The sequence below is a fragment of the Bradyrhizobium sp. STM 3843 genome, assembly GCF_000239815.1.
Classification (GTDB): domain Bacteria; phylum Pseudomonadota; class Alphaproteobacteria; order Rhizobiales; family Xanthobacteraceae; genus Bradyrhizobium.
Genome location: NZ_CAFK01000315.1, coordinates 1 through 54,619, shown reverse-complemented (window position 1 = coordinate 54,619; position 54,619 = coordinate 1). Strand labels below are relative to the sequence as shown.

Annotated in this window: 61 protein-coding genes (1 of these 61 cut by a window edge); 38 read left to right on the top strand and 23 right to left on the bottom strand. The window is 61.5% G+C overall.

Annotation, left to right across the window (positions count from 1 at the left end; all coding sequences use genetic code 11):
* A protein-coding gene (phnF, locus tag BRAS3843_RS34470) for a phosphonate metabolism transcriptional regulator PhnF (RefSeq protein WP_008973871.1) crosses the window boundary here: on the bottom strand, positions 1–322 show its beginning. The gene continues 407 nt to the left of window position 1, outside the view; 322 of the gene's 729 nt are visible here — the first part of the coding sequence; the start codon lies at positions 320–322; its stop codon lies beyond the left edge, outside the window.
* A gap of 120 nt (positions 323–442) precedes the next feature.
* Between phnF and phnG the strand changes: the two genes are divergently transcribed.
* Genes phnG through BRAS3843_RS34425 form a run of 9 tightly spaced genes read left to right on the top strand, consistent with a single transcriptional unit; the run spans position 443 to position 7,393 of the window.
* Positions 443–895 (top strand): phosphonate C-P lyase system protein PhnG, encoded by a 453-nt coding sequence (gene phnG / locus BRAS3843_RS34465; RefSeq protein ID WP_008973870.1) that lies wholly within the window; start codon positions 443–445, stop codon positions 893–895.
* Positions 896–1,507, top strand: coding sequence for a phosphonate C-P lyase system protein PhnH (gene phnH, locus BRAS3843_RS34460; RefSeq protein WP_008973869.1), 612 nt, complete (start codon positions 896–898; stop codon positions 1,505–1,507). It abuts the gene before it with no gap.
* A gap of 2 nt (positions 1,508–1,509) precedes the next feature.
* Positions 1,510–2,613, top strand: a complete 1,104-nt coding sequence (locus BRAS3843_RS34455) for a carbon-phosphorus lyase complex subunit PhnI (protein ID WP_008973868.1) — start codon at positions 1,510–1,512, stop codon at positions 2,611–2,613.
* The gene (locus BRAS3843_RS34450) at positions 2,610–3,494 is read left to right on the top strand and encodes an alpha-D-ribose 1-methylphosphonate 5-phosphate C-P-lyase PhnJ (protein ID WP_008973867.1); all 885 of its coding nucleotides are present in this window, start codon (positions 2,610–2,612) and stop codon (positions 3,492–3,494) included. Before BRAS3843_RS34455 ends, BRAS3843_RS34450 begins: the two co-directional genes overlap by 4 nt.
* A complete protein-coding gene (gene phnK / locus BRAS3843_RS34445; RefSeq protein WP_008973866.1) occupies positions 3,487–4,281 on the top strand; it encodes a phosphonate C-P lyase system protein PhnK in 795 nt (264 codons plus the stop codon). The genes BRAS3843_RS34450 and phnK overlap by 8 nt, the downstream gene beginning before the upstream one ends.
* Before the next feature lie 11 nt (positions 4,282–4,292).
* Positions 4,293–4,991: a phosphonate C-P lyase system protein PhnL gene (phnL, locus tag BRAS3843_RS34440; protein ID WP_035983803.1), complete on the top strand. Its 699-nt coding sequence runs from the start codon at positions 4,293–4,295 to the stop codon at positions 4,989–4,991.
* A 16-nt stretch (positions 4,992–5,007) separates the two neighbouring features.
* Positions 5,008–6,165 carry an alpha-D-ribose 1-methylphosphonate 5-triphosphate diphosphatase gene (locus BRAS3843_RS34435; RefSeq protein ID WP_008973864.1) on the top strand — a complete coding sequence of 386 codons (1,158 nt, stop codon included), beginning with the start codon at positions 5,008–5,010 and terminating at the stop codon, positions 6,163–6,165.
* On the top strand, positions 6,162–6,767 hold the full coding sequence (gene phnN, locus BRAS3843_RS34430) for a phosphonate metabolism protein/1,5-bisphosphokinase (PRPP-forming) PhnN (RefSeq protein WP_008973863.1): 606 nt from the start codon (positions 6,162–6,164) through the stop codon (positions 6,765–6,767). Before BRAS3843_RS34435 ends, phnN begins: the two co-directional genes overlap by 4 nt.
* Before the next feature lie 14 nt (positions 6,768–6,781).
* Positions 6,782–7,393 (top strand): pyridoxamine 5'-phosphate oxidase family protein, encoded by a 612-nt coding sequence (locus BRAS3843_RS34425; RefSeq protein ID WP_008973862.1) that lies wholly within the window; start codon positions 6,782–6,784, stop codon positions 7,391–7,393.
* A gap of 39 nt (positions 7,394–7,432) precedes the next feature.
* On the opposite strand, the gene BRAS3843_RS34420 is transcribed toward BRAS3843_RS34425, so the two are convergent.
* The gene (locus BRAS3843_RS34420) at positions 7,433–7,654 is read right to left on the bottom strand and encodes a hypothetical protein (protein ID WP_008973861.1); all 222 of its coding nucleotides are present in this window, start codon (positions 7,652–7,654) and stop codon (positions 7,433–7,435) included.
* 419 nt (positions 7,655–8,073) lie between these two features.
* Between BRAS3843_RS34420 and BRAS3843_RS34415 the strand changes: the two genes are divergently transcribed.
* From BRAS3843_RS34415 to BRAS3843_RS34400, 4 genes are all read left to right on the top strand, one after another.
* Positions 8,074–8,982, top strand: a complete 909-nt coding sequence (locus BRAS3843_RS34415; protein ID WP_008973859.1) for a YbhN family protein — start codon at positions 8,074–8,076, stop codon at positions 8,980–8,982.
* A gap of 115 nt (positions 8,983–9,097) precedes the next feature.
* The gene (locus BRAS3843_RS34410) at positions 9,098–10,306 is read left to right on the top strand and encodes a BtaA family protein (protein ID WP_008973858.1); all 1,209 of its coding nucleotides are present in this window, start codon (positions 9,098–9,100) and stop codon (positions 10,304–10,306) included.
* A gap of 146 nt (positions 10,307–10,452) precedes the next feature.
* Positions 10,453–10,641, top strand: a complete 189-nt coding sequence (locus BRAS3843_RS34405; protein WP_035983784.1) for a hypothetical protein — start codon at positions 10,453–10,455, stop codon at positions 10,639–10,641.
* 510 nt (positions 10,642–11,151) lie between these two features.
* Complete coding sequence (locus BRAS3843_RS34400; protein ID WP_008973856.1) at positions 11,152–11,820, top strand: NAD(P)H-dependent oxidoreductase; 669 nt, start codon at positions 11,152–11,154, stop codon at positions 11,818–11,820.
* A gap of 20 nt (positions 11,821–11,840) precedes the next feature.
* Here BRAS3843_RS34400 and BRAS3843_RS34395 read toward each other — a convergent pair whose 3' ends face one another.
* Positions 11,841–12,101 (bottom strand): hypothetical protein, encoded by a 261-nt coding sequence (locus BRAS3843_RS34395; RefSeq protein ID WP_008973855.1) that lies wholly within the window; start codon positions 12,099–12,101, stop codon positions 11,841–11,843.
* 116 nt (positions 12,102–12,217) lie between these two features.
* Here BRAS3843_RS34395 and BRAS3843_RS34390 point away from each other — a divergent pair, with 116 nt between their 5' ends.
* Positions 12,218–13,192, top strand: a complete 975-nt coding sequence (locus BRAS3843_RS34390) for a quinone oxidoreductase (protein WP_008973854.1) — start codon at positions 12,218–12,220, stop codon at positions 13,190–13,192.
* A 63-nt stretch (positions 13,193–13,255) separates the two neighbouring features.
* On the opposite strand, the gene BRAS3843_RS34385 is transcribed toward BRAS3843_RS34390, so the two are convergent.
* Together BRAS3843_RS34385 and BRAS3843_RS34380 are read right to left on the bottom strand one after the other, a co-directional pair.
* Positions 13,256–13,531, bottom strand: a complete 276-nt coding sequence (locus BRAS3843_RS34385; protein WP_008973853.1) for a hypothetical protein — start codon at positions 13,529–13,531, stop codon at positions 13,256–13,258.
* Positions 13,532–13,693: 162 nt separating this feature from the next.
* The gene (locus tag BRAS3843_RS34380) at positions 13,694–14,326 is read right to left on the bottom strand and encodes a S24 family peptidase (RefSeq protein WP_008973852.1); all 633 of its coding nucleotides are present in this window, start codon (positions 14,324–14,326) and stop codon (positions 13,694–13,696) included.
* A 126-nt stretch (positions 14,327–14,452) separates the two neighbouring features.
* On the opposite strand from BRAS3843_RS34380, the gene BRAS3843_RS34375 reads away from it, so the two are divergent.
* Both BRAS3843_RS34375 and BRAS3843_RS34370 read left to right on the top strand, forming a co-directional pair.
* Positions 14,453–14,998 carry a GcrA family cell cycle regulator gene (locus tag BRAS3843_RS34375; RefSeq protein WP_347379601.1) on the top strand — a complete coding sequence of 182 codons (546 nt, stop codon included), beginning with the start codon at positions 14,453–14,455 and terminating at the stop codon, positions 14,996–14,998.
* 62 nt (positions 14,999–15,060) lie between these two features.
* Positions 15,061–15,666: a DUF6456 domain-containing protein gene (locus BRAS3843_RS34370; protein ID WP_008973850.1), complete on the top strand. Its 606-nt coding sequence runs from the start codon at positions 15,061–15,063 to the stop codon at positions 15,664–15,666.
* On the opposite strand, the gene BRAS3843_RS34365 is transcribed toward BRAS3843_RS34370, so the two are convergent.
* Positions 15,667–16,020: a hypothetical protein gene (locus tag BRAS3843_RS34365; RefSeq protein WP_008973849.1), complete on the bottom strand. Its 354-nt coding sequence runs from the start codon at positions 16,018–16,020 to the stop codon at positions 15,667–15,669.
* 315 nt (positions 16,021–16,335) lie between these two features.
* Between BRAS3843_RS34365 and BRAS3843_RS34360 the strand changes: the two genes are divergently transcribed.
* Positions 16,336–16,740, top strand: coding sequence for a hypothetical protein (locus BRAS3843_RS34360; RefSeq protein ID WP_008973847.1), 405 nt, complete (start codon positions 16,336–16,338; stop codon positions 16,738–16,740).
* Positions 16,741–16,811: 71 nt separating this feature from the next.
* On the opposite strand, the gene bamA is transcribed toward BRAS3843_RS34360, so the two are convergent.
* On the bottom strand, positions 16,812–19,136 hold the full coding sequence (gene bamA / locus BRAS3843_RS34355) for an outer membrane protein assembly factor BamA (protein WP_175361181.1): 2,325 nt from the start codon (positions 19,134–19,136) through the stop codon (positions 16,812–16,814).
* Between the two features lie 237 nt (positions 19,137–19,373).
* Here bamA and BRAS3843_RS34350 point away from each other — a divergent pair, with 237 nt between their 5' ends.
* Both BRAS3843_RS34350 and BRAS3843_RS34345 read left to right on the top strand, forming a co-directional pair.
* Positions 19,374–20,441, top strand: coding sequence for a hypothetical protein (locus BRAS3843_RS34350; RefSeq protein WP_008973845.1), 1,068 nt, complete (start codon positions 19,374–19,376; stop codon positions 20,439–20,441).
* A gap of 98 nt (positions 20,442–20,539) precedes the next feature.
* Positions 20,540–21,175 carry an isoprenylcysteine carboxylmethyltransferase family protein gene (locus tag BRAS3843_RS34345; RefSeq protein WP_347379602.1) on the top strand — a complete coding sequence of 212 codons (636 nt, stop codon included), beginning with the start codon at positions 20,540–20,542 and terminating at the stop codon, positions 21,173–21,175.
* Between the two features lie 197 nt (positions 21,176–21,372).
* On the opposite strand, the gene BRAS3843_RS42620 is transcribed toward BRAS3843_RS34345, so the two are convergent.
* Positions 21,373–21,624: a hypothetical protein gene (locus BRAS3843_RS42620; RefSeq protein ID WP_083841502.1), complete on the bottom strand. Its 252-nt coding sequence runs from the start codon at positions 21,622–21,624 to the stop codon at positions 21,373–21,375.
* Positions 21,625–21,846: 222 nt separating this feature from the next.
* Entirely contained in the window at positions 21,847–22,032 is a 186-nt protein-coding gene (locus BRAS3843_RS40080) for a hypothetical protein (RefSeq protein ID WP_008973842.1), read from the bottom strand.
* A gap of 25 nt (positions 22,033–22,057) precedes the next feature.
* On the opposite strand from BRAS3843_RS40080, the gene BRAS3843_RS34340 reads away from it, so the two are divergent.
* Positions 22,058–22,246, top strand: a complete 189-nt coding sequence (locus tag BRAS3843_RS34340; protein ID WP_008973841.1) for a hypothetical protein — start codon at positions 22,058–22,060, stop codon at positions 22,244–22,246.
* Between the two features lie 6 nt (positions 22,247–22,252).
* Here the strand turns inward: BRAS3843_RS34340 and BRAS3843_RS34335 are convergent, their stop codons facing one another.
* From BRAS3843_RS34335 to BRAS3843_RS34320, 4 genes are all read right to left on the bottom strand, one after another.
* Entirely contained in the window at positions 22,253–22,573 is a 321-nt protein-coding gene (locus tag BRAS3843_RS34335; protein ID WP_008973840.1) for a cupin domain-containing protein, read from the bottom strand.
* On the bottom strand, positions 22,570–23,232 hold the full coding sequence (locus tag BRAS3843_RS34330; RefSeq protein ID WP_244425548.1) for a YqcI/YcgG family protein: 663 nt from the start codon (positions 23,230–23,232) through the stop codon (positions 22,570–22,572). Before BRAS3843_RS34330 ends, BRAS3843_RS34335 begins: the two co-directional genes overlap by 4 nt.
* Positions 23,233–23,345: 113 nt before the next feature.
* Positions 23,346–24,638, bottom strand: a complete 1,293-nt coding sequence (locus BRAS3843_RS34325) for an MFS transporter (protein WP_008973838.1) — start codon at positions 24,636–24,638, stop codon at positions 23,346–23,348.
* On the bottom strand, positions 24,638–25,351 hold the full coding sequence (locus tag BRAS3843_RS34320) for a hypothetical protein (RefSeq protein ID WP_008973837.1): 714 nt from the start codon (positions 25,349–25,351) through the stop codon (positions 24,638–24,640). The genes BRAS3843_RS34325 and BRAS3843_RS34320 overlap by 1 nt, the downstream gene beginning before the upstream one ends.
* 65 nt (positions 25,352–25,416) lie before the next feature.
* Here BRAS3843_RS34320 and BRAS3843_RS34315 point away from each other — a divergent pair, with 65 nt between their 5' ends.
* The gene (locus BRAS3843_RS34315) at positions 25,417–26,433 is read left to right on the top strand and encodes an AraC family transcriptional regulator (RefSeq protein WP_035983780.1); all 1,017 of its coding nucleotides are present in this window, start codon (positions 25,417–25,419) and stop codon (positions 26,431–26,433) included.
* A gap of 94 nt (positions 26,434–26,527) precedes the next feature.
* Positions 26,528–26,881, top strand: a complete 354-nt coding sequence (locus BRAS3843_RS34310; protein ID WP_008973835.1) for a phasin — start codon at positions 26,528–26,530, stop codon at positions 26,879–26,881.
* Between the two features lie 81 nt (positions 26,882–26,962).
* On the opposite strand, the gene BRAS3843_RS34305 is transcribed toward BRAS3843_RS34310, so the two are convergent.
* Entirely contained in the window at positions 26,963–27,283 is a 321-nt protein-coding gene (locus BRAS3843_RS34305) for a c-type cytochrome (protein ID WP_008973834.1), read from the bottom strand.
* Positions 27,284–27,769: 486 nt separating this feature from the next.
* Positions 27,770–27,994: a hypothetical protein gene (locus BRAS3843_RS34300; protein ID WP_008973833.1), complete on the bottom strand. Its 225-nt coding sequence runs from the start codon at positions 27,992–27,994 to the stop codon at positions 27,770–27,772.
* A gap of 258 nt (positions 27,995–28,252) precedes the next feature.
* Here BRAS3843_RS34300 and BRAS3843_RS34295 point away from each other — a divergent pair, with 258 nt between their 5' ends.
* Complete coding sequence (locus tag BRAS3843_RS34295) at positions 28,253–29,401, top strand: OpgC domain-containing protein (protein WP_244425547.1); 1,149 nt, start codon at positions 28,253–28,255, stop codon at positions 29,399–29,401.
* A gap of 15 nt (positions 29,402–29,416) precedes the next feature.
* On the opposite strand, the gene BRAS3843_RS34290 is transcribed toward BRAS3843_RS34295, so the two are convergent.
* A complete protein-coding gene (locus BRAS3843_RS34290; protein ID WP_008973831.1) occupies positions 29,417–29,677 on the bottom strand; it encodes a hypothetical protein in 261 nt (86 codons plus the stop codon).
* Positions 29,678–29,887: 210 nt separating this feature from the next.
* Here BRAS3843_RS34290 and rocF point away from each other — a divergent pair, with 210 nt between their 5' ends.
* Positions 29,888–30,865: an arginase gene (rocF, locus tag BRAS3843_RS34285; protein WP_008973830.1), complete on the top strand. Its 978-nt coding sequence runs from the start codon at positions 29,888–29,890 to the stop codon at positions 30,863–30,865.
* Between the two features lie 57 nt (positions 30,866–30,922).
* On the opposite strand, the gene BRAS3843_RS41100 is transcribed toward rocF, so the two are convergent.
* Both BRAS3843_RS41100 and BRAS3843_RS34280 read right to left on the bottom strand, forming a co-directional pair.
* Positions 30,923–31,162, bottom strand: a complete 240-nt coding sequence (locus tag BRAS3843_RS41100) for a hypothetical protein (protein ID WP_008973829.1) — start codon at positions 31,160–31,162, stop codon at positions 30,923–30,925.
* Positions 31,163–31,301: 139 nt separating this feature from the next.
* Positions 31,302–32,150, bottom strand: coding sequence for a transporter (locus BRAS3843_RS34280; RefSeq protein WP_008973828.1), 849 nt, complete (start codon positions 32,148–32,150; stop codon positions 31,302–31,304).
* 308 nt (positions 32,151–32,458) lie between these two features.
* On the opposite strand from BRAS3843_RS34280, the gene BRAS3843_RS34275 reads away from it, so the two are divergent.
* The 3 genes from BRAS3843_RS34275 to BRAS3843_RS34265 all read left to right on the top strand — a co-directional run bounded on the left by BRAS3843_RS34275 (position 32,459) and on the right by BRAS3843_RS34265 (position 37,123).
* Positions 32,459–33,883, top strand: coding sequence for a DUF1800 domain-containing protein (locus BRAS3843_RS34275; RefSeq protein ID WP_347379600.1), 1,425 nt, complete (start codon positions 32,459–32,461; stop codon positions 33,881–33,883).
* Positions 33,884–33,905: 22 nt separating this feature from the next.
* Positions 33,906–35,099 (top strand): DUF1501 domain-containing protein, encoded by a 1,194-nt coding sequence (locus tag BRAS3843_RS34270; RefSeq protein WP_008973826.1) that lies wholly within the window; start codon positions 33,906–33,908, stop codon positions 35,097–35,099.
* A gap of 158 nt (positions 35,100–35,257) precedes the next feature.
* Positions 35,258–37,123: a KUP/HAK/KT family potassium transporter gene (locus tag BRAS3843_RS34265; protein ID WP_008973825.1), complete on the top strand. Its 1,866-nt coding sequence runs from the start codon at positions 35,258–35,260 to the stop codon at positions 37,121–37,123.
* A gap of 62 nt (positions 37,124–37,185) precedes the next feature.
* Here BRAS3843_RS34265 and BRAS3843_RS34260 read toward each other — a convergent pair whose 3' ends face one another.
* Both BRAS3843_RS34260 and BRAS3843_RS34255 read right to left on the bottom strand, forming a co-directional pair.
* Positions 37,186–38,817, bottom strand: coding sequence for an NAD-dependent malic enzyme (locus BRAS3843_RS34260; protein ID WP_008973824.1), 1,632 nt, complete (start codon positions 38,815–38,817; stop codon positions 37,186–37,188).
* A 183-nt stretch (positions 38,818–39,000) separates the two neighbouring features.
* Positions 39,001–40,302 carry a divalent metal cation transporter gene (locus BRAS3843_RS34255; RefSeq protein ID WP_035983775.1) on the bottom strand — a complete coding sequence of 434 codons (1,302 nt, stop codon included), beginning with the start codon at positions 40,300–40,302 and terminating at the stop codon, positions 39,001–39,003.
* A gap of 136 nt (positions 40,303–40,438) precedes the next feature.
* Between BRAS3843_RS34255 and BRAS3843_RS34250 the strand changes: the two genes are divergently transcribed.
* The gene (locus BRAS3843_RS34250) at positions 40,439–44,323 is read left to right on the top strand and encodes an ATP-binding protein (protein WP_050886582.1); all 3,885 of its coding nucleotides are present in this window, start codon (positions 40,439–40,441) and stop codon (positions 44,321–44,323) included.
* Between the two features lie 112 nt (positions 44,324–44,435).
* Here the strand turns inward: BRAS3843_RS34250 and BRAS3843_RS34245 are convergent, their stop codons facing one another.
* A complete protein-coding gene (locus tag BRAS3843_RS34245) occupies positions 44,436–44,621 on the bottom strand; it encodes a hypothetical protein (RefSeq protein WP_008973821.1) in 186 nt (61 codons plus the stop codon).
* Positions 44,622–45,358: 737 nt separating this feature from the next.
* Here BRAS3843_RS34245 and BRAS3843_RS34235 point away from each other — a divergent pair.
* From BRAS3843_RS34235 to BRAS3843_RS34210, 6 genes are all read left to right on the top strand, one after another.
* The gene (locus BRAS3843_RS34235) at positions 45,359–45,631 is read left to right on the top strand and encodes a hypothetical protein (protein WP_008973820.1); all 273 of its coding nucleotides are present in this window, start codon (positions 45,359–45,361) and stop codon (positions 45,629–45,631) included.
* A gap of 123 nt (positions 45,632–45,754) precedes the next feature.
* A complete protein-coding gene (locus BRAS3843_RS34230; RefSeq protein WP_008973819.1) occupies positions 45,755–46,114 on the top strand; it encodes a hypothetical protein in 360 nt (119 codons plus the stop codon).
* A gap of 16 nt (positions 46,115–46,130) precedes the next feature.
* On the top strand, positions 46,131–46,397 hold the full coding sequence (locus tag BRAS3843_RS34225) for a hypothetical protein (RefSeq protein WP_008973818.1): 267 nt from the start codon (positions 46,131–46,133) through the stop codon (positions 46,395–46,397).
* Positions 46,398–46,538: 141 nt separating this feature from the next.
* Entirely contained in the window at positions 46,539–47,021 is a 483-nt protein-coding gene (locus BRAS3843_RS34220) for a hypothetical protein (RefSeq protein WP_008973817.1), read from the top strand.
* A gap of 1,133 nt (positions 47,022–48,154) precedes the next feature.
* Positions 48,155–49,441: a phage terminase large subunit gene (locus BRAS3843_RS34215; RefSeq protein WP_035983793.1), complete on the top strand. Its 1,287-nt coding sequence runs from the start codon at positions 48,155–48,157 to the stop codon at positions 49,439–49,441.
* Between the two features lie 105 nt (positions 49,442–49,546).
* Complete coding sequence (locus BRAS3843_RS34210) at positions 49,547–50,131, top strand: hypothetical protein (protein ID WP_063710333.1); 585 nt, start codon at positions 49,547–49,549, stop codon at positions 50,129–50,131.
* A 58-nt stretch (positions 50,132–50,189) separates the two neighbouring features.
* Here the strand turns inward: BRAS3843_RS34210 and BRAS3843_RS34205 are convergent, their stop codons facing one another.
* The gene (locus tag BRAS3843_RS34205) at positions 50,190–50,675 is read right to left on the bottom strand and encodes a hypothetical protein (RefSeq protein ID WP_008973812.1); all 486 of its coding nucleotides are present in this window, start codon (positions 50,673–50,675) and stop codon (positions 50,190–50,192) included.
* Between the two features lie 130 nt (positions 50,676–50,805).
* Here BRAS3843_RS34205 and BRAS3843_RS40075 point away from each other — a divergent pair, with 130 nt between their 5' ends.
* Positions 50,806–51,822 (top strand): M23 family metallopeptidase, encoded by a 1,017-nt coding sequence (locus tag BRAS3843_RS40075; RefSeq protein WP_083841500.1) that lies wholly within the window; start codon positions 50,806–50,808, stop codon positions 51,820–51,822.
* A 112-nt stretch (positions 51,823–51,934) separates the two neighbouring features.
* Here the strand turns inward: BRAS3843_RS40075 and BRAS3843_RS34195 are convergent, their stop codons facing one another.
* The gene (locus BRAS3843_RS34195) at positions 51,935–52,159 is read right to left on the bottom strand and encodes a hypothetical protein (RefSeq protein ID WP_008973809.1); all 225 of its coding nucleotides are present in this window, start codon (positions 52,157–52,159) and stop codon (positions 51,935–51,937) included.
* 534 nt (positions 52,160–52,693) lie between these two features.
* Here BRAS3843_RS34195 and BRAS3843_RS34190 point away from each other — a divergent pair.
* The 3 genes from BRAS3843_RS34190 (at position 52,694) to BRAS3843_RS34180 (ending at position 54,362) form a co-directional block, all read left to right on the top strand.
* Entirely contained in the window at positions 52,694–53,137 is a 444-nt protein-coding gene (locus BRAS3843_RS34190; protein WP_008973808.1) for a hypothetical protein, read from the top strand.
* 83 nt (positions 53,138–53,220) lie between these two features.
* Positions 53,221–53,691: a hypothetical protein gene (locus tag BRAS3843_RS41095; RefSeq protein WP_139025058.1), complete on the top strand. Its 471-nt coding sequence runs from the start codon at positions 53,221–53,223 to the stop codon at positions 53,689–53,691.
* 101 nt (positions 53,692–53,792) lie between these two features.
* Positions 53,793–54,362 carry a hypothetical protein gene (locus BRAS3843_RS34180; protein WP_008973806.1) on the top strand — a complete coding sequence of 190 codons (570 nt, stop codon included), beginning with the start codon at positions 53,793–53,795 and terminating at the stop codon, positions 54,360–54,362.
* The last annotated feature ends 257 nt before the right edge of the window (positions 54,363–54,619 follow it).

The following is a 54,619-nucleotide window of genomic DNA, read 5'->3' as shown; positions in this document are numbered from 1 at the left end:
CCGCAATCAGCTGGCCGCGCGGCTCGCGGCCCTCAGCGCCGACGATCTCGGAAAACCGCGTCCGCGAACTGAGCGGGTAAGCGAGGCGCGGCGTTTCGACATAAGTGCCGCTGCCGCGCGCGGCACGCACCAGCCCGCGTTCGGCCAGCGCTGCCAGCGCCCGCCGCACGGTATGGCGGTTCACACGATAGATCTCGGCAATTTCGGTTTCGCCCGGCAGCCGCGCGCCGGCCGCAAAGCGGCCTTCGGCGATGTCGCGTTCGATTCCATCGGCGACCTGACGCCACAGGGCCACTCCAGAAACTGCATCCTGCATGCTCATCGCCGCGTCTCGTCGGAGGTGGTGAAAATCACGCCCATGTCATCAAACCGTCATTGCGCGGGCTTATCAAGTTGTCTAGTATCATAGACAACTTGAGGCCGGCAAGATCGGAAAATGGCGATGAAGGCAGAGGCGATAAAGGACAGGCGCAAGGCCGCGATGAGTGTCCTGGCGCATGCGCCGGCGGTCGATATCGCCGCGCGACTGCAGCCGATGGCGCTGCCGGCGCACGAGGAGCTGCGCGCGCCCGAGAACGGGCTGGTGATGGTCCGCGGTCGGATCGGCGGCGATGGGGCGCCGTTCAATCTCGGCGAGGCGACGGTGTCGCGGGCGGCGGTGCGCTTGGCCAGCGGCGAGGTCGGTTTCGGTTACGTGCTGGGGCGCGACAGCGAGAAGGCGCGGCTGATCGCGCTGTGTGACGCGCTGATCCAGGCCGACAGTCATGGCGATGCGGTCGAGATGCAGGTCGTGTTCCCGTTGCGCCAACGCATGCTGGCGTCGCGTGAGCAGAAGGCGCGCGAAGCGGCGGCAACGAAGGTGGAGTTCTACACCATGGTGCGCGGGGAGGGCTGAATGGAGGCGATGATCTCGGATCTCCTGGCGGGTTTTCCCGATGCGGTGCTCTCGGCGCAATCGACCTTCCGCGCCGTCATGGAGGCGATGGCGCGGCCCGGCACCATTCAGCGTGTCGCTGCCACTGTCGGTGTGCCGTCCGGCCTGACGCGCGCCGCGGCAGCGCTTGCGCTGACCTTGTTCGATCACGACACGCCTGTCTGGCTCGATCCGGCGTTGGCGACTGGGCCTGACGTTGCGACATGGCTCAAATTCCACACCGGCGCGCCGGTCGTGGCCGAGACGGTAAGAGCGAGCTTTGCGCTGATCCGAGACGGCGGCTTGTTGCCAGATCTGGAATCGTTTGCGCTCGGCAGCGGCGAATATCCCGATCGTTCGACGACGCTGATCCTGCAGGTTGCCAGCCTGGGCGAAGGACGCGCTTACGAGCTGCGCGGCCCTGGTATTGACGGCGCGGCAACGCTGTGTACTGCGATTGCGCCGGATGATCTGTTTGATCGGCTTGCGATCAACGAAGAGCTGTTTCCGCGCGGCATCGATGTCGTGCTGGTTCATGACGACAGTATGGTTGCGATCCCGCGCACGACGCGGCTCGTCGTCGCGGGAGGCTGATCATGTATGTCGCAGTCAAGGGTGGCGAGCGCGCGATCGAAAATGCGCACCGGCTGCTTGCGCATGAGCGGCGCGGCGATCGCGACGTTCCGGAAATTTCGCTGGCGCAGGTTGCCGAGCAGTTGGGGCTCGCGGTCGATCGCGTGATGGGTGAGGGCTCGCTGTACGACCGTGAGCTCGCGGCGCTGGCGATCAAGCAGGCGCGTGGCGACCTGATCGAGGCGATCTTCCTGGTGCGCGCTTTCCGCGCCACGCTGCCGCGGTTCGGTGTGACCGAGCCGGTCGATACCGGTCAGATGCGGGTGCAGCGTCGTGTTTCCTCGACATTCAAGGATATTCCCGGTGGCCAGGTGCTCGGGCCGACGTTCGACTATACGCATCGGTTGCTCGATCCGCAGCTTGTTCATGGCATCGAGCCCGCGCCGCCGGCCGTCGGCGAAGCATCGGACGCGTCGACGCCGCGAGTGACCGACATCCTCGGGCGCGACGGGCTGATCGAGCCGTCGCCGCAGGCGCAAGCCGATGCTGATGTCGGCGATCTCACGCGCGAGCCGCTCGGCTTTCCTGCCGAACGCGATCTGCGGCTGCAGAATCTGGCGCGCGGCGATGAGGGCTTCCTTTTGGCGCTGGGCTATTCGACCCAGCGCGGCTATGGCCGCAATCATCCTTTCGCCGGCGAGATCCGCTTCGGCGAGGTCGAAGTCGAGTTCATGGCGGAAGAGGTTGGCTTTGCCGTGCCGCTCGGCTCGATCGAATTAACCGAATGCCAGATGGTGAACCAGTTCAAGGGCTCGGCCACCGAAGCGCCGTGCTTCACCCGCGGTTATGGCCTTGCCTTCGGGCAGAGCGAGCGCAAGACGATGTCGATGGCTCTGGTCGATCGCGCTCTGCGCGCACGTGAGCTGGGCGAGGACGTCCTTGCGCCCGCGCAGGACGAGGAATTCGTGATGTCGCATTCCGACAATGTCCAGGCGACCGGCTTCGTGGAGCACTTGAAGCTGCCGCATTATGTCGACTTCCAGTCGGAGCTCGGGCTGTTGCGCAAGCTGCGCAAGGAATTCGAGGAGGCGAATGCGGCGCCCTCGTTGCAGGAGGCAGCGGAATGAACGCGCCAACCTATAATTTTGCTTATCTCGACGAGCAGACCAAACGGATGATCCGCCGCGCGATCCTGAAGGCAATCGCGATTCCCGGCTATCAGGTTCCGTTCGCGAGCCGCGAGATGCCGATGCCCTATGGCTGGGGCACTGGCGGCGTCCAGGTGACCGCCGCGATTCTCGGCCCCACCGATGTGCTGAAAGTGATCGACCAGGGCTCGGACGACACCACCAATGCGATCTCGATCCGCAAGTTCTTTGCCAAGACCGCCGGTGTCACCACGACGACCTCAACCGAGGTCGCAACCGTGATCCAGACCCGGCATCGCATTCCGGAGGCATCGCTGCGGGCCGGGCAGGTGCTGGTGTATCAGGTGCCGATCCCGGAGCCGCTGCGCTATTTGGAGCCGCGCGAGACCGAGACGCGGCGCATGCATGCGCTGGCCGAATATGGCCTGATGCATGTGAAGCTCTATGAGGACATCGCGCGCTTCGGTCACATCGCGACGGCCTACGCCTATCCGGTCAAGGTCAATGCGCGCTACGTGATGGATCCATCGCCGACGCCGAAATTCGACAATCCCAAGATGGACAATTGTCCGGCGCTGCAGCTGTTCGGCGCGGGGCGCGAGAAGCGCATCTACGCGATCCCGCCTTATACGTCGGTGGTGTCCCTCGATTTCGAGGACCATCCGTTCACGCGCTACAAGTTCGACGCGCCTTGTGCACTCTGCGGCGCGGCGGATTCCTATCTCGACGAGATTGTCACCGACGACAAGGGCAGCCGGATGTTCGTCTGCTCTGATACGGATTACTGCGAGGGCCGCCAGGCGGCCGGGCATCGTGGCAGCCAGGCCGCCGCTCCGCACAAGGAGGCCGCGCATGATTGAGGCGCCCGGCATGTCAGACCAGCCGCTGCTCGTTGCGGAGGGCCTTGCAAAAACGTACGGGCGGCTCGTCGCCTGCCGCGATATTTCTTTCACGCTTTATCCAGGCGAGGTGCTGGCGATCGTCGGCGAGTCAGGCTCCGGCAAGTCGACCCTGCTGCAGATGCTGTCGGCGCAGCTTGCGCCGAGTGCCGGCCGCGTGTCCTACCGCATGCGCGATGGCGTGCTGCGCGACCTTGCGGCGCTGGGCGAGGCCGAGCGCCGCTTCCTGTTCCGGACCGATTGGGGCTATGTCCACCAGGACCCGGCGCAAGGCCTGCGCATGGCGGTCTCGGCGGGTGCCAATGTCGGCGAGCGGCTGATGGCGGTCGGCTGGAACAATTATGGCCGGATACGCCAGACGGCGTCTTCGTGGCTCGACCGGGTCGAGATCGACGTCGCCCGCATCGACGATGCTCCGCGAACTTATTCCGGCGGCATGCGCCAGCGGCTGCAGATCGCGCGCAATCTGGTCACCGAGCCGCGGCTTGTCTTCATGGATGAGCCGACCGGCGGGCTCGACGTCTCGGTGCAGGCGCGTCTGCTCGATCTGATGCGCAGCCTGGTCAATGAGCTGGGACTTGCGGCCGTCGTCGTCACGCACGACCTCGCGGTCGCGCGGCTGCTGTCACACCGCGTGATCGTGATGAAGGAAGGCCGCGTGATCGAGACCGGCCTGACCGACCAGGTGCTCGACGATCCACGCGAGCCCTACACCCAGTTACTTGTGTCTTCGATCCTGCCGCCATGAGGTCGACGCCGATGTCCGTGATGATTGCCATCGAGAGCGCGGAAAAGACCTTCACCATGCACCTGCAGGGCGGCATCCGGCTGGCCGTGGTGCGCGGCGTGTCATTCCAGGTCCATGCGGGCGAGTGCATGGTGCTGTCCGGCCCCTCCGGCGCGGGCAAGTCGTCGATCCTGAAGATGATCTTCGGCAACTACCGCTGCGACGGTGGTCGTATCGGGGTTCGGCACCAGGGCGTCATCCTGGACCTGGCGCAGGCCGAGCCGCGTGCGATCCTGAACGTACGCCGCCATACGATCGGCTATGTCAGCCAGTTCCTGCGTGCGGTGCCGCGCGTGCCTGCGCTCGACGTCGTCGCCGAGCCTTTGATCGCAACCGGCGCGCCGCGAGAGATCGCGCGCGAACAGGCCGCAAAGCTGCTGCGTCGTCTCAACATCCCCGAACGTCTCTGGAGCCTGCCGCCATCGACTTTCTCCGGCGGCGAACAGCAACGCATCAACATCGCGCGCGGCTTCATTTCCGACCTGCCGATCCTCCTTCTGGACGAGCCGACCGCATCGCTCGATGCCGCCAATCGGTCAGTCGTTGTGGAACTGATCGAGGCCAAGAAGAAGGCGGGCGTCGCGATGATCGCGATTGTCCATGATGATGACATTCGCCGGCAGATCGCTGATAGCACCGTGGACGTCACGGCATTTGCAGCAGCAGCATGAACAGGACAGACATAGCATGGCCCTAAGCAATTCCGAGAACGTGATCGGCAATGCCAGGGTTGTCCTGGCCGACCGCGTCATCGAGCAAGGCTGGGTGGCAGTCGTCAACGGCCAGATTGCCGCGATCGGTGAGGGCAAGAGCCCTGCGGGAAGCGAAGACGCCGCGGGGGACCTGATCATGCCCGGGCTCATCGAACTGCACACCGATCATCTGGAAGCACATTTCGTCCCGCGACCGAAGGTGTTCTGGGACCCGATCGCCGCGGTGATCTCTTATGATGGGCAGCTCGCGACGGCTGGCATCACCACGGTTCTGGATTCGCTGCGGGTCTGGAGTGAGGAAGGCACCAGCGACGTCGAAGGCCGGGCCGCCATGCTGGCTGACGCGATCGGATCAGCTCGCGATGGCGGCCTGCTGCGGGCGGATCATTTTCTGCATTTGCGCTGCGAGATCCCGATGCCGACCGTGGTCCGTGAAGCCTCGGAGCTCGCCGGCCGTCCGGACGTGCGCTTGATGTCACTGATGGACCACACGCCGGGGCAACGGCAGTTCCGCGATGAAGGCAAGCTGCGCGACTACTATCGCGGCAAAGGCGGCGGCAGGACCGATGCAGAGCTCGACATTCTGTTCGAGCGCCGGTTCGCCTATCAGAAAGCCTATGCATCGGACAATCTGCGCGAGATCATCGCGCTGGCGCGGAAGCACAATGTCCCGCTCGCCAGTCATGATGATACGACGGAGGAGAACGTCGCCGATGCGATCAAGGATCGCATTTCGGTGGCGGAGTTCCCGACCACGATCGAAGCTGCGCGCGGTTTGCATCAGGCCGGCATCTGCATCCTTATGGGCGCGCCGAATGTCGTGCGTGGCGGTTCGCATTCCGGCAACATTGCGGCGCTCGATCTCGCCCGCGATGGCCTGCTTGATATCCTCTCGTCCGACTACGTGCCCTCGAGCCTGTTGTTGGGCGCGCTGCAACTACCGCAGCGGGTGCCTTCGATTGACCTCGCTGCCGCGGTTCGCACCGTGACCAAAGCACCGGCTGAAGCCGTCGGTCTTTCGGATCGCGGCGAGATCGCACCAGGCAAACGCGCGGACTTGATCCGGGTGCATATTGCCGGCGCCGTTCCGGTTGTCCGCAGCGTGTGGCGCGAAGGAATGCGTGTCGCATGAGCGAGACGTCAGCCCCCTCGACCGACATGCCACTCAAGCTTGGGCCCGGCCGGATCGTGCTGGTGGTCGGACCGAGTGGGGCTGGCAAGGATACGCTGATCAATCTGGCGCGCGCCGAATGTGCCGGCGATGACCGCGTCGTTTTCCCGCGACGCGTCGTCACGCGGCGCGCGTCGACGTCTGAAGATAACGACGAATTGGATGAGACGGCGTTCCGGCTGGCTTTGGCGCGGGATCAGTTCGCCATCCATTGGGAAGCGCATGGACACTTGTATGGTCTGCGGCGTGACATTGACGGCGATATCCGCGCCGGCCGAACCGTCGTCGTCAACGTCTCGCGCCGCGTGATCGCGGCATTTCGCCGCGCCTACGCGCATGTGGTGGTCGTCGCTGTCACTGCACCTTCGGACGTCCTCGCCGAACGGCTGGCGCAGCGGCATCGCCCGAGTGATGGTGATCTTGACGCGCGACTTCATCGGGCCGTCTCGGAAGATCCGTTCCTCGCAGATCTCACGATCTGCAATGTCGGCGATGCGAAGCGGCACGCAAGCACGCTGCTAGGGATGATTACGCGCGAGTTCGGTGGAGCAGGGCCAAATTGAGCGGAAAGGACGCCATGTCGACCATCACCACGATCGAGCAGCTCGAAGCCATCTACGGCAAGACAGGTCTGACATCGACTGTGAAAGTCGCCGATCGGGTAACGGCGCACTACCGTGTCATGATCGAGAAATCGCCTTTCGTGGCGCTCGCGACCTCCGGACCCGAGGGACTGGACTGTTCGCCGCGCGGCGATCTGCCCGGCTTCGTCCGTATTCACGATGACAAGACGTTGATGATGCCGGATCGCCGCGGCAACAACCGCATCGATTCGCTGCGCAACATCGTTCGTGATCCGCGCATCGCGCTGCTGTTCCTGATTCCAGGATCCGGCAACACCTTGCGTGTGAATGGACAGGCACAGTTGTCAGCGGATCCCGAGCTGCTTGCCTCGTTCAAGATCGACGGCAAGACCCCGCGCAGTGTTCTCGTCATGACCGTCGACGAGGTCTACTTTCAATGTGCACGCGCCATTGTGCGTTCCGATTTGTGGAACCCTGATAACCGCGTCGACCCTAAGGACCTACCGACGCCAGGTCAGATCCTGGCCGATATGAGCGCAAAGCAGGTCGATGCGGAACAGTATGATCGCGAGTGGCCGGAGCGCGCCCAACAAACCTTGTGGTGACGGCGTTGGTTCTGTGTGAATTCAAGATCGGAAACTATATCAGGCGGCTACGTCCAGAAGCCGCGACGAGCCTCTGATCAGGACCTTTCGGCCCGCCTGCGTCAGCGCAGGCGTGCCCTCGATCATTGCCACCAGCCCGGCAGCTACGAGCTGATCAACCATCAGGCCGCTGAGCCTGCGGCGTTCGCGCACAGGAAGCCGGAGCGCCTTGAGCGTCTCCCACTGATCCTGCGTTAAGTCGTGATCGGTTTCCGCGTTCATGCTGCCTCGAATGCGTGCTGCGTTGCGGGCCTCTTACCTACGCCGCATGACGAAGATGCGACCATCATGCATCGGTATTTGCACAGGCTTCTTCAATATGCGTTGATGCCGCAGAGCTTAATTCAAATTCTCATGATCGGTCGCACCGCAATGCGGGATGTGTGGCAAACAGGTCGATACACGCTAACGCCGATGGTTAATATCTTGAATGGAAGGACTCGCATGCCTGAGAGAGACTGCAACGGTAACTTAGCTGTCACATCCCCGTGTCAAACGGCGCCATGAATCGACCCGAATCGGCTGGCGCGTCCGCGCCGCAAGGCTCCCATGGATTCGCCGCCCTGACCGACGAAAAGCCGCAGGCAACATTGAGCCGCAGGACGTGGCTCCGAGGTCTCGGCGGCCTTGCGGTCAGCATGATGATTGCCGGCGCGGCGATCTACGCGCTGACGCGTGCGATCAAGAAGCTGGATATAGCTCACGCGTTGGCGATCGCGGAAGATACGGATACGCGGTTAATCGCGCTGGCGCTACTGCTGATCATCATGTCCTACGCCAGCCTGACGCTCTACGACTTGCTTGCGCTTCGGACCATCGGCCGACGCGATGTTCCGTTTCGCATGGCGGCCCTTGCGAGCTTCACGAGCTATCCTATCGCCCATGGCATCGGGGCCGTCGCCTTGATCGCTCCGGTGATTCGCTATCGAGTCTACTCGCGCTACAAATTGGGCGCGATCGACATCGCGAATATCAGCTTCCTGACCGGTCTCACTTTCTGGCTCGGCAATCTGACTGCCCTTGGGCTAAGCCTCATGATCGATCCCGATGCCTTTGGTTGGGTCGAGTATTGGCCGCCTACGCTCAATCGGCTGGTGGCGACTGCGCTGCTGGCCGGGGTGCTCGGTTTCGTGGTCTGGAGCTGGCCTGGACGGCGCAGCAAGCGCTGGCCGGTGCGGCTTCCGTCGGGTCCGTTGGTGCTCGTCCAGATCCTGATCGGCTTGTTTGATCTGAGCGCCGCAGCGCTTGCGATGTACGTGCTGATTCCAGCAGAACTCGACGTTGAGCTCTCGCGCCTGATGGCCGTGTTCATTGCGGCCACTCTGCTGGGCTTCGCCAGCCATGCGCCGGCTGGAATAGGGATGTTCGATGCAACGATCCTGCTCGGTCTGGGAAGTGACGACAAGGATCCTGTCCTCGCTGCACTCCTTATCTTCCGGATTCTTTACCATCTGTTGCCGTTTGTGATCGCGCTTGCGCTGTTCGGCAGCGTCGAAGCATGGCGAACGCTGCGCCGTAATCATTCAGCCGCTCCAGGATCGGGCGACTAAGCGCTTGATCTTCGAGGCAAGTGCAACAGACTTGTAACAAGTCACGCGGGTCTCCCTGTCGCATAATTGCATTGCGTCCGCGCTATCCTTGTCGAATCGGTGAGCCGAGGCACGGATGACGACGCAACTGATTGCTGGAGCCACGCGCGGCAGCGGGCTTGAGAACGGGATGACGCTCTGGGACAGGGCGGTCGCGTTTTCGGTGCGACGGTTGATCCACACCCAGAGCTGGGACGATCCGGAAGCGGATCTCGCAGCCCTGCAATTGCCGCTCGGTTCCACAATCGTGACGGTCTCGTCTGGTGGTTGCAATGCGCTCTCTTACCTGACCGCACAGCCGGCGCAGATTTTTGCCGTCGATCGCAGCGAATCCCAGTTGGCATTGCTCAAACTGCGGCTCGCGGGTGTCCGTGCGTTTGGCAGCTACGACGAGTTCTGGGAGTTTTTCGGCGAGGCGGCGTCGCCTGCAAACGCCGAGCGTTACCTTCAGAAGCTGCGTCCTCTGCTCGATGCGCCGACCCGAAGTTATTGGGATGGACACAACGTCCTCGGGCGCCGCCGCTACACCTATTTCACCGATGGGCTCTACCGGCATGGACTGCTCGGTCGGGCGATCGGCTTTGCCCACCAGATCACGCGTGTTCTTGGGATCGACCTTGACGTTTTGTTGATGGAGGCGGTTGATTCTCCGGCCCGGCTGGAAGCGATGGCGCGTCTTGGTCGTCTGTTTCATTCGACGCCGTTGCGGCTCGTGGCACGCGCCCAGGCGCTCTTGTTCAGCCTCGGAATTTCACCGCAACAGCGGGCTCTCTTGCAGGCTGAAGCTCCTCTCGATGTGGTTCTCTACCGGCGACTACTACGTCTGATCGACGGTCATCCCGCCGACAGCAACTACTTTGCCTGGCAGGCTCTGCGTCGTGCCTATTCCGGTCCTGATGATCGCTGCTTGCCGCCCTATTTGCAGCGCCGTCATTTCCCTCGCATGCGCAACGGCGTTGGCGTGATCATTCCCGTCCGAGCCAATCTCGCCCAATTCCTGGACAGCCTGCCGGCGCGCGAAGTCGACGCCGTCGCATTGTTGGACGTGCAGGACTCGATGGGCGTCGACGATATCCGTAAGCTGTGGACCGCGATTGATCGCGCCGGGAGCGAACGCATCCGCGTCGTATGTCGTACGACGGGCAGCGCCTCCCCGCTGGAGGCCGTCACGCTTTCTGGGCTTCGCGGCCGCTGGCAGCGCGACGAAGAGCGCAGCGCGGTCGGCGCCGAACTGGACCGCTCCGGGATCTATGGCGGTTTTCATTGCTACGTCAGGTGCGCGTGACCGCACTCATCTCGCTTAAACGTCCTGTTGCGTTGCAATAGATGTCGCGAACAGAAAACGCGGCCTGAGCACGATGCCGTGACGCCAATTCCCACTGGACTTGCTAGAGTGCGATGCCTGCTTGGGTTTGTATCTCGGGAGTGAGCATGATCAGACTCGTGGAAATCCGCAGTCAGGAATATTTGTGCCGGGAACGTGCCGCGGTGGATGTGCAACGGCGGGCGTTTTGGCTGGCGCAGGCGGAGGAGTGGGAGAGGCGAGCTCTGGACGAGATCGCGCACCACTTTCGCGAGTGCAATCCGAATTGGAGTGAGGTTCGCCAAGTGACGCATTAAGTGAAGCACGAGGCCTTGAACAGCGGCGACGTGAACGTGGCTGTGCTCCGTTTCCGACCTTCGCGTATATCACCACGCACTTGGCGGCGAACTTCGGAAGCGAAGCGCTAGTGGCGCAGAGCGGGCCTGTGCACGCTGTGTCTGACCTCGGCGCCACAATCTGCGCATTCGAAGACCAGGTCGATCCTGGCCGAGTTCCAATGCGGTTCGACCTCCCGAACATGCATGGGTAAGAACCCCAGACAACCGGGGCATACGACCGGAGCCAATCCCTGCTCTTCGCTTGGTCTCGTATAGGCTGGCATTTTCGCTCTCCTTCGCAAAGCGCACCCAACCTGGTCCCATTCTACTGCGCCTGCTCTGGAGTCCTCATCAACTGTGCCGAACGGACAGAGAACGGCGGCTGATTGTGCGCCGCTGTGACCTTCATGTAACATCTCGGCCGCAGGCCGGTTCCAATCAGTGCGCGGAGTGCTCGAACTCCAGCGGGGTCTTGATGCGGGGGAAATCATGAAGGTGTTCATCGTGCTCGCGCATCCCGAGCACCAGAGCTTCAACGGCGCGATGTATCGGGCGGCAGTCGAAGCGCTGAGCGCTGCAGGCCATGAGGTCAAGACGTCGGACCTCTATGCGATGCAGTTTGATCCCGTGTCGAGCCGGCATAACTTCATCACGGTCAAGGATCCCGACTACTTCAAGCAACAGATTGAAGAGCTGCACGCGTCCGAGAACTACGGTTTTGCGGAGGAAATCGAGCGTGAAATCCAGAAGATCGAATGGTGCGATCTGATGATCTGGCAGTTTCCGCTGTGGTGGTTTGGCTTGCCGGGAATCCTCAAGGGCTGGGTCGACCGCGTGTTTGCGATGGGCCGCACCTATGGCGGCGGCAGGATCTATGCGGACGGCGTGTTCAAAGGCAAACGTGCCATGCTGTCACTGACAACCGGCGGCCCGAGCACCGCCTATGAGAAGGGCGGCTTCAATGGCGATATCACAGCGATCCTGCGGCCCATTCACCGCGGAATTCTCCAGTTCACCGGCTTTGACGTGCTTGCGCCGCAGATTGCTTACGGGCCCGTCCGGCTGGAGCAGAGCGAGCGGGTGACCCTGTTGGCATCTTACACCGACCGTCTCAAGACAATCGCGTCGGAGCAGCCGCTCGATGTTGGCATCTACTGATGACGCGACGTTTCGCGGGCTCAGCGCTTGTCCATCATAGTGAAGACAAAGCCGGTCAGGGTTGCGCCGACGGCAAAGACAAGTGTGAACATGCCGACGAAGACTGCAAACGTCAGATGTGGTTCCAAGTCATGTGCGATCAGGCGGGCGATGCCGAACTTGTCGACGAACGCCAGGACGAAGGCGGCACAGAGCCCGAGCGCCGTTCCCATGATGGCGTGACCCGCAAGTTCATGCCAGATCGTCAGCTCGAGCGACGCAGCGCGTCTTTTCGGAGGCATCAGTTGAGCTCCCGACTAATAGGGCCTGAACGCTCGGGCCGCTGCTCGGTTCCTAGACATCGCGTCGATTCCAGGCGCGCTGCAAAGATCTCATCGTCACGAAAGGGAGTAACGCAATGACGTACGCCATCCGTTTTCATCAACCCGGCGGACCCGAGGTGCTCAAATGGGAGAAGGTCGATGTCGGCAAGCCGGGCCGGGGTGAGGCACGTATTCGCCACACGGCGGTCGGGCTCAACTTCGTCGACATCTACAACCGCTCCGGGCTTTATCCGGCGCAATTGCCGAGCGGCCTGGGCAGTGAGGCCGCCGGCGTGGTCGAGGAGGTGGGGGAGGGCGTCACCGAGCTCAAGGCCGGCGACCGTGTAGCCTATGGTTCGTCCCCACTCGGGGCTTATGCGGAAGCACGCCTGATCCCGACCGCTTCCCTGGTCAAGCTGCCCGATGGGATTGATGACCAGACAGCCGCGGCCATGATGCTCAAGGGCCTCACGGTGCAGTACCTGATCCGGCAGACCTATCGTGTGAAGTCTGGCGACACCATTCTCCTGCATGCCGCAGCCGGCGGAGTCGGCTTGATCCTCAGCCAATGGGCCAAGCATCTGGGCGCGACCGTCATCGGCACCGTCTCGAGCGACGAGAAGGCCAGGCTGGCGCAGGCGCATGGCTGCGACCACACCATCGTCTACACGCGCGAGGACTTCGTGAAGCGCGTCGACGAGATCACGGCGGGCAGGAAAGTCCCGGTGGTCTACGATTCCGTCGGTAAGGACACCTTTCTCAAGTCGCTGGATTGCCTTGCGCCGCTCGGCTTTGCGGTTCTGTTCGGACAATCCTCGGGCGCGGTCGAGCCGCTCAATCTTGGCCTGCTCGCGCAGAAGGGCTCACTCTTCGTGACGCGGCCGACGCTCTTCACCTATGCCGCCAAGCGTGAAAGCCTGGTCGCAATGGCGAAGGAGTTGTTCGACGTCGTCCAGTCCGGCGCGGTGAAGGTCGAAGTTCACCAGACCTATCCGCTCAAGGACGCCGCCAAAGCGCATGCCGACCTGGCCGGTCGCAAGACAACGGGATCGACCGTGCTTCTGGTCTGACTGTGAGGCGAGCAAGCGGCGGCGCCAGTCCGGCGCCGCCGACTGAGACAGCACGCCAGGCGATCAGGCCCGCTCATGCTTGCGGAGATCGTGAATATGGTCAAACCGGACGGCCTGCAGATCCGGCCCGTCGTCCTCGATCTCGGGTAGGGCCGCTTCTGCCAGGATGTCGGTCGTCACGTCTTCGACGGATCGATCGATGATCTCGTGGATGAAGCTGATATTGGCGTATTCACCGGATGCGACGCGCGCAACAACGTCGCGCCGCGTCATCTCGGGATCGACCACGGCCTCGCGTCCGCGCCGTCCGTAGTCGATCATCACAACAAAATATTGCATGCAGGGCAATTCGCTTTCGGCCATCGCAACAGGCGAGCCTCCCCATAATTTCTGAAAATCGGAATTTTGTCAAGCGAAAGTTCCGACATTCGAAATCGCGGGAAGGGCCGCCGCCCGTGGACGTGGCGAAGCGTCACAAGCGCCTGGCTCGGAGAACTGCTCTCATCTGGCGGCTCCCTTGGCTCCGGCCGATTTCCCCTGGCGGCCGCGGGATGCTTTCGATCGCATCCGCGAAATCTGCCCGCGCGGAAGAGTGACACAAATCTCGCCGATCCATTCAAGCTTCACGCCGATGATCGGCTTGGCGTTAAAACTGATGAGGTTCACTAGGGAAGGCGACTTTCCCCGCTCGATCGTCTTCAGATAGCGTTCACCGGTTTTCAGCCGCACCACCGCCTCTTCGCCGTAGAAGCTCGACAGCGGATGACGCTGTTCGCGATAGACGACGATGACGTCCCCATTCTCATATTTCGGCAGCATCGAATCGCCCGTCACCTCGAAGGCGATCGTCTCTTCCGAGATTGGAAATGGCACGGCGACCTCGCCCAACCCTTCTGCCGGGACCTGCTCATATTCCGGCTCGATCACAGCGCCCGCGCCGACCCGTCCCATGATCGGCACCGCATTCAGTTCCAGATAATCGATGATCAGGCCGATCTCGGCCGCCTTGATCAGCCGTTGCCCCGAGAGGATCTCGGACACGGCGCCCGGGCGCACGCCCATCGCGCGGGCAAGCCCGCCCTTTGTCTTCCCCGGCTTTTCCAGCCCACGCTCGATCATGGTGACGTCCAGCATTGTCTTGTCCTCGCTTGCGAATCCCGCCGGAACATAGCATTTCCGATTATCAGAATTCAAGCTTGACTTTTGTTTCGGAATATCGGAAATTCAAGCAGCGCTTGGCTGTGGTGCGTCAAACAACTTTTGAGCGAGAAGAAGAGGCGAGGAATGCAATCGAGCGACTGGCCGCCGCGACACTCCGAAACGCTGCGGGAGCTTCACGCCATGGGACTATCTTATGGCGATATCACGAAGGAAATCAATTTTAAGTTTAGTGTGGCCTATACGCGAAACGCGGTATTGGGCCGGGCAAAACGGATGGGGCTGGTCAGGCCCGAACGTCCCAAGGACAGAGGACCCAAATTCAAGACCCGCAACGAGCAGCGGCGTGTCGGTTGCCACACGGAATCGGTGATCCAGGCGCGGCCAAAACCCGAGCGGACCGAGCCGGTGCAGCTGCGTTGTGTCGGCATCAGCCCGCGCTTGATTTCTTTCGACAATCTTGAACCCGGGGATTGCCGCTATCCCTATGGCGGCGACAGGGACGATGAGCCGATCACGTTCTGCGGCCATCCGCGTCAGCCGGGATCGCCCTACTGCACGCCGCACTTCCATCTCACGCGCAATCCGGAAGGCTTGGTGGAACGGCCGCCGGCGACGGTGGTCCTGCGGCTGGTTGCAGCTGCGTAGCGGGCCAGCGACCGCCGTTCTGTCCGCATTGATCCAATCACATCGTTCATCGGAGGTTCGCGATGGCACGCGCCAGACGCCACAAATCCCACCGCATTTCGAAGATCCATGAGCGCCGCCCCAATGACCTGCCGTTCAACGCCGAGGTTGCCACCATCGAGGTCGACGATCCCCTGGCGCTGGAGCCGGGCGAGAAGATCGTCGCGCTTCGCTCGATTCGGAACGATCCATTGGGACGGCTGCACTCGCACCGGCAGATCGACGATGCGCAATATCGGGCCGGCCGCGCCTTTCAAAACGATTGGGAGCGGGCCGAGCGCGGTCCGCAAGCGATCGACCCATCACGCGAATATGTCGACGGTGCGCAGGGACGCGAGCCGGTCACAGAAGGGCAGCGTCAAGCCGTCTTGCGACTGAATCGGGCAGAGCGCGAGCTCGGCGCAGACGGTGCGGCCATCGTCCATGACATATTGGTGCAGGGGCTGACCATGGAGCAGGTTGGACTGAAACGCGATCTGTGCAGCCAGCGTTGGAATGACTATTTTGCGCGTCGCTTTCGCGAATGCCTTGACCGCTTGGCTCTGGTTTACGGCTTTGCGACCGAACGCGTCCCCAAGCGGCCGCTCTCGGCCGACGCGGTCCGCCGGCCGACCATCCGCGGACGCTGATCAGGGATGCGATAGGATCACGTAAGAGGTCGAATAGGGCTCGACGCGCAGCGACGCGTTGGCCAAAAGGCCGATCTTGGCCGTGGGCGCCATCTGCAGCTCGCCGTTCTGGCCGCGATGGACATTGTACTGCCACACCGTCAGGTCGCCCTTTTGTGCCAACGCGTGCGCGATCGCGCTGGCCTCGCTGCCGCCAAGCGTTTTCAATTCGTCCGCCGAGAGCCCGATCACGATCTCATCCTTCACCGTAATGACCTTGAACAGAGCTGTCTTGCTCTCCTCGGCGTTCGCCGGAGCTATGGCAATGGCCAAGATGGTCAGGAGGCTGCAGATCAGAGTGGCGCGGGACAACATGTCGGATCCTTACGTTCAGTGATGCGGGACATCGGTGCGGCAGAGGGGGCTTGCGTCCTCCCGCATTGGTCGCGGCGGCATGCTGGGCGGTTCGCGATCTCGGACCCAGTGGATCGGGCCGGTGCTATCGAACCCTGCGGCAAGCAGCCGCAGGAAACGGGTATCGTCGACGATTTCCCCGGCTGAAATGCCAGGACACGGTGCAGAGGTTGGCCGTGCGACATCGTGCGCTTGACCTCGGTCAAGCCGTTGTCCTCGGCCTGACGTATGAAGGAGCGGCCGCCGGATTATTGTCCGCCTGACGAGGGAAACACCATGTTCAGCCGCATCAAGCCGCTCTCTTCGACCCGCCACCATGTAACCGTCGCGATGGCGGCAACCTTGGTGCTCACGCTTTCCGAACCGACGATGGTCTTCGCCCGCGAGCCGAGTTCAGTCGGCAAGCAGACGTTAGCGGCGAGCACACCCAGCAGCACAACAGATTTCAGCGCCCGTCGGCGTCATCGCCACTACTATCGAGGCAATCCTGCTGCCGGCCTCGCGATCATGGGAGCGATGATCGGCACCATCGGTGCGATCGCCGCCAGCCAGCACGACGATTATTATTATGGGCCGGGATATTATGCAGGACCCGGCTACTATTACGGGCCGCCGCCGGTCTACTACGCGCCCCGCCCTTATTATTATGGGCCGCGCGTCTATCATTACTATGGTTGGTAGGCTCGCCCTGTCGCTTCGCACCCGCGCGCGGACCGAAGCCCGCTGTGAGGCGAGCAGAGAAGAGCGGGAGGCTAGAATCCTCCCGCGCTGAAGCGGAGCGGCTGCACGACGTCATAGGCCGCTTTGCTCAGCGGCACGGCGTAGTCGACCGTCAGAGGGCCGAACGGCGAGGCCCAGGTCAGCCCGGCCCCGACTGAGGACCGGACGATGTTCTTGTTGGCGACCTGGACCGACTGAGTCGGGCCACGATATCCAAATACACTCCCGGCGTCGACGAAGGCCGACGCTTTGAGACCATACTCCTGAGGCAGGCCGGGGATGTTGCTCTGCAACTCCGCAGTCGTCGCCCAGTACAGGCTGCCGCCGACATTGTCCATCGTGGAGCCCGGCGTCAGGTCGCGAGGGCCGAATCCGTTCGGCGCAAATCCCCGCACGATGTTCGGACCACCGAAAAAGCTGTTCAGCAGCGGAGCCTGCTGGCCACCCCAGCCGGTGATGTAGCCGCCCTGGGCCCGGACCATGCCGGTGAGATCGTTTGACAGAGAATGGTAGTAGCGGACATCCTCGGTCGTCCGCAGAAAGCGCACGTCGCCGCCGAGACCGGCGAGATCCTGGCTGAGTTGCGACCGTATGCCGCTGGTCGGGCTCATGTTGTTATCCAGCGTATTGAACGTCGCGGTGTCACCAATGGAGGAGACGAGCTGCCGCCCGGCCGCGGCGGCCTGCCGCACCGGCAGGGAGACCGTCGCGTTTGACGCGGTCGGCGACAGCGTGACGTTCTGATCGTACAATGAGTAGCGCCAGAGGATGTTGGTCTGCTCGGTGACCGGCGTGCCGAGCGTCAGGGTGCCGCCGTAGGTGTTGCTGCCGTAGGATTGATAAGGGCTGAGGGTGGTCTGTCGATCGAACACCTCCGCTCCCGCCGTCGCGCGACCCAGGCTGTAGGGAGCCGACACCGAGAGGTCGGCGCTCCGCGCATATTGGCCATACGTCACCGCGGCCTGGACGGCGTTGCCGCTGCCGAGCACATTGCGATCGCCGACCTTCACCTCTGCGAGCAGCCCGTCGGTGGTCGAATAGCCGCCGGAGATGTTGAAGTCGCCGGTCGATTGATCGACGGTCTCGACATCGAGCACGACCCGATCAGGCGCCGAACCGGGCTTGGTCGTGATCTTGACCGTCTTGAAGTAGTTCAGGTTCTTCAGCCGCCGTTCGGCGCGATCGATCAGCGTCTTGTTGTAGGCGTCGCCTTCGCCGACATCGAACTCTCGGCGGATCACGTAGTCTCTGGTGCGGCTGTTGCCGTGGATCTCGATCCGCTCGACATAGGCGCGCTGGCCTTGCTCAATGACGAAGGTGACATTGGCGCGCTGCGCCTGCACGTCGCGGGTGATGCGCGGCTCGGCCCGCGCGAACGGAAAGCCAAGTTTGGCCATTTCGGCGGTGAGAGCCTCGGTCGTCTTGTCGAGCTTGCTTGCATCGAACGGCGTGTCGCGGCGAGCGAGCAGCTGACTGCGCAGGCGGTCGCAGTCCAGCCCGGGAACGTTGCAGGTCAGGTCGATATCACCGAATCGATAGGACGGGCCCTCGTCGATCACGAAAGTGACGTTGAAGCCCTTGCTCGCGGGATCGAACTCGGCGCCTGCCTTGGTCACGGCGGCGTCGGCATAGCCATGATTGCGGTAGTACTGCCGTAGCAGTTCGCGGTCCTCGTTCAGCCGATCGGCGTCGTAGACGTCGCCGCCGGTGAGGAAGCTCAGGAGGTTGGTCGGCGAGGTCTTGATGATGGCACGGAGCTGGCGCGCGCCGAAAGCCTTGTTGCCGACGAAGTCGATCTTTTGCACCGTGGTCTTCTTGCCCTCGGTGATGGTGTAGACGAGATCGACCCGATCGTTGCCTCGGTCGATGATTTCCGGAACCACGCGGACGTCATCGCGCCCGGCCCGATGGTAGGTTTCGAGGATGCGGGCGACGTCACCCTGCACCGTGGCCCGCTGCAAGCTGCCGCGCGGCTTGGACTGGACGACGGCTGTGAGATCCGTGTCCTTGACCTTCTTGTTGCCCTCGAAGGCGACGCGGTCGAGCACCTTGGCTTCCGTGAGATGGACGATAATCTGCTCGCCTGCGTGCTCGATGGTGACATTGTCGAACAGGCCGCTCGCGATCAAAGCCTTCAGGCCGGCGTCGAGCGCGGCGGCATCATAGTGGCCGCTGCTATCAGGATGAAAATAGGTACGCACCGTATCGGCTTCGATGCGGCGATTGCCTTCGACGCTGATCGTGCTTTGGGTCGCCATCGCTGATGCCGACGCGATCAATGTGCCCAGCGCCGTGACCAGCAGCATCGCCGCCAGCGCTCGCGGCTTCGGCCCATGTGTCGGCAAGTTCCTAAGCATCATCACGTGCAGCCTGTGCCAGCTTGAACGGATGGAAATGCAAGTCACCGCGCGGGGCGAAAGGATGTCCGACACGGGTAAGTTGCGCAATTGTGAACGGCATCACGATTTTGACGCAATGGAGAGGCCTGTCGTCGCAGAATCGTCGCAGTGCGGGATCAAACGCCTCGCTGCAACAACGCCCAAACGTTCGGGCCGCCGACACGACGGGCCCAAACGTCCTCGTCGGAGCAGCACATGCGCTACGTTGTTCTTGCGATCCTCGCCAGCCTCGTTATCCAGCCAGCCACTATCCAGCCAGCCGGTGCTGCGGTCACGCCTGAGATCGATCCGCGCGCCTCGCTCGCCGTGGTGCAACAGTGGATCTACAACTATCGTACCAAACCGGACTACGCCCATGTGCCCGCTGCGGTGCGTGTGTTGTTCCATTCGCAGACCTTCAAGGAGCCGGAGAACGCCGGAATCTATCTTGGCTTCATCGCTGGCGCGATAGGCTCGAATCCCGCCAAGGCCGAGCAACTCGTCAACAGCTTCTTTCCGGTGCCGCCTGAAGATGAATGGGTCATCGTCCGCGCGATCGCCTATTCCGGCCTGCCTGACTGGCGCAATCTGATGCGCAAGATGGCGCCCCGACTGCCGGCGCGGCGGGTGATGATCGAAGGCTATCTCAACGGAACGCAACCGACACTGCTCGAGATACCACTCGAAGAGACGAAGCCAGGCATGCTTGAGAAGCTGCGCGGTACGTTGACGCGCAATCCCTTTGCCAAAGAGGAGCGCAAGATCGATACCACGCTGAGCTTTGCCAGCAACCAGGACCTGCTCGACACTCTGTGGGGCTACTACTTCGCGACCGGATCGCATGTCCCGATTCAGCGCATCATGCAGTTGCTGCCGTGGTCCAAGAGCCGCGACACCGTCGACAAGCTGACCATCGGCAGCATGGCGCGCTATACGCTGGCAAGCTATGCGGTGCGCGACGGGGAGCTGCGCGATTATTTGCGCAGCGAACTCGCTCGTCAGTCGGATCCAATCAAGGCGCCCTTGACCGAGGTCGTGCAGGCGGCCGATACGGTCCAGCTCGGTGCGGTGCGTCGGGACGCGCTCGCTGCGGTCGAGGAGCTCAAGACCAAGGGCTCCGATGCGCGCCGCAATCTCGATTTCTGGGGCCAGCTCGGCGTCGGCGCCGTTGCGCTTGGCTGCGTGTCGGCGGCGGCGCTCGGGCAGGTGGCCATCGGGATTCCCTGCGTGATCGGGGGCTCTGCCTCGCAGGGGCTGTTGTCGTTCTGGGAGAAGCAGCAGTGACCTCGACGCTGCACAAATCGACCGAACTTGCGCCATCCTCATGATAAGCTCAGGCCATGTCCGCCCTTGGTCGAAGAGCATTTGCGAGCTTGGCGATTGTGATCGTCGTGATGGCGATCTTGCTCTTCACCGCAGCCGGAACACTGCACTACTGGCAGGGATGGCTCTTTCTCCTGGTTTATTTCACGGCGTCGGTCGTGATCACGCTGGACCTGATGCGACGAGACCCTGCTCTCCTGGAGCGTCGTATGAGAGGTGGGCCTTTTGCCGAAAAGGAACCCGCACAGCGGTTGATCATGGCGTTCGTCTCGGTGGGCTTCATCGCTCTCGTCGTTGTTCCCGGGCTTGATCGTCGCTTCGCTCTGTCCCACATGCCGCCAGCGGTCGTCATCGCCGGCAATGTGCTTGTCCTGCTCGGCTTCGCCGGCGTGTTTCTGGTGTTCAGGGAAAGCAGCTTTGCCGCCGCGACGATCGAGGTCGCGAGTGATCAGAGAGTTGTTTCCAGCGGGCCGTACGCTCTGGTGCGCCATCCGATGTATGCTGCGGCACTCGTGATGCTCATCGGGATGCCCGTCGCGCTCGGATCCTGGTGGGGACTGCTCCTCATCGTCGCGATCTTGCCGCTCCTGATTTGGCGGCTGCTTGACGAGGAACGACTGCTGGAAATGAATCTACCCGGCTATCGGGCATATCAGGGCAGAGTGAGGTACCGCCTGGTGCGCTGGATCTGGTAGGTCGAGCAGAGGGGCCCCGAACTGCCCGGCCAAACTACACTTTGCCGACGGACTGACCCGGAACTCGTAACCTGTCCAAACTGCATTAGTGTGAGGGAGCTCGCTGGCCGGCCGGGCCCTATGTCGCACCGCGCAGGCTTCGCTGAAGAGACCTTGCGCGGCGGCATGACAGCCGTCCGTGCCATGACATCGCTGCGCTATCGCGACGCTTGGTTATCGCTGATGCTGACGCTCGCTACCATCGGGTAAACCGGTTCGCAGTGGATCTCGGTGCCGGACTCGTCGACCACAATGACCGACAGCCTGCGATCGGTGATTCGAGGATCGTGACGCAATCTGCGCGCTAGATCCCGGCTATGCTCGATCGCTCCGGCATGGGTCGCGAATTCGAGGCCCCCTCTATCCCTGGTTGGAATGGTGTCCTTCATATCAAAATAGTATGTCCGCATGGCAATTCCTGCAGTCGCATATTTCGGACAATCAGGCTGCGGCGCCGTCGTGCCAGCAACCCATTGTCACCCTGCAGAAATGATTAAGGCTCCCGGAAATACCGGACAAGCTCGGCGGTACCAAATTCCGGTCGATAGCCGTAACAATCGACCATTTTTGCTGGCTTTGGAGGCCAGAAGCTGCCAGACAACTCAAAAGCTGCCATAAGAACCGACCGCCCGTCAGTTCGGCTTGCTGCTGGAGTTGTTCCCTGGCATACTTTCAACCTCATCGGGTTCCGCGCGGTCGATTTCCAAACGTGCCATGCGAAGGATCAAGGTCGCCGTTGTCAGGCCGAGACTTTCAGCTTCGATTGCTGCAGTATCGACTTTGCGCGCTAGGCCTTCACGTTTGCTAAGAACTGCCATTACCGTTCCCTGTCAAAGGTGCGAGATGAAAAATCCCACAATCATCGCGGAGCTGCACAAAAAGCTCGGAGCTCCATCGAGCGAAGCGGTGGAAAGCCTTCGGCTGTTGAAAGCGTTCCTGAAGCTGGCACCCAGCCAGCGGTTCGAGGTCATCGAAATGGTCGAGCGTCTCTCGACGGATCCGTCGCCCGAGTCCGACCGTCACCTGTCCTGACGGTGATCAGTTTCCGGTAGCGAGACTTGCCGGCGGACGTGTCGCGATCGCGTAGATCGCATCCTCCAAAGCCTCTGATTCATGAAGCGTCCCGGCTGGTAGCAATATCTTGTCGCCGGGATTGCACACGCGCTCTCCTCCCTCCCATTTGAAATTCAGCCTGCCGCTGATCACGATGAGAATCTCGTCGACCGGGTGGGTGTGAAACGCATGGACTTTGCCTGCGGCGTCGTGCTGCAGCTCGATGCAGCCTTGTTCCGGAAGCAGCGCCAGGATGTCGGGGTCGATCGAGAAATTCGTCTTCGTTCCTGCGATGATCTGGGTCATGCCGCTTGCTCCGTATCGTCGATGGTTGAAGTCTTGGTCTGGGCAAGTTTGTGAAAGGGACAGGTGGGCGGCGCCTGATTGTCGTCGTAGAGGAAGTACTGCTTGTATTCCCGCCCCTCCGGATGGCCGTAACGACCGAGCAGAGGGGACGGGCTCGTCGTATCGAACGGCACCAGCCGTTTGCGGACCTCGCCAAAAGCCGCGCCGGCGGCTTTCTCAGTTCCGAGAATCTTGTCGAACACCCAGCGCGGCTGGAATGTCATCATGAACGCGCTGGAGCGCCGGCTCTGCCGCATCACATGAGCCGGCGTGCTGCACACGACGAAGATCGGCTCGCCGGCGAATGAGAACTCCCACATCGGATTGTCGACCATGTCCGGGATCTCAGCTGGCCACGGGCTTTTGTCGATGCGGGCAAGCTGATCCAGCGTGAGCCAGAACTTCCGATAGTAGGCGTCCATGGTTTGAACAGGCCGCGGCCGCGTGAACAGCACGAGCGACGTGTTCGGGCCGTGCGAGCGGCATTCGGAGACGAACAGCGCGAGCTGTTCGCCCAGGACGTCGACCTCGAACGGATCGAGAAACAGGTAGCGGAGCTGATCCTGGCGATACCCGGCGACGCCGAACACGCAGGGAAATGGGCGCGCTTCGCTGCTCATTTGCGCTTCAAACTCAGAAAACAATACGCTCTGCCAGCTGCTAACCTGGTAGTTGGAGCGGACCTCGCCTTTACTCAAGTACAAGCGCGACATTCGGACCCTCTCTTTTCTAACTACGCACGAAGTATCAGTTTGCGTCGGATCAGCAGCGGTCCCACGATGCCCGGCAGGGACATCAAGAGCAGGATTCCGATGAGCGCGAGGTAGCCGGCGTCGTTTGCCGCCGGACGAGTCGTATGGATCGATGTCGCGCCGAGGCCGCTCGCGGTGACCATCGCCAGCGCGATCACCGGCTGGGCGAGACCGGCGAAGATGCCCGCGGAGGTCGTATTGACGGAAGCGCCGACCCCGATCAGCTCCGCTGTGTAGAGATGCTTCGTGCATTTCAGGACCAGCGGAACGGTGCCACCGGCAACCAGACCGAGGACCGCAAACACGGTTCCGACGTAGACGAGGCCGAATGTGTGAGCGAGCGCAGGCAGAAGCATCGCGATCAGCAGCATCCGCAACACGCAAATCCAGATCAGCGAACCGTCCAGCGACGTGGTCCTGTCCGCGGCATGACCGAGAAAGATCGAGCCGAGCGCATTCCCGACCATGAAGGCAAGCAGCGGTGCCCCTGCCGCCGAAGGAGAAATGTTGAAGTAGTGCGCGACCATGGGGATGCCCCAAACGCCGGACAGGGTGGTGACCACGGCGAAATGCGACGCGAAGGCCATCGCGCAACCCCAATTGGCACTTGCGCCGAGTGCGCGCCAACTCGCGAGCAATACGCTTTTGAACGTCTTGTTGGTGTGCGTCGCAGCGGCCGGTTTCAGCGCCACCGACGCGCAGGCCAGGTTGGCGGCGCCAATGCAGGCAATGACGATGAAACAGGCGCGCCACCCGAAACCGCTGACCGCGGAGGCGAGCGGCGCCGTTGCGATTGCACCACCGACGTAGCCGGACACCTGAGAAATGCCGGACATCACCCCGAAGCGCTCGTCGGCAAAGCTCTGCGCCACCAATTTGAGCAGCGCCGTGAAGACGAGCGCATCGCCGCAGGCCACGATCAATCGCGCCATGAAGACGTCAAGGAGGGTTGGTGACAAGGCGAAAGCCGCGCTGCCGAGCGCGGAGGCCGCCATGCTGCAGAGCACAACCCGCTTGACGCCGTAACGGTCGACCAGGAGGCCTGCCGGAATTTGCATCAAGGTGTAGCCCCAGAAGTAACTGGAGGCGAGCAGCGCAACGCCGGAGGCGTCGGTGCCGAAGTCGTGCATGAAGCTCAGGCCGACCGTCTGCGGTGACACCCGCTGGAGAAACGCGATCGCATAGGCGATCGCGACGGTCGCCCAGGCAAAGTAGGCGCGGTCGACAATCCGGAGGGAAGGCGCGAGAACCGCTTGCTGTCCTGACAGTGCCATCACACCCTCGCGTAGCCGACGGAAAACAGCGCGTCTGCGGAGTTTGGAATCATGCGCGTCATCGCCGCATCGATCAGCGATGCCGTGCCGTGATAGTCCTGGCGATGATGCTTGATGTGGCCGTAGGCGCCGCGCATGATCATGCCGGGAACCTCGAGCGGCTTACCCGGGTAGAGCGCGGCGCACATTTCGATGCAGGCGGCCTGCAACTCCGGGTCTGGGGCATCGCCGAGCAGCGAGGGGGCGACCTTTTCGCAGATCTTGGCGTTGGCTGCCCAGACGATCGGATTGCGCGTGCGCCATCCATAGAGGATTCCAGCCTCGCCGCTCGCGGCGGCGTCCGCGCTCCTCAGGATCTGCGACGTGAAGAAACCATACAGGCCGCGCCCCTGGTGCTGTGGAAGCACTTCCGTGCCACTGCGGTAGATGGCCAAGCGGTTCGCGATGCACATCGTGCGATAGACCGAAAATGCCACCAGCCCCGGCTGACCGTAGACCAGAATGAGACCGAATTTGCCGTCGAACGGCGAGGATGCTGCGGTCCAATGCGGCTCGGTTGCCTTCCAGTTAACGGCAATGATCGCATTCATCGCATCCATCAGCGGCTGCTGATCAGCGAGATCGACCTCGGAGGCATTTGCAAAGCTGTAGACCGCGTAATCGTCCCACGGGGAGGCGATCGTCTGGTATCGGCCGTCCAGTTTGCGTGACATGGCTGAAACTCCAGCTCTCTCACGTCGAGCTATACAGGCCGCGGTCTGATGGCTTAAAGGACAATATGCCCTCGAATTCTGCCAAATCCCGGCGGTCGTCGCCGCGTCAGAAGCTCCCGATGAGGCGCGTGGCGGTTGTCGCTTTCCCCGGCGTCACGCTGCTCGACATATCGGGGCCGGCGCAGGTCTTTGCCGAGCTCAGCGAGATCGAACTGCCGAGTCCGAATTACACGCTGACATACGTCTCAAAATCGGGAGGGCTGGTGCCGACCGATGTCGGCTTGATGATCGACACGATGCCGATCGCGAGCGTGAAGCCGCACCAGGTCGATACATTGCTGATCCCGGGCGGGCCGGGGATCTGGAAGTTGCGGCAGGACGAGGTCGTCATGCCCTGGATCGCGCGCACGTTGCCGAGGGCGCGCCGGATCGCATCGGTCTGCCTGGGTGCCTTCGCCCTGGCCTGGGCCGGCGCCTTGGACGGCAAGCGGGCCGCGACCCATTGGCGCTATTGTCCTCGCCTTCAGGACAGCTTCCCTGAGGTCAAGGTCGAACCCGACGCGATTTTCGTCCAGGATGGTCGGGTGTGGTCATCGGCCGGGGTCAGTGCAGGGATCGATCTAGCACTGGCGATGATCGAGGAGGATTTTGGCCACACGATCGCGCTGGATATCGCGCGGCGGCTGGTCGTGTTCCTGAAGCGCCCGGGAGGACAGAGCCAGTTCTCGACGGTGTTGGCGGCGCAAGCCTCCGACGTGGAGGGCCGCTTTAGCGCGCTCCATGCCTGGATCATCGAAAATATCGCCAGCGATCTGCGCGTGGAAACCCTCGCCGCAAAAGCGGGGATGACGCCGCGAACCTTCGCCCGGACCTATGTCAGCCGTACCGGGATGACGCCCGCCAGCGGCGTGGAGGCGCTCAGGGTCGAAACGGCGCGATTGCTGCTCGAAAGCCGCCAAGTCGGCAACGTGGTCGAGGTGGCCAAGCGTGCGGGCTTCGGTGATGACGAGCGCATGCGCAGGGCCTTTCTGCGCCATCTCGGCGTTTCGCCGTCGGAGTACCGCAGGCGCTTTTCCGGCTGACGGAGTGCACCGCGGCATGATGCGATTTTCGGAACGGAGCCCTGGATCCGGGGTAGATATGCTGATTGGATCTCCTTGGAGGAGGACAGCGACTATGAACCAACCGAAATTGGAAGTACCCACGGAACTGCGGGACCTTGCGGAGAAGACGATCGAGCAGGCTGAGAAGGCCTTCCAAATGTTCTTTGACGCAGCCGGCAAATCGATCGCGACGGTGCCGGGCCCGGCTGCAGACATGTCTCGGCAAGCCCTCTCGCTCACCGAGCAGAATATGAGAGCTGCCTTCGAGCACGCGCGCAAACTGGTGCACGCGACCGAGCTGGAAGAGGCGATGCGGATCCAGTCGGAATTTCTCCGCAGCCAGTTCACCAACGCCGGCGAACACATGCGGACGATCACGGCCGGCATGATGTCTGCCGCAACCAAGGCGACCGAAAAGCAATCCTAAGGCTCGGTGTCAAAGAACGCGGGCGCGCACGCGGCGAAGCAGCTCGGAAGCGGCCGGCGCGGCGCGCGCGGCCGCCAGCGCTTATTTGCGAAGCGTGCCGATATAGGCCGCGATGTCGGCCGCTTCGAGCCGGCTCAACGGGAAGTTCGGCATCTTGGGGTGCGGGTCGAGCAGGAAGAACGCGACCTTCTCGGCTGTAAAGTCCGGCCGCTGTGCGATCTGAGCAAATGTCGGCACGTCGGCGCTCGCCTGCTTCTGAGTTCCTTCGACCAGGTGGCAGGAAGCGCACCAACGCCTGGCCAAATCGGCCCCGTGGTCGGCGTCGGCGGCGTAGCCCGGAAGCGGCCCGAGTGCCACGGCAGTCAGGGCGACGATCGGGATCGTTCTCAGGAAGGCTGGCATCTGCATAATCCTATCGGTTGTGTGTGCTTGAAGCCCGCGGGGGCGCGCAGCTCGCAACAAGGGGGATGTTCGACAAGCGCGCCGGAGGCGACATAGTTAGGGCAGGTGTTGCGAATGTCCGGCCGGAGCGCGGCGGAGATACTGATACGAGCTACGCATCAGCTACAGCAGGACCGTGGAAAATGCGACAGATCAATCCGCGCTATGGCCGATCGCAACAGCGACCAAAGGCGTCGGAGCAACGGCTGCCCGTTCGGTGCCGAATTCAGCTGGCCGGCCGCGTGTGACATCAACGGTTCTCCGCTGCTTCAAGGGCACCTTGCCAATTCCGCGGGCGCAACGTTCGCGCCCGGGTAGGCACATGATCTTCAATCGAAATCATGACACGTCGCGGAGGGCAGACCTTGATCTGTCTCAACGAGAACAGCCGGCCAGCGTGCTGGCTTTGCGAGGTGCGTTGCGCCCGGACGCCGAGAATAGGCCCGGTCAGGGCGAAGGCTGGGATAGACTGTCGGAGCGATCGTGGTTCGAGCTTACCCGTCCAGCGCGCAGCGCGGCGTCGATCTTGGACTGCACCCGGCGTGCGGCGAGCGCTGCGAGCCTCGTCTGCGTTCGACCGGTTTTGACCTGGCCGTCGAGCTCGTAGCGCCATTCCCAAATGTCTGGTTCCGACGTCGCAACGACCGTGTATTCGACCCCGCGATGGACCACGACAAACTCCTTTCGATCGTCTGGATCAAATCAGCTGCTTGGAGGCACGCAATCAATCCGGGCAAATACGGAGCGGGAACAAGCGCCGGATGTGGCGCCCCTGCGGTGACGTGCTCTGTTTGTTCCCGGTGCGGCATGGCTATTCCGGCACGAGAGCTGGTGCAAAATGGTCGGACGCTTTTGAAGGCAGCGCGTGCAGACGCTCGCAGATCCTGCAGAATGCCAGTGCAGCGGACTTGAGGTTTGGGGAGTGCGATGGTGGCCGGTCTTCTTGTCGGGACTCATGCGCCTGCCATCAGTGCCAGCAAAGACCGCCGTGATCTGCGGCTCGATGCCTGCCGCGGACTGGCACTGTGGTTCATTTTCATCGACCATGTCCCGGATAATTCCCTGTCCTGGCTGACCCTGCGCAACTACGGCTTCAGCGATACGTCCGAGGTCTTCGTTTTCGTTTCGGGTTACACCTGTATGCTCGCCTACGGCGGCGCTCTGCGGGAGCATGGATGGGCCACCACCGTGATCCGTGCGCTGCGCCGGGCCTGGGAGATCTACGCGGCCTTTCTGGTGCTGCTGATCGCCTATTTCGCGCTGGTCTGGGTGGTCGGGGGAGGGACGCGCTATCTCGACGAGACCAATACCGGCTTTTTCTTCCGCGAGCCTGGTCCGACGATCATCCATATCGCCACGCTGCAGTTTGCACCCGTCAATACCGACATTCTCTTGACCTTCGCGCTGCTGCACATGAGCTTTCCCTTTTTGCTCTGGCTGATGACGAAGAGCGCGACGATAACGCTGTTGTTGTCGTTCCTCGTCTACATGATGGTGCAGCTGTTCGATTGGCACGTGCCGGCGTGGCCGAGCGGAGAACTCTATTTCAATCCGTTCGCCTGGCAATTCCTATTCGTGATCGGCGGCTGGTTTGCCTTTGAAGGTGTCCCGCGCCTGCGTCCGATGCTGCAGTCGCGGCTATTGCTGTCGCTCGCGTTCGCCTGCCTCCTGTTCAGTCTTATCGTCGCGCTGAGCTGGCAATTCGAAAGCCTGGAAGGCCTTGTCCCCTCAGCTATCACGAATCTGATCTACCCGATCTACAAGAGCCATCTGGCGCCGGTCCGCCTGTTGCACTTCCTGTCGCTGGTTCTTGTCGTTTCGAGGCTGGCGCCGCCGGTATGGCACGGCGCGATCACACCCTTGACGACGGCGATGATCCGCTGCGGGGAGAATTCGCTGTCGATGTATTGCTTCGGCGTGCTCTTGGCGTTTCTTGCGCAGGTGGCGTTGGCCGAAGTCTCCGGCAGCTTCGCGATGCAGGTCGCGGTCAGCTTCGGCGGTATTGCGCTGATGATCCTTGCGGCGACGCTGCTGACGCGGGAATCGCAGCTCGACCGCCGCGGACCGAAACTTTTCTGATGAGGCCAGACGACGTCAGCGCCGTCGCGCCACGGCAATGCCGAACAGGAAGGCGACGAACAGGCTTGCCAATGGGGCTTCGCGCGTAATGGCGCTGACCGTCGAGAGCGCAGTCCCCGGCCGCCGCGCCTCTGCCACGGTCTGGCTGAGGCGGTCGACGGCTGCCCGCAAAGTTCCGACCATTTCGCCGAGTGAGCGGGACATGTCGGTCGCGGTGTCGAGCGCGCGCTCGGCTACGCCCGGCTGCGGATTGGGTTCGAATGGTTCGGTGCTCACGTGATATGCTTTCTTTGCCTCTTGAGCTTATGCCCGCGCCATCGGTCAGCGAGCCGCTCAGATCGATGGCGGCGACGGGAAAATGCCTACGCTCGATTTTGGTTCCACCAAAGCTGCAGGCCAGAATAAATCCGTGATTATCGGGCTGGTAGAGCGAACGAATCTCGATGAGCCTCGATATGCTCATTGCACCGGACGGAGGGTCGCGCGGTGGTCAATGCAAACAACACGGGCTCGCCCCATCGCATCGCCGTGCTTGGCGCGCCGATCGATCTCGGCGCGTCGGTTCGCGGCACCCTGATGGGGCCGGCCGCGCTGCGCACCGCCGGCCTGGTCACCCTGCTCGAAAGCCTCGGCCTCCAGGTCACCGACTATGGCGATCTCGGCATCGCCGATATCGCTGATGCCAGCGACACGCCCCCGCCAAACGCCAAGTACTATCGCGAGATCCAGCGCTGGTCACGGGTCTTGGCGCACCGCGGCTATGAGCTTGCGCAAACCGGCGCGATTCCGGTGTTTCTGGGCGGCGACCATTCATTGTCGATGGGATCTGTAACCGGCGTCGCGCGCCATTGGCAGGACGTCGGGCGCGAGCTGTTCGTCTTATGGCTGGATGCCCATGCCGACTACAACACGCCGGCGACGACAATCACGGCCAACATGCACGGCATGTCGGCCGCTTTTCTGTGTGGCGAGCCGGGGCTCGATGGCCTGCTCGGCGACGACCCGCGCGCATGTCTTACGCCTGAGCAATTGGAGCTGTTCGGCACGCGTTCCATCGACCGGTTGGAAAAGGAGTTGCTGCGTTCTCGGAGTGTCAGGATCGCCGACATGCGGGCGATCGACGAATTTGGAGTCGGCGTGCTCATGAGGCGCGTCATCGAGCGAGTTCGCGCGCGGAATGGAGTTTTGCACGTCAGTTTCGACGTCGATTTTCTCGATCCCGAGGTCGCGCCCGGGGTGGGGACCACGGTGCCAGGCGGAGCCACCTATCGCGAGGCGCATCTGGTGATGGAGATGCTTCATGACTCGGGCCTGGTAAGATCAGTCGATATCGTCGAGCTCAACCCGTTTCTCGACGAGCGCGGCAAGACCGCGCGGGTCGCGGTCGAGCTGATCGGGAGCTTGTTCGGCCAGCAGATCACCGACAGGCCGACGCCGAGCAACGCGATCGTCCCGGAGCACTAGGCGGGCATCTCGGCTAAAGGGGGCCGCCGCACCGGTCGGCGGCCCAGCATCGCCGGTTCAGCGCTCCCACCACCACCAGTCTGCGTGCGCCCGGCGCCAATCGGCATGTCGCTGCTCGTTGCGCCCGATCAGAATCCCGAAGCGGATGCAGGCGCGGCGATCGCCCTTCTGACAAAGCTGGTGATAGCCGATCATCTCCGCTTCCATGGCATCTTGAGCGCGTGCCGGCTGCAGGCTGGCCAGGATCGATAGGCCGACCGTCAGCGCGCACGCAATTATCGAAAGCCTTGGCAACATGGTCTTTACCCTCTCTAGCAGACAGTCCCCCGCGATCGCTTAGATGGACGATGCTGAACATCAACTGAACTGCAAGAGCTGAACTTGCAAGGCAATGCAGTCACGCCCGGGCTCCACCACGTCAGCGGATAGCGCTTGCTCACCGGCTTGCGCGACGCCAATCTCGCGCGCCGTCAAACAATCCATCGATCCGGAACGAATAGCCGACGCCGACAATGTAGGTGGGAGAGTTGTGGTTGAGGCCAAACGCCACGTGGAAGTCGATCTGCTCTTTTGGGCTGAGATGGTAGAGCCCGCCGGAATTGATCAGTTGGACAGGACCGGCGTGCTCGGGATAATCGCCGACATATTCGGTGAAGAGGCTGAGCTTCTCGTTCAGCTTCTTTTCCAGCACGAAGGTGGCCTCAGTAACGTGCTTGGTATCAGTCTCGGCCGGGCGGAAGAACTCGGTGAACATGCCGCTGATACCCCAGCCATCATGCAGCTCGACCGACCATGGCATCTGCAGATAGGGCTGAGTGCCACGGCCGGCGACCTCGGCGGCTCCGGTCGGCAGCGCCGCGCCGACAACGAACGAGAGATCAACCTTTCCGGGGAGCGGGCTGACCTGCCATTTGACGGCAGGCGCAATGTCGGTGAACCCCGAAGCTGCAGAACCGCGGATACTGCCGACATAGTTCGGCAGATCCACAAACACCTCGAGGCAAGGCGCAACGCCTAGCCGCCAGCGGGTGTTCGATCCATCAAGGGTACGACCTCCATTCTGGGATGTCAGGTTCACGCCGTTCTCGCTTTGGAAGCTGCCCGTCGGGACGACGAGGCTCGAATTCGTCACATCCGGCCGATCGGTGGCGAGTTCGTCGGCCGAAGTCGGGCAGGTCTCGGCCCGGGCGTCGGAAATGGCAACGAGGAGAAGAAGCCCCGCCAGTAAGGCGATGAAGTCGCGCCGGATGAATGGCCCCGAACGCGCCGGATAAGTCGGTCTCACCTATGCCCCCAAAGGCCATTGCTCCCAGGAGCACGGCCGTATTTCAGATCAACGCAGTACAACCCGCAGGCATTCCTCACGGGTTTGCGATGTTTCTGTACAGTGCATTCAGACGATATTCAGGCCGTTCTGTCCAAAATGAGATCGAATCACGATTGGGGCTGAGAATGCGACCACCCGGCACATCATCCATGATCGTCCGGCGGAGCGCGTGGAGGTCGATGGTTGTGTCCGCCGCGCTCGCGTCGGGGGCGTTGCTGACAGGTCGATCCGCCTCCGCCGCGAATTTTTCTGCTTCCGACCTCGCCTTGCTCGACCGTCTGACATGGGGCGTGAACGCCTCGAGCGCGGAGCACTTCCACGCCGTCGGGACAGAGCGCTGGTTGCAGGAGCAGTTGCACCCGGCTGGAGATCTGTCGCTTCCGCCGGCCGCCAAGGCCCAGATCGAGGCGATGCCGGACGTGCACAGCTTTCCGTTCGACATTGCGGTCGCTTTCGAGCAGCAGGCCAAGAGTGCCAATCAGGTCGCTGATCCCGAGCAGAAGAAAGCCGCGCAACAGGTCTATCAGCAGGCGATGAACGACCGCGCCAAGCAGGCGACGGCGCGGACCATCCTGCGCGCGCTTTATGCGCCCGACCAACTGCGCGAGCGCATGACCTGGTTCTGGTTCAACCATTTCAACGTGCATCAATACAAGGGCAACATCAGGATCCTGGTCGGTGACTATGAGGATCGTGCGATCCGGCCGCACGCGCTCGGCAAATTTCGCGACCTGCTGGCCGCCACGCTTCGCCATCCCGCGATGCTGCGCTATCTCGACAATGCCGATAACGCCGCGGGCCATCTGAACGAGAACTATGCCCGTGAGATCATGGAGCTGCACACGATGGGTATCGGCTCCGGTTACACGCAGGCGGATGTCGAGGCGCTGGCAAGGATCTTGACGGGCGTCGGCATCGACCTGAAACCGGAAGATCCGAAGCTGAAGCCTGAGTTGCAGTCACAGCTGGTGCGGGAGGGTGCTTTCGAGTTCAATCCCGCGCGTCACGACTATGGCGACAAGACCTTTCTCGGCCATCTGATCAAGGGGCGCGGCCTTGCGGAAGTCGATGAGGCATTGGACATCCTGGTGCATCATCCCGCCACGGCCGCGCACCTGTCGCGCCAGATCGCGACGTATTTCGTTGCCGACAATCCGCCCGAAGCGCTGGTGCAGAAGATGGCCCAGACGTTCAGGACCAGCGACGGAGATATTGCTGCCGTTCTCGGCACCATGGTCCATTCGCCGGAGTTTGCAGCATCGCTAAAGCCCGGCGCGCGCTTCAAGGATCCCGTGCAATATGTCCTGTCGGCGGTGAGGCTCGCCTATGACGACAAGGTCGTTCTCAATACTGCGCCGATTCAGGGCTGGATCAACCGCCTGGGCGAAGGCCTGTTCAATCACGAGACGCCCGACGGCTATGCGCTCACCTCCGCGTCATGGAACGGGCCGGGACAGATGATGGTCCGTTTCGAGATTGCCCGGCAGGTCGGCTCGGGGTCTGCCGGCCTGTTCAAACCGGACGGCCCGAACGCGGTCGAACGGCCGGCTTTTCCGCTGCTGCAGAACGCGCTCTATTATGAGGGCCTCAAGCAGACCCTTACGCCGACGACGCAAGCGGCCTTGGAGCAGGCGATTTCGCCGCAAGACTGGAACACGCTGTTTCTGTCGTCGCCTGAGTTCATGCGCTGAACTGATCCCGCCGGAGGTTGTGATGAACCGTCGTGAGCTGATCAAGACTTTCGCCGCATTGACGCCGCTGACGATGGCGGGCCGCGTCTGGGCGGCGCCCGCCAGCGACGCGCGACTGCTGGTCGTCTTTCTCCGGGGCGCGTATGACGCTGCCAACGTGCTCGTGCCGGTCTCGAGCGATTTCTACTACAATTCGCGGCCGACTCTGAGCGTTGCAAAACCCGATGTCGGAAACCCCAACGCGGCGCTGCCGCTCTCGGCAGATTGGGGGCTGCATCCGTCGCTACGAACCAGCGTTTACCCGATGTGGGCCAAGCGCGAGATCGCCTTCATTCCGTTCGTGGGATCGAGCGACGATCTGACGCGAAGCCACTTTGAGACACAGGACACGATCGAACTGGGCCAAGCTGCGGCCGGGTCGAGAGACTATCGCTCAGGCTTCATGAGCCGGCTTGCAGCCGAACTGACGCGAGCCCGGCCAATCTCGTTCACGGATCAGCTGCCGCTGATCTTCCGCGGCCAGGGCCAGGTGCCGAATATTGCCTTGAACAGCGTCGGCCGGCCCGGTGTCGATGACCGCCAAGCGCAACTGATCAGGGAGATGTACCTCCACACCGACCTCGCGGCCGCGGTCGCGGAAGGGTTCAAGGTGCGTGACGATGTTTATCGGTCGATCTCCGAGGAAATGGCGGCCGCCAATCGGGGTGCGGTTTCGCCGCGCGGCTTCGAGCTCTCGGCGCGAAGGATCGGCCGATTGATGCGCGAGCAGTACAATCTCGGCTTTGTTGACGTGGGCGGTTGGGACACCCACGTCAATCAAGGCGCAGCGACGGGCTACCTCGCTGACCGTCTCGGCGAACTCGGGCGTGCTCTTGCCGGTTTCTCCGAGGAAATCGGCCCCAACGGATGGCGAGACACCGTGGTCATCGTCATTTCCGAGTTCGGGCGGACCTTCCGGGAGAATGGCGACCGCGGTACGGACCATGGCCACGGCAGTGTCTATTGGGTCCTGGGCGGCGGCATCAATGGCGGCCGCATCACGGGGGAGCAGGTCAAGGTGGAGCAGGCGGCTCTGTTTCAGAATCGTGACCTGCCTGTGTTGACCGACCATCGGGCCATGTTCGCGAACCTGTTCCAGCGCATCTATGGTCTCGACACCGCTGCCCTGACGAGGATCTTCCCCGGCGTGCGTCCGACAGAACTGGGACTCGTCTAAGGCCTCTCGTTCAAACCCGCGGGATCGACAATCGTTTCTTCCTGCTCGACGTATCGCTCGATACAATCCCGCGATATGACGCTGACGCGACGACACATGGCGGCAACACCAGCTTCGGTTCGGCAGTGAGCGAAAACCAGTCAGCAATATCATATCCCGTGGACCATCAAGGTCCTCAGGGGCGCCTCGGTCTGCTGGCGCTCTCCGCCTTGGGCGTCGTGTTCGGCGACATCGGGACCAGTCCGCTCTATACGTTCAAGACAATTCTCGGCACGGCTGGCCAGGCGCCTGACGCAGCCGCCGTGCTGGGCGCCTTGTCCCTGGTGCTTTGGACGCTCTTCATCATCACCACGGTCAAGTACGTCACATTTGCGATGCGCGTCGACAATGATGGCGAGGGTGGCATCCTCGCCTTGATGGCGCTGCTCGGGGTCAAGCGGCAGCGCCGCCCGACCATCGTGGCGGTGGGCCTGTTTGGCGCGGCGCTGATCTATGGCGATGGCGCGATTACGCCGGCGATCTCGGTTCTTTCCGCGCTCGAGGGATTGAACATGGCCACCCCGGCCTTTCAACCCTATGTGGTCCCGGCAGCCGTCGTCATTCTGATTTGCCTGTTCGCGATCCAGTCGCGAGGGACCGCCAGCATCGGCCGGTTCTTCGGGCCTGTGATGCTGCTCTGGTTTGCGACCATTGCGCTCTTGGGAATCGTCGGCGTTGCGAGGCATCCCGGAGTCCTTGCCGCGATCAATCCGGTCTACGGCCTCTCTTATCTGTTCTCCAGCGGAGCGACCGGCTTTCTGGTGCTCGGCGCCGTGTTCCTCTGCGTCACCGGAGCGGAGGCGCTCTATGCCGATATGGGGCATTTCGGCGCGGGCCCGATCAAGATGGCCTGGTTTGCGATCGTCTTCCCAAGCCTGATTCTGAACTATGCAGGTCAGGCTGCGCTGGTGCTCGATGGAGCGTCCACCGACGGTAACATTTTCTATCGGCTTTGCCCGGACGCATTGTTGCTGCCGCTGATCGCGTTGGCGACCGTGGCCACGATCATTGCGAGCCAATCGATCATCACCGGCGCGTTTTCGATGACGCGGCAGGCCATCCAACTCGGCTGGATGCCGCGGCTTTGGATCACGCAGACCTCCTCCGAAGGCTACGGCCAGATCTACGTCGGCGTGGTCAACTGGCTCTTGATGATCGTGACGGTCGGGTTGACGCTCGGTTTCGGCAAATCCGACAACCTCGCATCGGCTTACGGCATTGCGGTTTCGCTGACCATGCTCATGACCTCGGCCCTGCTGTTCATCGCGATGCGGGAGATCTGGCATTGGAGCCTGCTTGCCGCGGGTGCTGTCGCTGCGGTCTTCCTGATCATCGATGGCGCGTTCTTCCTGGCCAATCTCACCAAGATCGCGGAGGGCGGCTATGTCCCCTTGCTGCTCGCGACTGCCGTCTATGGGATCATGTGGGTCTGGCATCGCGGCGCGGCCGCAGTGTCGTCGCGCATGCACGAGGCGCTGATTCCGGTCGCGCAGTTCATGGCGGATATCGAAGCCAAGCGGATTCCGCGGGTCCCTGGGACGGCCGTGTTTCTGACACGCACCGAGCGCGATACGCCGCCCGTCATGCATTGGCACGTCAAACACAACCGCGCACTGCACGAGCATCTGTTCGTATTGCGGGTGGAAATCCTGTCCGTGCCCTGGGTCGCATCAAGCGACCGATTGACGATCACCGAAGTTGCACCGAACTTCTGGCGCGCCGACGCCCGTTTCGGCTTCATGGAGCGCCCGCACATTCCGGAACTCGTCGTTGCAAGCAAGATGCTCGGATGCACTGTCGATCTCAATGACGTGACGTACTATGTCGGCCATGAGACCGTGATCGGTCGCGAGGACGGCATGGGCTTGCCGGCGTGGCAGGAGCGGCTGTTCGCGGTCATGGAGCGTAACGCAGTCCACGTCAGCGATTTCTTCAGCCTGCCTCACGACTGCGTGGTCGAGATCGGCCGTCAGATCGCGATCTGATCGGAACGATCCGGGCGCCGTCTGCGCCCGGACCATCGTCGTCGCATCACCGAGATTTTCGCTCAATAGCGCGGATCGTACATCTGGGTCTCGACATAGCCGAGCAGATCGTTCGGGGGCTGGCCCTGCGTGAGGCCGGCCTGATAGGCGACATGGGCCACCGCAGCACCGATATGCGCCGACACCTCGCGGATCCGTGGCAAGGCCGGATACAGACTGCCTTGCTCGAGGTCTGCGCCGGTCACGCAGTTGGCAAGCGTATGAGCGGCCGCCATGAACATCTCATCGGTGACGAGCCTTGCGCCGCTGGCGATCGCGCCGAGGCCGACACCGGGGAAGATGTAGGAATTGTTGCCCTGCCGCGGCACGAAGGTCCGGCCGTCGAGCCTGACGGGATCGTAGGGACTGCCACACGCAAACAGCGCGCGACCGCCGGTGTGGCGATAGGCTGCTTCCGCTGAGCATTCAGCCTTCGATGTCGGATTGGAGAGCGCAAAAATGATCGGGCGCTCATTGAGCTCGGCCATGGCCTGCAGCACCTCCGGCGTGAAGGCGCCGCCGACTGCAGCGACGCCGATGATTGCAGTCGGCCTGAGCGTCTTGACTGCGGCCGGGAAGTCGCCGATCGGCGCGTGCTCATGCGCGTAACGCAGCTTATGCCCGCCGAGATTCTCGCGCCCTTTCACCACCAGGCCTTTGGAATCCACTAGCCAGTTGCGTTTCAGCGCCTCCGCCTCCGACAGGCCCTCCGCCATCATGGCCGAGACCGCGAGGTCGGCGATGCCAGTCGCCGCTTCGCCAGCGCCGAGAAACAGCACTCGCTGATCGCATAGCTTGCCGCCTGTGATCCGCAGCGCTGAGAACAGGCCAGCGAGCGCGACCGCAGCCGTGCCTTGGATATCGTCGTTGAATACGCAGGCATCGTCGCGATATTTGTGCAGGAGCTTGAACGCGGAATGGTTGGCGAAGTCCTCGAACTGGATTAACACGCCCGGGAAGGCCGCGCGGGCCGCGGTCATGAACTCGTCGACGAAGTCGTCGTAAGCCGCGCCACTCATGCGCTTCTGGCGGAGGCCAATATAATAGGGATCGTTCAGCAGCTCTTCGTTGTTGGTGCCGACGTCGAGCATCACGGGAAGGCAGAGTTCGGGATGGATCCCAGCGCAGGCCGAATAGAGCGACAATTTGCCGACTGGAATGCCCATGCCATTGGCGCCGAGATCGCCCAGGCCGAGGATGCGTTCGCCATCGGTGACGACGATCAGCTTGGCCCGGTAGGGCCAGTTGCCGAGGATCTCTGCGATCCGGCCGCGATCATTGGCGGAGATGAACAGGCCGCGCGGGCGCTGGAAGATCAGCCCGAATTTCTGGCACGCCAGACCGACCGTCGGCGTATAGATCAATGGTTGGACCTCGTCGATATAGTCGCAAACGACGCGGAAAAACAGCGCCTCGTTCCGATCATGCAGCGCGTTCAGCGCGACATATTTCTCGAGATCCGTAGGCAGGCTACGCAGGTTGGCCAGGATACGCTCGACCTGGGCCTGCATCGACATCACGCCTGCCGGAAGAAAGCCGCGCAACCCCAGCGCATCGCGCTCCTGCTCCGTGAAGCCCGTACCCTTGTTGAGCAGGGGATCGCGCAACAGCGCAAGTCCGCGCGGCGAATAGGTTGAAATGCTGTGTGCGCTCATGCGTTGTGGTTGTGTCAAGGCTCTCTCCCAAACGTTCTCACGGAGCGTCGCCATCCCGGAGCGCGTCCGCGTTGACCGAAATCAACCGCAGCAGGAGCAGCGACGACGCTGCCCTGTATCACAAAACTGCTATCGCAGTGCATCAATGTGATTGTGCAAGTGCGTTGCGTTGGCCGGCGAGGTCTATAGAGCCGCGTGGCCAAATGACCAAAATAGCGCCAGCACGGCGACGGCCATGATCGCGGTGCCTATCCACCCCAAGCCTATCAGCCAGCCCCGAGCCTTGAAGTGCCCCATCAATTTGATGTTCGAGACAATCAGCATCATCATCGCCATGATCGGCACGGCGACGATACCGTTGAGGACCGCGCTCCATACCAGCATGTGAATCGAGTCAATGCCGGTAAAGCCGAGCCCGAAGCCGATGACGGTTGCTGCAGCAATGATCGTGTAGAAGCCGGCCGCTTGCGGGGCTCTCGCCTCCAAGCTCGCACGCCAGCCGAACACCTCTGCCACTCCGTACGCGGCCGCGCCCGCCAGGACCGGAATCGCAAGCATCCCGGTGCCGATGATGCCAAGCGCAAACAGCACGAAGGTGAAGTCGCCGGCCAACGGGCGCAGCGCTTCGGCGGCCTGGGTCGCAGAATCGATGTTCGTAACGCCATGCGCGTGTAGCACGGTCGCCGTCGTCAGGATGATGAAAAAGGCGATTGCATTGGAGAAGATCATGCCGACCGCGGTATCGATCCGCATTCTGCGCAGCTCGGGATGATCTTTCTTCCGCTGATTGCGAAGTGGCGGATCGACCTTGCCTTGGTTCATCTCCTCCACCTCCTGCGAGGCCTGCCAGAAGAAGAGATAGGGGCTGATCGTGGTGCCGAGCACGGCGACAACCATGAGAAAGTAGTCCGCGTTCGGAGATGTCTGCGGCCAGACGGCGGCGAGCAGCGCCTGGCTCCAGGGAACGTTCACCATCAACGCCGTCGCGACATAGGCGAACAGGCTGAGCGTCAGAAATTTCAAAATCGGAGCGTATCGTCGATATGGCACGAACACCTGGAGCAGGGTCGATGTCGCCGCGAAGATCAGCGCGTGCTCATGATTGAGCCCTCCGATGACGAGCGACAATGACTCGGCCATCGCAGCAATGTCGGCGGCGATATTGAATGTGTTGGCGCTGACCAGCAAAAATACGAGGCCGAGGACCGCCCAGCGCGGCGCGACTTCCATGACATTGGCGGCAAGCCCTTTGCCCGTTACCCTTCCGATCCGCGCACTCACCAATTGGATCGCGATCATGAAGGGGGTGGTGAGAAAGACGGTCCAGAGCAGGCCAAAACCGAACTGCGCGCCGGCCTGCGAGTAGGTCGCGATGCCTGAGGGATCATCGTCTGCAGCGCCGGTCACAAGGCCGGGCCCGAGGAGCCGCAACAAGCCCCCGCCGGATGTTTCCTTGCTTGCTTCCGAGCTCAGAGAGATGGCCACGTCGTGTACCCCGGCGGATGTCTTATCAGCCAAGTCAGTCGTCATCGATTTGTTCCGGCGTCTGGAACCCCGGCCGATGCCTTCGCGTTTGCGTGTTGCCAAGAGTTATGCGCGAAAGGGGACGTGCTTGCCGGACATGCCGCTGCCAGGACAAGGGTTCGAGACACGAAACGAGAGGCATCGTCTGGCCGAACGCGAGCGGCTCTTTTCCGGTGGCAGCGAGCTCGCGCGGCTGATGCTGGATTTCGATTGGGAGGCCACCTCAATCGGACCACCCGAAAACTGGCCCCGGAGCCTGAAGACCGCCGTACGGATCATGCTCACGTCGCAGCAGCCGATCTGGATCGGCTGGGGCCAGGAGCTGATCTATCTCTATAACGATCCCTACAAGGCGATCATCGGCGGCAAGCACCCTTGGGCGCTTGGCCGTCCGACCTCGGTCGTGTGGAGCGAAATCTGGGACGATATCAGCCCGTTGCTGGCCAGGGCGAGCGGCGGCAACGAGGGGACCTACAGCGAGGCGCAGCTCCTGATCATGGAGCGCAACGGCTTTCCGGAAGAGACCTACTATACGTTCTCCTACAGTCCCATCCCCGACGATGACGGCTTGCCGGGAGGAATCTTTTGCGCAAACACCGATGATACTCAACGCGTGATCAGCGAGCGTCGGCTATCGTTGTTGCGCGAACTCGCGAGCGCCGCAGCCGAGGCCCGCAGCATCGAAGATGCATGCACGCGTAGTGCGCAGGCGCTGTCGCGTGATCTCCGCGACCTGCCGTTTGCGATGCTCTACATGATCGGGCCGAGCGGGGAGTCCGCGAGCCTCAAGGCGCTCAGCGGCATCGACCGCGATCATCCGGCCGTCCAGTCGTCGTTGTCACTTGCAGGTGACGGCATATGGCCCGTTGCGGCTGCGCTTCGGCAGCTTTCACCCGTGCCGGTCGGCGACCTGTCCCGGCGATTTGGATTGGACTTTCCGAGCGGTGGCTGGCGACGGTCGCCGAGCGAGGCCGTGGTGCTTCCTATCCTGTCGAGCGGGGAAACAGCACCGTGGGGTTTTGTGATTGCCGGTCTCAACCCCTTCCGTCCTTATAGCGAGGGTTATGCAGGTTTTCTTGATCTGGTAGCCAGTCAGATCGCCGCGGCTGTCGGCAATGGCGGGGCCTATGAAGCGGAGCGCCGGCGCGCCGAAGCCCTGGCTGAGATCGATCGCGCCAAGACCACGTTCTTTTCCAATGTGAGCCACGAATTCCGAACCCCGCTGACGCTGCTGTTGGGGCCGCTCGAAGACATGCTCGCCCGCGAGCAGGCTGAGCTCGGCACCGATGAGAGGTCGACCCTGCAGGTCATCCACCGCAACGGCATCCGCCTGCTCAAACTGGTCAACACGCTGCTGGATTTTTCGCGGATCGAGGCGGGGCGGCTGACGGCAAATTACGAGCCCCTCGATTTGGCCGCGTTGACGGCGGAGCTTGCCTCCAACTTCCGGTCCGCAACGGACCGCGCCGGCTTGCGCCTCGTCATCGAGAGCCGGCCTCTGCCTGGGCCGGTTTTCGTCGACCGCGACATGTGGGAGAAGGTTGTCCTGAACCTGATCTCGAACGCGTTCAAGTTCACCTTCGATGGCGAGATCGTGGTTTCGATCGGGGTTGCAGAGGACGGGCAGCACGCTGAGGTCCAGGTTCGGGACACCGGGACAGGCATTCCGTCCGCGGAGCTGCCGCACCTGTTCGAACGATTCCGCCGCGTCGAGGGTGCCCGCGGACGCTCGTACGAAGGCAGCGGCATCGGCCTGGCGCTGGTCCAGGAACTGGTCAAGCTGCATGGCGGAACGATCCGCGCCGACAGCGAGCTTGATCGCGGCTCCGTATTCACCGTCGTGCTTCCATTCGGCTCATCGCATCTTCCGTCTCATCAGCTCGTGAATTCCGGCGCACCAGTTTCGAGCAACACCCGCGCTCAGGCCTATATCGAGGAGGCTCTTGGATGGCTGGAAGGCGATCCGCCGCTTGACGCACCTCATCCATCGTCATCGGATGATCTCGGCCTGAGCCTCTCGGGAGCGGAAAGTCGGGACCGGATCCTGTTGGCAGACGACAACCCGGACATGCGCGATTATGTCCGGAGGCTGCTCGGCGAAAGCTATGAGGTCGAAACGGTCGGTGACGGCGAAGCCGCGCTCGCGGCAGCGAGGCGGCGTCGGCCGGATCTGGTGCTGACCGACGTCATGATGCCGAAGCTGGATGGTTTCGGCCTGCTCAGGGCGTTGCGAAGCGACAGCCTGATCCACGACATCCCCGTGATCATGTTGTCCGCGCGTGCCGGTGAAGAGGCCAAGGTCGAAGGTCTCGATGCCGGCGCCAGCGATTATCTCAGCAAGCCGTTCAGCGCCCGCGAGCTGTTGGCGCGCGTGCGCGCCAACATCGACCTGGCCCGCGTGCGAGGCCATGCGGAAAAGGCTCTGCGCGATCTGAATGAGCGGCTGGAGACCCAGGTCGCCGAACGCACGGCGGAGTTGCAGGCCAAGGAGGCGCGCCTGCGGACGGTGTTTGAGACCAGCTACACATTCCAGGGGCTGCTCTCTCCCGACGGGACGGTGCTCGACGCCAATGCTACCTCGCTCTCCGCGATTGGACGGCATCTGGACGAAATTGCGGATGCGGCATTCTGGACGACGCCGTGGTTTGCCGGCACGCCGAACATGCCGGAGATGATCCGCGACGCGGTTTCGATAGTAGCTAGCGGGCAATCCGTTCGTCAGGAAATCCATCTCAACCTACCGGTCGGCGGCTGGCGCTGGTTCGACTTTCAGATGCGCCCGGTGCGCAACGAAGCCGGCCGGGTTGTCGCCATCGTACCGGAGGCTGTCGAGCTGACGGAGCGGCGGAAGGCCGAGGAAGCATTCCGCGAGGCGCAGAAGATGGAGGCAATCGGTCAATTGACGGGAGGGGTTGCACACGACTTCAACAATCTCCTGACAGTGATCAGGTCCTCGGCGGACCTGCTCCGCCGACGCGATCTCCCGCCGGAGCGGATGCGACGCTATGTCGATGCGATCTCAGACACGGCAGACCGTGCTGCAAAACTTACCGGCCAGCTGCTGACCTTTGCCCGCCGCAAGCCAATTGAACGGCAGGTGTTCGACGTCGCCGACCATCTCGAACGGATTGCCGACATGTTGAGGACGGTGCTCGGCTCGCCTGCGATATTCGAGCTCGATGTCGTGGACCGGCACTTGCCGATCGATGTCGATCTCAACCAGTTCGAGACCGCGCTCGTCAACCTGGTCGCCAACGCGCGTGACGCGATGAATGGGCAGGGGACGCTGAGCATTCGCGTCGACCGCGATGGGGCAGTCGGTCGGCAAGGAGCGGAAGCATTCGTCAGGATCGCAGTCAGCGATACCGGGTGTGGTATTCCCGCAGACCATGCCGACCGGATCTTCGAGCCCTTCTTCACGACCAAGGACGTCGGCCGTGGCACCGGCCTGGGGCTTTCCCAGGTCTACGGCTTTGTCCATCAGTCCGGTGGTCGGGTGCAGGTCGAGAGTGAAGTCGGACGCGGAACGACGATTACGCTGCACCTGCCATTGAGCAGCAAGGCAGTTGACGCGCGCCAGGACGTCGCACGCAGCGCGGACGATGTCGATGACCGGTGGAACGTGCTGGTGATCGAAGACAATCCCGAAGTCGGCGAATTCTCAACGCAGCTGCTTCAGGATCTCGGTTACTGCACTGTGCTTGCGAGGAACGGGGCCGAGGCGCTGCGGCTCCTGGACGAGAATCCGACCGGCTTTGACGTCGTGCTGACCGATGTGGTGATGCCGGGCATGGACGGTGTGACACTCGGCAATGAAATCCGCCGGCGGCTTCCAACCATTCCGGTCGTGCTCAACAGCGGCTATAGCCATGTGCTTGCCAGAAACAATGAGCATGGTTTCGAGCTGATCCAAAAGCCGTATTCGATCGACGAGCTGTCGCGCGTGCTGCGCCAGGCGATCGCGGCTCATCGCTCAAGATGAAGCGAGGCCGGCTTGCTTCCCGCGATGAGGCTGCGCTTCGTGCCGGCCAGCTCTCTGGATTGGATGTCGATCTACGCGAGCAAATAGTTCGAGGCCTTGAGCGTGAAGCAAGCTAGCGCATGCTGACGAACTTGCCCCAGGCGGCAGCGAGCATCGCGCCGGTGAAGACATAATGCGGCTTGTCGCAGAACAGGCCGCCATATTGGCAGACGTCGGCGCTGGCCGAGCCGAGCTCATGGTGGCCGGCCGCATAGAATAACGCGGCGAGCGTGGCCAGAATGGCCGCAACAGCGTACATATCGAGGCCTCCTTCCTGCTTTCGTCGCTTACGTGCCCGTCGGGCCAAGGACCATGCGATGCTGAAATCGGCGCTTGACTCGTCGGGCAAATCAGGAGCATTTTGACACCATCGAAAAACATCATAGAGCCCGCGCCGCGAGAGCGGCAGCGGGCTTTTGCTTGTCCTGCAGCAAAGTTGTTGGATTGGTCTCGATCCATGAAAACAGATCTGTAGCATTTTGCTAAAGTTTGACATGTCGGGCAAATCACCTGCATGATGGCATCATCGACCCGATCATCGTTCAGATGGTCATGACCCGCATCCGGAGCAGTTCGGCGGCGGGTTTTTTATTGGCCCACATTCGAATCGGACGACGGCCGCATAGCAGGACGCCCGAGAACACTTTGCTAGGCGCGCGTCGTCGTCCGAACCTCTTAACTATTCGTCGCGCAGCGATCACTGCCGAAGCGACGTCGAAGAATATTGGCTGGTCCGCGCGAACGGGCCGGCCTGCGGCGCGCCGATATTGGCCAGCGCCGCTGCGGCCCCTCGGTCTTGAGGGATAGGGTTCGCGCCCGAAACGATCGCCTCGACGCGGTCTGCCGCATCTTTGTTTCGATGGAGTGAAGCACGATGACCGCCTATCTGATCTCTCTTGCGATCGCCGGCCTCATCGTCCTTGCGATCTGCGACGCCTTGTTCTGACGTCAGCCGATGCCGTCTGTCGTTGCCTTCTCCCGCGGAATTGAAAAGCAATGCCTAAGACGCTGACCGATATTCGTTCCCTCGCTCGCAGCCACACGCGATCGGCGATCCTCGCCTTGGCCGGCGTGATGCGATCGAAGGACGCATCCCATGCGGCGCGCGTCTCCGCCGCGACCGCGCTTCTCGATCGGGGGTGGGGCAAGCCGCCGCAGGCGCTCCAGAACGGCGAGGACGGCGCGCTCGAACTCATCCACCGCATCGAACGCGTGATCGTTCATCCTGACCAACAGGAGAGCGACTTGAAGCCGGAGGAGGTCGGCTGAACCACGTCGGCGCTTCGCAGACGAGCCGGCGGATATCATGGGAGCTCAATCCGAGATTGTACTTGTGTTTGTTCTTATTTTGTTCTAGGGTAACTTGAGCGTCTTCCGGGGCGGGAGCTTATCATGGCGTTGAACAAGGGAGGTCTTGTCGCTTCCGGCCTCTACACCGTGCACTATCTGGTGTTCAGCACTCTTTCTCATTTCGCGAGTCTCAAGTCGAGCATCGTGCTCGCCGGACTTGCAGTCCTGCCTAGTGGTCTGTTTCTCGGGTTTGTTTGGTCTGGTCTTGGCCTTCATGATCCGCCATTCCCAGCCGATTCCTGGATGAACAGTGACTTGTTATATTATCCCGTGAGCTTGCTGGTCTCGTATCTTCTTGGTTGGGGACTCAATTTGTTCTGGCACGCGCTGATTCGGCTGGTCGGGTATCGCTTGGAACACCTGGACGAGCGCTTGATCCGATATCTCGACAGGGACGTATGATAGCCGAGGGCCGAGGATGACCATACGACCGAATAGGGGCGGACTCATCGCCTGCGCGATCTATACGCTGCATTTTTCCTTATTCTTTGGCTGGGCCGTCTTCTCTGATCTGAAGGCGAGCGTTTTTTTCGCCTCCATCGCGGTCTTCCCGGCGGGGTTCTTTTGGGCCGGGTTGGAAGTGCTGCTGGGATCGCATGATTTCCCGTTTCCGATCGACTCGTGGCTGAACAGCATTCCGGCTTATTACATCGAGAGCTTAATCATCTCCTACGTCATCGGCTGAGCAGCGAGTGCTAGATCTTCGATCAGCGTATACCACAAAGGGCGGGAGTCCGACGGCATCCCAGACTGGCATAAGCGTTAGTTCATCTGAGGTTCTCCTCCTACTGCTCACAGCGAGTGTGCCGAGAAGCCGATCGGGAGTATGATGCGAACTGAATGGCTGGATTTTATCATGGGAATAGATATGAGGGCAGTGATTGTATCGATCACTTTATTTCTAGTTGGTGTTCTTGAAGCCCGAGCAGAGAGTTATCGGGTGGATTATGCTGTAAAATTGCAGGCCGGCGAAGCCACAGGTTCAGTCAATTGCCACTATGACGAGCGCTGCGTCGTCGATTTGAAGACACTTCAGATGAAGCTCTCGATATCGATACTACGCAACTATCGCGGTCGCGCGGATCTGGTCCTAGATGGAAAGAACAATTGCTGCCTATTCGATGGAGCTACGCGGCGGCCTTCGATTAATCCTCGACAGCCCGGCATGCGCCTTCGCCTCTTCACCGGCGAAGCGGCCCGTGGTCTCGAATATGTCGAAAACGAGCCCATTGGACTGCTCTATCTGAGATTCAACCTCGATGGCTCGGACTGCCTAGAGGCGCCGTGTTGGCAACACACTCCAATCTAATGTCATTAGATCCGATATATGTCGCGCCACGGTTACGAGATGCGACTGACGACTTGCCACATCCTCGGGTAGTAGCGATCGGAATTCCTTATCTTTTGGTAACAAATCGTTTCGTGTTTCAGGTGAAAAGCAAAGACTATATTGCCCGGTGTCTCGCATGCGAGACCGAAATACATTGAGGAATATCGATATGGCACCTATTGAACGACATGCGTTGCCGCCATTGGGGGCGGGGCCTCCAATTAAGCTGAGCCCTGCCGATCGAGCAGACCTGACTAAGCAAGCTAGGGAAGTTATTGACGATTACATATTTGGAGCCGGATCTTGGCAGACAGCTGGTCCAAGAAAATCTGTGTGGCAGACAACGGACGACTTGGAAAACTTCAAGCGAGAAGTCGCAGCCAGAGAGCAGTTTGTCGAAGATCCTGATTCTATATTGACGTCTATCAAAGATATGATCGATGCCGCGATCAAGCAGGTCCGTGATGCGGCCGCCATGGGACAACGGGAGGACAGAAATCAGATCACACCGATGTCGCCGAACGATCCGATTGAGCTCCCTTGGTTGATGACCTCTCCCGAAAGAATACCAATTGGAGCGCCCCGCACGGACAGCCGATCTACGTCATCGCAGGGAGTGAGTGAAGGCTCGTGGAGCTCGGCGACCGACGCTCCTAGCAGTTCCACTCCGAGTGCGGCGAGATATTTACGGACACGATTTGTCGACCGACTAGGACGCTCTGTGTTTGACACAGGCACCTCTGCCGTTCCGTTTGTGCCGAATTCGGCGGTGTCACCGCTACCATCCGCAGCGTTCGACCAGCGCTTTGGAACCTGGGCTCCGCCTGCTCGAGGCGTAATGCCAATGGCTCAGTCAGGGGGCAACTCATGGTCTGGTCCGGATGGCGCCTCTAGCAGCCAGCGGCTGCCGGTCTACCCGGCGCCGCCGATCTTCGGTGGCAACGATCCTTCGGGGTCGTCCGGAGACGACATGAGCGACTGGTTTACCCGCTGGGTGAAGCCGCTGATGCAAAAATGATCCCGTGGGCAAGAGCACTTGCCGTGCGCTCATGGGGAGACGCGCCGATTGCGCGATCACTCAGCCGCCGCTGAGCACTTGCAACGAGGCGCCCTTGTCCACGTTACGCATCCCGACCGCAAAAATATTCGAGCCGCTGCTCGCTCCGGCGCGCTACAAGGCAGCCTTCGGGGGCCGCGGCTCCGGCAAGTCACATTTCTTTGGTGAACTGCTGGTTGAGACCTGCCAGGCGCAGCGCGGCACGCTCGCGGTCTGCATCCGCGAGGCACAGCGCACGCTGGCGCAATCGTCGAAACGGCTGATCGAGAACAAGATCGCAGGCCTTGGTTTAGGCAATGGCTTCAAGCTCTACAGCGACAAGATCGCAACACCGGGCGATGGCCTGATCATCTTCCGGGGCATGCAGGATCACACCGCCGATTCGATCAAGTCTCTGGAGGGGTTTCGGATCGCCTGGATCGACGAGGCGCAGACCTTGAGCGCACGCTCCCTGTCACTGTTGCGACCGACCATTCGCGCCGTTGGCTCGGAGCTGTGGGCCTCGTGGAATCCGCGTCGGAAGTCGGACGCCATTGATGACTTCCTGCGCGGGCGCAAGCCGGAAGGCGCGATCGTTGTCAAGGCAAGCTGGCGCGACAATCCGTGGTTTCCAGCCGTTCTGGAAGAGGAGCGGCGGCTCGATCTCGCGCTCTATCCTGACCGCTATGATCATATCTGGGAGGGCGACTACGTGCGGGCCTTCGAAGGAGCCTATTTCGCCGAACTGCTCGCGCAGGCCAAGCGCGAAGGCCGGATCGGCAAAGTGGCTGCAGATCCGCTGCTGCCGCTGCGCGGCTTCATCGACATCGGCGGCGCCGGCGCCACTGCCGACGCTTTCACAATGTGGATTGTTCAGTGGGTCGGCAGCGAGATCAGGGTGCTCGACTACTATGAGGCGGTGGGCCAGGTGCTGGCCTTCCATGTCAACTGGCTGCGCTCGCGCGGTTATCAGGATGCGATCCTGCATCTGCCGCACGACGGCGTGACCACCAACAGCATCACCGGCAAGCGCTATGAGGATCATCTGCGCGAGGCGGGCTTTGCCGTCGAGCCGCCGGTCAAGAACCAGGGCAGGGGCGCTGCGATGATGCGGATCGAGGCGTTGCGCCGCCTTGGGCCGCAGCTCTGGTTCAACGCGGCGACGACTGAAGCCGGCCGGGAGGCGCTCGGCTTCTATCACGAGCGCAAGGACGAGGCGCGCAACATCGGCCTCGGTCCTGAACACGACTGGTCCTCGCACGCAGCTGACGCGCTCGGCCTGATGGCGATCTGTTATGTGGCGCCCGGTCGCGCGCTCAGCTTCAACCGGCCGCTCCGCTATCAGGACGCAGGGTGGCGATGATAGTCCGACGAGCGCGGACGCGATCTTGCAGGGGAATTGCGCCAGTCAACGGAAGTCATGTAAGGTAGAACCAGAGCCCCTGACCGAAGCAATGCCGATTTTCCCATGACATCATTGATCCGGCGAGCCACCTTCGCACTATCTGTGTGCATTTTCACATTAAATTTTGGTTTTGCTGTGCGCGGCCAGGCCTTGTCTGAGCAAGACGAACTGGTCACAACCCAAGACAAGGCGCGAAAGCCGTGTATCGAATTTGAGCAGGTGCCGCTCACTGAAAAGCGGATCCTGGGCCTGCTCGACTCCGCGGACGAGATAGACGAGATCAGAGAAAACAGTCAGGACGGATTCTACAAGACCGGTCCGGAGACAACGGCAAAGCTGGATGCCGCTGCAAGGAAGCACGGACTTGCGGGATACGATGAATACAAGACAATCCGCGCCAATGTTCTCTTGGTCTTTTCAGGCTACGATTGGGTGACGAAAAAGTATGTCGGCAGGGAGCCCTTGATCAGACTTCGCGTGGCTCGCACCAAGGCGGACCGGGACATGTCGGAGAAGGGGAAGAAGGAGGAGATTGCATCTCTCAATGCTCAACGAGTCTGCGCGCTGCCGGAGATCAAATACAGGGGCAACATCGACCTGGTGCACAAATACCATGCTCGTCTAGACGCGAGCAAATTCCAGAAGTGAGGCTCAGGTAAGCGGTCGTCCTGCGTAGCGCCGAGGTATAAAGTAGAGCCGCTTGAGTTCATTGCTTCTGCGTCGGCTCCTTGGCTTTCTCCTCTTTGGCTCGCGCGGAGTTTTCTCGATAGGTGCGCTGTGCGTCTTCGGGACAGTAGGCGAACGTCACGCCGGCGGTGCTGGCGCCACGGGTGATTTGGCTCCACGAAAAAGTATAATCGTCGATCCGTTTCAGTAGGATCAGCTCATTCTTTGGCTTTTCTGTCTGGGCATCATCACACTGCGCTTCGAGCTTCATGCGCCCAGGCGCGAGGTCGGTGATCTTTCGTATAGAACAGCCATATTCGTTGCCCCCGATAAAGTTCTCTCCGAGCTCCACGTAAGCTTCGGCCTGATCCCCGCACCGGGTTGCATGGTCGGGACCCGGGACCGCGTATATGCCATCCTTCGGGCGCCATTTCTGTGCCGGAAGCTTTGAGCTGTCCTGGGCATAAGCTGCCGCGCCCGTGCCGATCATCAAAGCGACAGGCAGCAATATGTGATGCAACCGCAAGTTCGCCTCCAAGACGCCAGTTGGCGTGCTTCAAGTGGCCGTAACGTAGCCTCTAACTCAAAACTGAGCGATCGTCATCAGGCGGGTGCGGGTGATCTCGTTGAAATTGTAGAACTCAAAGGAAACCGATATGTCGTGGGACGATGTCATGCGGCGCGTGTTGCCGTCGATGAAAGATGAAAAGACGCAAAGGGCGTATTCACCGCATACGACGAGCCCGTTCGGAGCGACCAATCGTCCACCGGGGTCGACGAATCCCCATCGTGGCGTCGATTTCAATTATGTTGGGGGGCAGCAATCGAGACTCAACACGAGTCATCCGGCGCTTCGCTCACCAGTTACGGGTAAGGTGATCAATGCGGGGGAAGGGGGGTATGGAACGATCGCAATTCAAGATGCAGATGGATACGTCCACGAAATCCTCCATACCCAGCGTCGCCATGTTTCGGTTGGGGATCCCGTCCTTGCCGGACAATTGATCGGAGCGATGGGCAACACCGGGGTGAAGCGGCGAGGAATTGAAGATGGTGACTTTCACGTTCACTATCAACTGAAAGATCCAAGCGGTAAGATTGTTGATCCTGCAGACTATTGGGAGCGGAAAGGTCCCATCGATCCCGCTCCTTACGCTCCGGCCTATCTCCAGGACTATCTCCAATATCGACGCGAACTTGGTGCGGCGGCCGATCGTGACTTCGGCAACACGCCGGACGCCGGCCCGCACTATGGCTCGCAACTGGTCGATGCCAACCAGCCAAATGGCGCGGCTTCGGGACAAACACCTGCTCCGCCGGAAGGAAGTGCGGTCCGCATTCTGCGCTCGCGCCCGGCGAACTCGCCGGCTGCGCCTGGTCTGAACGTCGATGCCACTGGGACCATGCCCAATCAACTGCCGCCGTCGGATCGTGCTCCGTCATTCGATGACCGCTTTGGAAGCTGGGCGTCGGCGGGCGGAGCGAACGCGCCGCTGTCTCCCTATCAGCCGCTATCGCCACCGCCGCAGTCCGCCAGGCCTCTTGGCATCATCCCGGGCGAGCCAATGCCCGACTATCCATTTCCGCCGCCGATCTTTGGAGGCACCACACCGGGGCTGGAGGATTGGGCTGCGCTGCGGCGCAAGTCCGCAGACTGGAATCCGCGACGTTGAAGTTCGCAGCTGTGTCCTGGCGCAAGCAGCGGTCAAGTTGCGCCGGTCTTGTCGAACGAGAGCTCTGCCGAACGTGCCTTGAGGGATAGGAGCTGGAAACTCGGGCTGGCACTTATTCCTGCAATGCGCGCGCGATCCGGTTGAGCCTCTCTTCGATGGCTGCCACCTCTCGCCGTAAGGCTTCGATTTGAGGTCCTATCATGGGATCGAGCGCGCCAACCGGCGTACCGCAACCTGCGCATTGGACCAGCGTCAGCTTGCGGTTTTCGCCGAGCGGCGTCAGCAACGTGAGCTCAAACGCATGCCCGCCGCATTTCATGCAGGTCGTGGTCGCCATTCGACATCTCCTTCTCGCGACCTCTCACACCACCACCAGAGGTGGTTGACAAGCGTCGTTTCTTATGTTCACTATATGTTCTATTTAATGATTCAAGGATTTTCGTGGAGAATGACCGCGCTTCGTTCATCGAGACCCCTTCTCGCGAGGCCGCGCGGTGAATGCATTTCCAACGTCGTGCAGTCAGTGAACCGGGATTCTCTTTGGCCAACGATGATCGGGCGTTGTCGCCAATCGAGCGTCCGATCTGGCTCCATGTCTCGCTGTTGTGTGCTGATCGTTTCCACGACTTGTCCCTGCTGCTTTGGCGGGCGACTTCGTCCCCAACGGCGCAATCGATGCGGGCGGACGTACGAATGCGCGGAAGATCGAAAGCTGCCGCCGCGAGACAGTATATGCCGTTCGAGAGGTGGCCTGCGCATCCGATTGAGGTGTATCCCCGCGTGACGGACCTTTCATCCTTGGATCTGGCTATCCCGGGCTGCGGGCTGTTGCTTTACGCGGACGATGTTTGCTCACGGAAGTGAGAGGCTGATGATCACAAACGCGAACCCCGACCGGATTTCTTCCACGGCTTCCGTCATCGGCTGCGCATGCCTGCTGATGTGGTTGGTGCTGACCGATCTTGTGAGCTACACGATGGAGTCTCGGCCGGAGGAGTTCGGCTATCCAGACCTTGTCATGCATTTCATCTGGCTGGCTCCGATCTTTGTTCTGTTTATTTTTCGTCGTTATCGCTTGCTGACGTTTCCTTACGCATTTCTCCTCTTTGCGATCTTAGTTTCGCGCATCGACGACAGCTTGCGTGTCTTGATGGGCGGCTCGAGCGCCTTGGCCAAGTTCACTTTGGCAGATCTTGGGGCAGCCCTGCTCGGCGTCCTGTCCCTTGGCATCATTTTGTTGTGGGCGGCGCATCAGCTGACCCATCTCGTATTCATTGTCGTGCGACGAATTGTTGGAGCATTCAGAGATGGCTAGTGGCTATTCGAGAACGAGCAAGCTTCGTTGAACGAAGGTCCAATGGCGCATGGGCGCTGTGGGTACATTTTCAGTGTGGCGGAATGAGCGAACAACGCATTCTCACTACCAGACAGCTATCGAGCGCTCCTGCGAAGCTGGTGGCTGCGATCTGGTCTCTATGTATCGCCGGCGTGCTGATCGTTGCCGTCACGCAAGCCTGCGCGGCAGGTGACTTCGTCCTCAACTACGCAATCGATACAAACGGAAATACGGACGCCGGTAAGATCGAAAGTTGTCGCTATGAGGAGCCGTACGAAATCCGACCTGTTGGTTTGCGTATCCGGATCTATGTCCATCCCCGCAAGAAAGACCTTCCATCCTTGGATATGGACGTCCTTGGGCCGCCCGGTTGCTGCTACACCGCCGATGCTGCTGAGCAATTTCATGTTGCCATCAAGCCTGGTTTGGTACGCCTGCCAATCTATCGAGGTGTACGGCGAAGCGGAACGAGTTCGTTCAAAACGAGCGATTTGGTACGGTCTATGTCGCATTTTCTCAATTGCAGTAGATGAAACGGGCGGACGCCCGAGTGAAAGGATTTAAGAAATGGCCAGCACAAAGGGCATCATCGAGCAAGATTCATTTCCTACCCGTCAGCAAAAATGAGCTTCACATGTCGAAAATGTCGATCTCCGATCTGAAGGCGATGCTGGCGTCGGAGAAGGCCGACGCGCTCGCCGCGATTTCCGCCGCACGGCTTGCCGAGGAGCGGGCTGATGCAATGGATTATTACTTGGGCAACATGCGCAAGGACATGCCGGCGCAGGACGGCCGCTCGCGCGCGGTTTCGACCGACGTGGCCGACACGATCGAAGGGCTGATGCCGCATCTGATGGATATCTTTGCCGGCTCCGACGAAGTGGTCCGTTTCGAGCCGGTCGGCCCGGAGGACGAAGCGGCGGCTGCGCAGGAGACCGACTTCGTCAATCACGTCTTCATGCAGCAGAATCCGGGCTTCATGATCCTCTATTCGTTCATCAAGGACGCATTGTTGTCGAAGGTCGGCATCGTCAAGGTGTGGTGGGAGGAGCGCGAAGAGGAAAGCCGCGAGACCTACTACGATCTGACTGACGATCAGTTCGCCTTGCTGGCGCAGGCGGTGATCGAATCAGACGGCGCAATGGAGATCGTTGCTCACACGATGAATAACCGGTCGCCGCAGGAGCCGAAAGTCGCCGGATAAAGCTGTGCTGGCATCGGAGCAAAATGCGATGAAGGCGGCGGTCAGCGTCGATCACCGCTGTCGAAGATGGCTAGCCCCGACGAGCTCGTATATGCCGCGACCCCATCCAGCATGGATGGCTGATTATGAACATGCTCGGACGTGCGCGTTTGATCACTCAAGTCGCTGCAAGGCATCAATGAACAGATGAATCAGGCCGAGCTATCCCGGTCCGGTTCGTGGAGAGAGGGCACAGGAGGCGGATTGCCAAAAGACCT

Coding starts and splice junctions, on each gene's coding strand:
- phnG (WP_008973870.1), top strand. CDS start 443: ATGAAGGCAGAGGCGATAAAGGACAGGCGCAAGGCCGCGATGAGTGTC.
- BRAS3843_RS34395 (WP_008973855.1), bottom strand. CDS start 12,101: ATGCCTCCGAAAAGACGCGCTGCGTCGCTCGAGCTGACGATCTGGCAT.
- BRAS3843_RS34360 (WP_008973847.1), top strand. CDS start 16,336: ATGTTCAGCCGCATCAAGCCGCTCTCTTCGACCCGCCACCATGTAACC.
- phnN (WP_008973863.1), top strand. CDS start 6,162: ATGAGCGAGACGTCAGCCCCCTCGACCGACATGCCACTCAAGCTTGGG.
- BRAS3843_RS34190 (WP_008973808.1), top strand. CDS start 52,694: ATGATCACAAACGCGAACCCCGACCGGATTTCTTCCACGGCTTCCGTC.
- BRAS3843_RS42620 (WP_083841502.1), bottom strand. CDS start 21,624: ATGCGGACATACTATTTTGATATGAAGGACACCATTCCAACCAGGGAT.
- bamA (WP_175361181.1), bottom strand. CDS start 19,136: ATGCTTAGGAACTTGCCGACACATGGGCCGAAGCCGCGAGCGCTGGCG.
- BRAS3843_RS34220 (WP_008973817.1), top strand. CDS start 46,539: ATGATGCGAACTGAATGGCTGGATTTTATCATGGGAATAGATATGAGG.
- BRAS3843_RS34235 (WP_008973820.1), top strand. CDS start 45,359: ATGCCTAAGACGCTGACCGATATTCGTTCCCTCGCTCGCAGCCACACG.
- BRAS3843_RS34455 (WP_008973868.1), top strand. CDS start 1,510: ATGTATGTCGCAGTCAAGGGTGGCGAGCGCGCGATCGAAAATGCGCAC.
- BRAS3843_RS34350 (WP_008973845.1), top strand. CDS start 19,374: ATGCGCTACGTTGTTCTTGCGATCCTCGCCAGCCTCGTTATCCAGCCA.
- BRAS3843_RS34270 (WP_008973826.1), top strand. CDS start 33,906: ATGAACCGTCGTGAGCTGATCAAGACTTTCGCCGCATTGACGCCGCTG.
- BRAS3843_RS34250 (WP_050886582.1), top strand. CDS start 40,439: ATGCCGCTGCCAGGACAAGGGTTCGAGACACGAAACGAGAGGCATCGT.
- BRAS3843_RS40075 (WP_083841500.1), top strand. CDS start 50,806: ATGTCGTGGGACGATGTCATGCGGCGCGTGTTGCCGTCGATGAAAGAT.
- BRAS3843_RS40080 (WP_008973842.1), bottom strand. CDS start 22,032: ATGGCAGTTCTTAGCAAACGTGAAGGCCTAGCGCGCAAAGTCGATACT.
- BRAS3843_RS34415 (WP_008973859.1), top strand. CDS start 8,074: ATGATTGCCGGCGCGGCGATCTACGCGCTGACGCGTGCGATCAAGAAG.
- BRAS3843_RS34425 (WP_008973862.1), top strand. CDS start 6,782: ATGTCGACCATCACCACGATCGAGCAGCTCGAAGCCATCTACGGCAAG.
- BRAS3843_RS34310 (WP_008973835.1), top strand. CDS start 26,528: ATGAACCAACCGAAATTGGAAGTACCCACGGAACTGCGGGACCTTGCG.
- BRAS3843_RS34405 (WP_035983784.1), top strand. CDS start 10,453: ATGATCAGACTCGTGGAAATCCGCAGTCAGGAATATTTGTGCCGGGAA.
- BRAS3843_RS34260 (WP_008973824.1), bottom strand. CDS start 38,817: ATGAGCGCACACAGCATTTCAACCTATTCGCCGCGCGGACTTGCGCTG.
- BRAS3843_RS34365 (WP_008973849.1), bottom strand. CDS start 16,020: ATGTTGTCCCGCGCCACTCTGATCTGCAGCCTCCTGACCATCTTGGCC.
- BRAS3843_RS34410 (WP_008973858.1), top strand. CDS start 9,098: ATGACGACGCAACTGATTGCTGGAGCCACGCGCGGCAGCGGGCTTGAG.
- BRAS3843_RS34320 (WP_008973837.1), bottom strand. CDS start 25,351: ATGTCACGCAAACTGGACGGCCGATACCAGACGATCGCCTCCCCGTGG.
- BRAS3843_RS34195 (WP_008973809.1), bottom strand. CDS start 52,159: ATGGCGACCACGACCTGCATGAAATGCGGCGGGCATGCGTTTGAGCTC.
- phnL (WP_035983803.1), top strand. CDS start 4,293: ATGTCCGTGATGATTGCCATCGAGAGCGCGGAAAAGACCTTCACCATG.
- BRAS3843_RS34180 (WP_008973806.1), top strand. CDS start 53,793: ATGTCGAAAATGTCGATCTCCGATCTGAAGGCGATGCTGGCGTCGGAG.
- BRAS3843_RS34450 (WP_008973867.1), top strand. CDS start 2,610: ATGAACGCGCCAACCTATAATTTTGCTTATCTCGACGAGCAGACCAAA.
- BRAS3843_RS41100 (WP_008973829.1), bottom strand. CDS start 31,162: ATGTTGCCAAGGCTTTCGATAATTGCGTGCGCGCTGACGGTCGGCCTA.
- BRAS3843_RS34335 (WP_008973840.1), bottom strand. CDS start 22,573: ATGACCCAGATCATCGCAGGAACGAAGACGAATTTCTCGATCGACCCC.
- BRAS3843_RS34315 (WP_035983780.1), top strand. CDS start 25,417: ATGCCCTCGAATTCTGCCAAATCCCGGCGGTCGTCGCCGCGTCAGAAG.
- BRAS3843_RS34400 (WP_008973856.1), top strand. CDS start 11,152: ATGAAGGTGTTCATCGTGCTCGCGCATCCCGAGCACCAGAGCTTCAAC.
- phnK (WP_008973866.1), top strand. CDS start 3,487: ATGATTGAGGCGCCCGGCATGTCAGACCAGCCGCTGCTCGTTGCGGAG.
- BRAS3843_RS34340 (WP_008973841.1), top strand. CDS start 22,058: ATGAAAAATCCCACAATCATCGCGGAGCTGCACAAAAAGCTCGGAGCT.
- BRAS3843_RS34420 (WP_008973861.1), bottom strand. CDS start 7,654: ATGAACGCGGAAACCGATCACGACTTAACGCAGGATCAGTGGGAGACG.
- BRAS3843_RS34305 (WP_008973834.1), bottom strand. CDS start 27,283: ATGCCAGCCTTCCTGAGAACGATCCCGATCGTCGCCCTGACTGCCGTG.
- phnH (WP_008973869.1), top strand. CDS start 896: ATGGAGGCGATGATCTCGGATCTCCTGGCGGGTTTTCCCGATGCGGTG.
- BRAS3843_RS41095 (WP_139025058.1), top strand. CDS start 53,221: ATGAGCGAACAACGCATTCTCACTACCAGACAGCTATCGAGCGCTCCT.
- BRAS3843_RS34330 (WP_244425548.1), bottom strand. CDS start 23,232: ATGAGCAGCGAAGCGCGCCCATTTCCCTGCGTGTTCGGCGTCGCCGGG.
- BRAS3843_RS34230 (WP_008973819.1), top strand. CDS start 45,755: ATGGCGTTGAACAAGGGAGGTCTTGTCGCTTCCGGCCTCTACACCGTG.
- BRAS3843_RS34325 (WP_008973838.1), bottom strand. CDS start 24,638: ATGGCACTGTCAGGACAGCAAGCGGTTCTCGCGCCTTCCCTCCGGATT.
- BRAS3843_RS34380 (WP_008973852.1), bottom strand. CDS start 14,326: ATGCTGGACGTCACCATGATCGAGCGTGGGCTGGAAAAGCCGGGGAAG.
- BRAS3843_RS34370 (WP_008973850.1), top strand. CDS start 15,061: ATGGCACGCGCCAGACGCCACAAATCCCACCGCATTTCGAAGATCCAT.
- BRAS3843_RS34210 (WP_063710333.1), top strand. CDS start 49,547: ATGACATCATTGATCCGGCGAGCCACCTTCGCACTATCTGTGTGCATT.
- BRAS3843_RS34435 (WP_008973864.1), top strand. CDS start 5,008: ATGGCCCTAAGCAATTCCGAGAACGTGATCGGCAATGCCAGGGTTGTC.
- BRAS3843_RS34390 (WP_008973854.1), top strand. CDS start 12,218: ATGACGTACGCCATCCGTTTTCATCAACCCGGCGGACCCGAGGTGCTC.
- BRAS3843_RS34385 (WP_008973853.1), bottom strand. CDS start 13,531: ATGCAATATTTTGTTGTGATGATCGACTACGGACGGCGCGGACGCGAG.
- BRAS3843_RS34225 (WP_008973818.1), top strand. CDS start 46,131: ATGACCATACGACCGAATAGGGGCGGACTCATCGCCTGCGCGATCTAT.
- BRAS3843_RS34245 (WP_008973821.1), bottom strand. CDS start 44,621: ATGTACGCTGTTGCGGCCATTCTGGCCACGCTCGCCGCGTTATTCTAT.